The organism is Paenibacillus shunpengii (assembly GCF_042684905.1).
Taxonomy (GTDB): Bacteria; Bacillota; Bacilli; order Paenibacillales; family Paenibacillaceae; genus Paenibacillus; species Paenibacillus shunpengii.
On sequence record NZ_JBHUMJ010000011.1, the window covers coordinates 606,526 to 653,302 of the forward strand.

The following is a 46,777-nucleotide window of genomic DNA, read 5'->3' on the forward strand; positions in this document are numbered from 1 at the left end:
CCTTCAAATGGACCCACTACCGTTGCTGTTGATCGGATGAACGGCTTGTTCTCAAATAGCCAACTCTGGTGTCCCTTTAACATATTAAGAGCCTCCCCCGCCTTTGATCAGCAAATGTACAATTCCTACCGCAAAGGCGGCGACTGTACCAAATACAATAACCGGTCCAGCCAGTTTAAACATTTTACCGCCAACACCGAGCACCATACCTTCACTCTGATGTTCAATCGCAGCGGATGCCATCGAATTCGCAAATCCCGTCACAGGCACTGCGGAACCCGCACCGGCCCATTGGGCAAACTTATCGTACACCCCCATGCTGGTCAGAATGACAGAAAGGAGTATCATAACCGCCACGGTAGGGTCTCCAGCTTTTTTCTCATCAAAGCCGCCCCAATGCACAAACATTTCCTGGATGGCTTGTCCAACCAAACAAATGGCCCCGCCGGCTATAAACGCACGAATGAAGTTTTTGAGTATGGGCCTCGGAGGTTCGACGCTTTGCGCCAATTCTTTATATTCCTGTTGTACCCGCGTTAAATTTTTCTTTATATTATTTGCCATGAACATCCTCCTCGATTTTCAGCTGACGTATAATTGGCGAATTGTTAACGAATCAGCAATGGTTTAACTTCATCAATAATCTTTTCTAACGCTTTTGAACATTGCTCGTACATCTGCTTTGTATTTTGTTCTTTGGTAGATAAGCCAAACATTTCGAGATCCGCTTCACACTTTTTCAATGTTGCAAGCAACGCGGCTTTCTTCTGAGGTTTCGGTACTTTGATCTGATCATCAAATAAATCAACGTATAGCTGGCCATAGGAATCCACCTGTCCAAGATATACGTTATCAATCGAAACACCTAATTTCTCCAGTTCCGTATCCAGCCATTGCCTGTTTAGACCTATCGTGGCAAGCGGCTCGTCCATTATTTTTCCATCCATAATGACCGTTTGAGGCTCTTGTTCCGGCCCGACATTTACTCCAAGGTGTTTAGGCGTTAACGGTTGGTTTTCCTTGGTTAAAAGAACGCTAATGTCACCGCTCGGCTCCATGACTGCGAATTCAACATCGGCAGCTTTGAACACATTTTTTTTTCGAAGCTGTTCCATAAGTTCATCCGAGGTAATCTTTTCTTTTTTCAGGTTATCCTCCATGATCTTGCCGTCCTTAATGAGCACTGTTGCTTTGCCGTCGAATAGGTCTCTTGCCGTTTTGCTTTTCAGCTGTAAAAATTCAATCCCTAAAGAAACAACGGTCCAAACAGTCATCGAAACCAAGCCCAGATACCAAGTGGACTCCAGATCCAACGAAACGTAAGCTGCAAGGCTGCCGATCGTGATTCCGGTGATATACTCAAACAATGACAGCTGTGATACCTGCCGTTTCCCCAATATCTTCGTTAGGACAAAAAGAACCCCCATAGCCAATAACGTTCGCAAAGCGATTTCTAGCCAATCCGGCATAATATCACCATTCCTTTCCAATCACATTAATCGACAAAGGTAAATATGTCCCTATTCCATTATTTTTATGCATTTCCATCTGAAAATTTTTCTAACGTATGCTTTTGTTGCGAGACGGAAATATTAATTTCGGTATTGGGAGAATGTAAGCATCTATTCCCATTACCCGTGAAACATTATCCTATCCTAAGGTAAAGGAGGTGACACCGTGACAGTTGCTTCTCAAGTGAAAACGTGCGTAGCATCTTTAAAAAGTGCTCAGGCGAGTCTGGAACAATTTGCTTTGGAAACACAAAATCAAGAAGCAAAATCGCTCTTTACGAATGCGGCCCAACAAACCCAACAAATCGTGCAGCAAGTAGAAAGCCGCGTACAACAGTTGGAAAATGAAGAGCCTCAATATAAGGGGTTTTAAGAAAAACAGACAAACCATGAATATTGAGGACATGGCTTGTCTGTTTTCATCGGTGAACAGATTAGAAAAGAGATCAAACCCTACAAGTTGAGTAGGGTTTGATCTCTTTTCGCCACTATTCTTTTGTTTAGACAGCTAACCTTCTAGTCCCTGGGCAGCCGTTGAACCGCTAAAAAAACGAGAAGTATCACACCCATATATCCAAACAGCGGATAAAGATAAGTAAGTAAGGAGGTGAAACCGGCTTGACTAATCAAAAAACTAGCAAGTAATATGCCGAGAACTAACCAACTTTTAGGAAGGTGATATAGACTTTGGATTTGACGAGAAATTCCGAAGACATTGCCTATCAATGTGGTGAATATTTCTCCATAGATTACGAGCAAAAACAATACATGAAAAAACTGCCCGAAATCTCGAATAATCTCGGCCATCGGAATATCGTATTGAAGAATCTCGGGCATCTTTGAGCTCATTGCAAAATGGCTGACAAGAAGCATAAAACCAAGACCAATGCCTCCCCAAAACCCTCCCCATTTTAATGCGCTTTCGTCATCCACCTCACTCCCTAGAGGAACCATAACGGCTAAAATAAAAGCAAAATTCAATCCTGCATACACAAACGGACTCACGAACCACTTCAAATTGTACAGTTGTTGGTTCTGCCAACCGACTATATCAAAAATATTGTCTATTCTGACAACCTTTACGACAAGGAGAATAGTGAAAAAAAGCATCATGGGAACGACTAACGAGTTTACGAACATAATTCCGCTGATTTCCTTCGTCATCACCAGATAACACAAAATGATGCTGATGATAATACCCAGTTGATAGGGTAGACGGAGTTGTTCTTCGAAAATGGTACCGGTACCTGAAAGCATCACGGCCGTTACCCCAAATAGAATAATAAAAGTCAAGGCATTTGCGACTTTGCCGAAACTCTTGCCAAACAGATAAACATTAAACTCCTGATATGAAAATGCTTTGATCTGGTGAGCTAGAATCATCATTTTAGTGCCGATCCATACAAAAAGAAAGGTGCTGCATAAAATGCCTAATACCCCATAGGCTCCGTATACCGTGAAAAACTGCATAATCGACTGTCCTGAGGCAAATCCGGCTCCCACCACGGTTCCCGTATATGTCGCGGCGATTTGTATTATCATATTTGTTTTTTTCTTCATATTTCACCCATGTCCTGGTAGAGAATAGAATCATTAAATTCTATGCTTAAAAAAATTGCTTATTCCAAAAGGAACTCGTTGTCAGCCGTTATGACGAGAAACGATAGTGGTCCGGTAGATCATCAATTAACAAACTTGAGTCTTTAACAATGACATGGTAAATATGCAGCTCATGAATCTGGGCATGATTTTTGGAATCGGTAAACTTATGGTTTTGGCCTTTATTTATCTACCGAGGATGAATCTGTGCAATCAACGCCCCGCTTGGCGATGCTCGAAGCCAGCAGATATAGCCCGACATAGATCGGAAATGAATAGATATTGCTTCCAGTGAATGGAATGATATAAATCAGCCATTTGTGAGATCGGCTCGGCCACAAAAGCGGAAAAACCCCCAAATAGGAGAGCCTTTATCAGCGGGTTCCGGCTTGTACTGGTTTAAGAACATCACCGTGACGGGAAGAAGTGAAAAATTCCTTGGAAAATTGGCCGACATGAACGGTAGGACTTCCCTGTGATAATGCCAGAGTCCCATGGCAATCCCAAGCTGGTTCGGCCATGATGACACGATAATCATCGTAAACCCGGATAGTAGAAACTGTCCCGTAGCCCTCTTATCCCGAAATCCGATTCAAAATAGCCAGGAGTTCGAATCGATCGAAGAGCTTGCTGAGATGTCTGTCCAACGTCTTGTCGACTTCTTGGTGCAGCACGGCAGGAACCGTTTCGAAAATCCTGAAGCGGTCGCCAAGCCTTGCAGAAAGCCGCTCGCTCTTCGTATCGATTGCCCCAAGCGATGGCGGACTCTTTCAATCTCGCTATGGCTTCGAGTATCCCGTTCCTGCAGGCCAACATAATGAGGACGCATCCTTTTCGATTCCTGTGAATACGGTCATTATATTCAGCAACTTCTGAACAGGCAATCCCGCCAGAAGTTGGACGTTACCTTTCAGCGGAAACACAATACTGTCCACAAAGCAATGGCTAAATGGAAACTCATCCCTCTCCTTGACATTTGTTGGCGTTTTTCAATTATAGCGGTTGATTCTTAATGCAGACAGGTTTTGAACAAAATTGTTTCAGTCCATCCCAGTTGCCCCAGATGCAATTTTTGCATCGATTCGGTTGTCTTGGGGCAGAAGTAGTCCGGTTTTCAACGCTTGTACTGGATGTTGGTGACATGCAGGTATCCACCTTTCCAAATTTATGCAAACAGCATTTAAGTTGTCCAGAAACGAATTATCCTATTCCGCCAAGCAGCAATCCGCATCGTGAAAGTTCCACTTTGATCCAATCTACTCCAGCCCCCGCATACAAATATCAAAGACCGGATCTGTCCATATTGGACAACAGCCGGGCTTTGGTCCTATTTCGCAGGATAAGTTGTCTTCGAAAATTATACTTTGAATTTTCCAACTAACGCGCGAAGCGAGCAAAGCAATCACTTTCTCTCCGGCGACTTGAATTTCAGTTTTTCCTGCTAGTCCGGGTTATCGGCGACAAGTCCGAACAGAGCGTCATAGTACGTCTGCCAGTTTTAATTCCCGTTATTATAAGGATCCAAATATTGCGCTTCTCCGATTATCACAAAACCACGCTGGCCCGTTTCCATATCGACAAGATCTTATTCGATGGATTGAGCCAGGCTGTGTACTTCCATATCATGATTCGTAATAAACTCGGTTTCCTTCTGGAATGCAGCCATCTGCATCCGGTTTGCCCAGAAAGCGAGGGACAAAAATCCGAAAGGCGCTGAAATCGAATACAAACTGACCGGACGCACAGGGGGGGACATCACGGTTTCCTCCCGGTTACGCGCATCCGTTGCAACGTCTTCAAATAAGCTGGCCTTGTACGCATTTTGGATAGCGGCAAACGAAGCACTGTATCTTTCCAGTCGCTAGCAAAAAACGGGCTAAGTGGTTGCAAGTACGGCTGCCCGAGCGAAGTCAGTCCATGCAGGTGGATGCAGAACCAGATCAAACTAAGACCGATACCCCACATGCCAAGCCATGCCGCCAGAATCAACAGTGAAAATTGAAGAAGCTTGCTCGCATTTGTCATTAAATAATTGGGAACGAGAAAGGAGGCATGGCGGAAATGGCGATTACAATCACCATCACGTTGCTTGCGATTCCCGCCTCCACGGCTGCTTGACCGATGACAATACCGCCTACGATGCCGAGTGTTTGGCTGGATTTGGTGGGCATGCGCAAACTGGCTTCCTTTAATATTTCCAGAGTCAGCAGCATGAGCAGCGCCTCCCAGAACGGTGGATATGGAATTTCACTCCGTGATTACATCAGAAGAAATAGCATCTCCAAAGGAACCACCTGATAATGATGAACCGTCACCGCTACGTAAGCCGGGGTCAAAAACAAAGCAATTACAAACGCGACAAAACGAAGTCCCCGCAGGAAGGTGCTTACCAACCAGCGATGTACATAGTCTTCTGGGGATTGAAACAAATTAAGCTCAAGCTTTTGTCCAACTGCTCGGTTAGGCTGTCTTTAGGGCCGTACACAATCGATTCCTGCTCGGAAGAATCGATGGCGCGGCCCAACTGATTCTGCTTTTTGATTGCACAAACGTTCCCGATTTCATCAAAAACAAGGATTCCTCCTTGCAAGATGAGCTCTTCGGTTTGCTGCAGCGTCGTTACGTCCACCCGATCTTCGGAAATCACCTTTTGTCCTGCTTGTTCGTCCGGGGCGTGCAAAAGGGGAAGCACGATGTCGCTTTCGACCTGATTTTGATCCACAAAGGAACGGATGTAGAACAGCTTGACTTTCCGCCCTCCCGCATCCAACTCATGCACTTGTGCATCGTGAATATCGTGAAACAATTGCTGCACGTGCTGCGGAGACAAGTTACCTGCAGGAGGTTGGGTATCGGCTTCTTTTGGCGTATCGCTTTTGTCTTGCTTTTTAAACCAACCGATCCAACGCATCGTCTCCCTGCCTTTCGCGTTCAGTCCATGTATTATTTTTCCCGATATAACAAAAAAACATGCTTCGCAGTTCCGGGTTGTTGGCAGTCTTGAGATTATGAGTCGGTTCGTGAAAAAACCACCGATTTTACTACCGGTGGCTTGAATCGTGAACATTTTGCGAACACTGCTTCTCCCAGTTGTTGCAGAAGTCCTCATACACTTTCTCAACCTTGCTGTCGGATATCATGTGCCTGGCCAAAAAGTCGTACCAGAACTGATCGAAAGACAAAGGCATCCGGGTTCCATATTGGGAACGAAGGGTTACATAACGGTCCCAGATTTTGATTCGGAATGCTGCCAACTCATCACATCGCTCCATGTCGGTTCGCCTTTAAGCGGCGCTGGTGCCGCTGGGTATTTCTGACGTTTTCGCTCTTTCTTCGGCCAGCTTTTGAAATTGTTTCGCTCTTTCCAGATGAAAGGCACGCAATTGGTCGTGATATTGAGCCATTTTCATGTGCCAGTCGTGCATTTGCCTGACATAAGCGGCGTGGTCATGCGTAAACATGGGCATTGCCTGTTTAGTAAACTGCATTCAAAACCATTCCTCCTTGGGTAGGTGAATTTTGAACTTACAGCATCAGTCTATGGCAGACGCATAGAAGCGACAACGGCATCCGCCCGGTTTCCAGTAATTTTTATCGGGTTGTTTGTCTAGACGCGGATGGAAACACAACCTCCCGTTCTTCAGCATAGGCTAAAAGGAAACAGAGATCGAGGAGGAGATTTCAACGTGTATGCTTATCCAAATGGAATGTACAGGGAAACGGCAAATCCCGCATTATCCACAGTAACCTTGGTTGACCCGTATTTTTATCACACCTTGCGCTCGCTTCAAGGAAAGACGGTGGTTATTGAAACGTTTCGGGGCCCTGTTCGGGGTACGATAACCGACGTGAAACCAGATCATGTCCTGCTGCAAACAGACAATTCCTCATTTTTTCTGCGCACGCAGCAAATGATTTGGGTTATGCCCTCTTAGCACTCCGGCGCGGCATGAGACAAACGTCCCCTGTCATAAAGATACTAAGAACCATCAAATTGATAAGGGGATGATGACCGCCATGTTCAAGCGCATCAATCGATTGCCCATTGCATTGCCTGTTCCCAAACATCCGGACGCCAACGCCGCGGCGGCTGTGCAGGAACTATTAGGCGGCCGTTTCGGGGAGATGTCTACGTTGAATAATTATTTGGTCCAATCTTCGAATTTTCGCAGCAAAAAAAAGCTGAAGCCCTTTTATGAACTTGTGGCCAGCATTACGGCGGAGGAGGTTGGCCATGTGGAATTGGTGATGAATTCCATTAATTTATGCCTGTCCGGTTCCACATTTCCGGCAGATCCGGATGCGGCCCCTCTGCGCAACGGGCTTGACAAACGCAATACCTACCATTTTATTGCAACGGCTCAAACCTCGTTGCCCGGCGATTCGATGGGCAAAGCATGGAACGGTGATTATGTCTTTAACAGTGGCAATTTGGTACTCGATCTGCTTCATAACTTTTTTCTCGAATGCGGCGCCCGCACCCATAAGATGCGCGTGTACGAGATGACAGATCATCCTGTCGCCCGCGAAATGACGGGTTACTTGCTGGTCCGCGGGGGAGTTCATGTGCTTGCTTACGCGAAGGCGCTTGAAATCATGACCGGAGTCGACGTCAAAAAAATGCTCCCTATTCCCAATCTGGAGAATCGGGCATTTGATGCGACCCGCAAATACGAAGAACAGGGAATTCATCGAAAGTTATATACGTTTAGCGATTCAGACTATGAAGATATCGCTCAAATCTGGAAAGGATCCCACCCTTCCGACGGAGAGCGATTGGAAGTCGTCAGAGGAGTTCCCCAAGGAGGGGAAGTGCCCGATCTTGAAGAAGTGCCGGAAGAATTTGCCCCTGGCATCTCGAATGAGGATTTTATGCAGATTGCCCAACGGCTGCAAAAGCTCGCCGGATTGTAAGGTGTTGCGTTCCTATACGGGTAAGGGTTGCTGCTTATATGGCATGTATACGAAACCTTTATTTATGTTTATTTCTATTAGCCGTGCGCGACTCCCAGCGTGCGGCTCGTCACATGGTGGCGGTCAAGCACAAGCCTTTATTTGAATGGTTTCAATTGCCTATCCCTTAGTTCTTGAATTTTATTTTCTAAATATTCGATGCGAGATTTTAGTTGTGCTTTCTCTATGACATGTTTTCTGCATATTTCCAGAAGTTTCTCGTTCTTTTCCTTCTCATTCTGAAGCGCCTGCTTAACTTTTTCATACCGATTCTCAAGCAATCTTTTGCCGCTTGGTCTGGTTGACGTTTCGATTGCAGTAGCTGCAATTTCTTCTGCCCCTTTTTCAATTTCCATCTGCAGCAAAATGGCTTGATCACAGCGTTCCTTAAGATCAGGACGATTATAGATCGTCTTTCGCTCAATGCCAGCTTTTTTAGCAATCGCTGATATGGACAGTTTTTTCTTTCCTTTTCGGAGGTTTGTTATTGCTTGTTCGATACGCTCCAGTGTAACGAGTTTATTTTCTTTAGAAGGGTCACTCATGCCATTCCCTCCCATTCGCTTGGTGTGATATTGTAATCTGAATGATTATCAATTCCGGAATAATTCACCTGGGTTTCCAACTCATCAATAATTCCTACGAGGTATTTTTCAATTGTCTTTAACTTGTTCTCATAAGGACCTCCAGCAGGTGCAGATGCCAATTCGCTACGAATTTTTTTCAACCGGCCTTTATGAACTTCAAGAAAGTCCGGAGTAGTCAAAAAATTGCGGCATCCTAAACATACCCCGTCGCCTTCACAAGGTTCATTTCGCATTGGATGGTGAAGACAAAGTCCATGTGACAAAATTTGAATCTTATGCGCTTTACGCAATTTATCAACTTGTTCGATGGTCTTTCCTTTGAATGGGTTAATTACTTTAAGTTTTTCTTTTATTTGAAGAGCCTGCTTACCAACAAGAACTTCGCCTTCATTGAATACTTTCGCGAACTTGTTCCTTACATCCTCTTGAAGCAGGTGTGTATAGTGCTGTGTACCTCTAATGGACTTGTGATTTAACAATTCCCGTATGGTTTCCAGAGAGGCCCCGCCTTTTAAAGCATACGTAGCGCAAGCGTGGCGGAATGTATGAGATGAAAAATCAGCAATATCTCCATTTTTATATCGGAGATTGTGTTTTTGAAGCCAGGGTCTTAGAAAATTCTTTGACCAATTTGCATGGGAAACTATACCCACGGGATATCCTTTGACATTACGTATTCGATTAAGAAATAAATACGGTAAGCCCGATTCTTTTCTTAACGGATCCGTGTATTTTTCAACTTTCGTAATGGCTTGTACGACAAGGGCATTCGCTGGTTTATACACCCTCGTAGGTTCGGCTTGCAGTTTACCGGTGTTGTATACTAATTTAGTTTCTCCGCCAATTGGCTCAATGGAGGCATTATACATCGTAATGATTTCGCTAATGCGAAGTCCAAGCTGCAATCCAACTACTACGCTAGCTGCAACAAGTATATTTTCGTCCATATCTAAATCACTTACTGCTTTACGCAATATCTGATCGATCAACTGTTCGTCCGAAATTTTATCAATGTTTACTTGCTCTGCTTGCTTGGCATCCTTCTTTAACGCTTTGTTATTAATAATGAGCTCATTGTACATACCCTGAACAAATCGAACATCTTTTGGAACATCCCAGCCTTTAATATTTCCCTTTAATAAGATTTCTTTTAACGCCAATGCACTTTTCTTGATTGAAACAGAACTTATTAACTGACCGCTTGTCTCGCTTTTCGCTTCAGGCAAATACGTAAAATACATCTCCAATAAAATCTGATCAATTTCTGAAAACGACTCCACTTCCGGCGCATATTCTTTTATAAATTTAGAAAATCGAACAACACCGTCTAAATTTCGTTTGGCAGTTGAAAACTTGCCCGTGGTTAACTCATGATGCATAAACCATTTTATTACTTCTAGCATTTTGGGCTTATCAACAACAAATTCAAAATCAATCATAAGCCTCTTGCCAGACAAATGCTCTACATTAATAAATCCGTTAAAATCCCATACATTGTCTGAGAATTTACTATTACCGCAACGGAAATCTGATTGGGGTATTAGGGGGTTGTAATCAAACAATTGAAGCTTTATACTTTCAACCACTCTGCATCGCCTCCAAACGCCCTATAATCGTTTCTAAGGCGTATTCAACAGTCTCAAGATGATGTGTCGTCCCGATATACTCCTGAGCCATATATGCCTCTCTGTTGGCTCTGAGACGATCCAAATGGTCTTTATGAATTGGTAAGTGTTCGGGAGTCGTGATAAACTTAGGACAGATCACGCACATATTAAATTTAGAGCATATCTTGCCCTCATTATTTATCGGCTTCTGACAAGCCCCATCAGGCAATGAAGCAGACAATAGCGTTTCCGTGTCGAGATTCTTTCCTTGACCAAGTTCCTTCTCATTGATTTCCTTGACTATCATGCCAATAAATCCAAGCTTTTTATATTCGCTTTCAACTTTTGGATTTTGGACTTTTGCATATAAGCTTGTGGAGTGCAATGATTCGTGACCTAGATATTCTTGAATTTCAAACATGCTCATGCCCTTATTTAGCATGTCCGTTCCAAGCGTATGCCTAAATGCGTGAAAGGTTAATGGGTATAATTCGCCATTGTTATCTCTGATATCATACTTTTTGACAAACCGATAAAGTTTATCTCGAAATATTTTTTGGAGCAGTCTGGCGTACCGTATATTCCGTTTTTGCCAGTAAAGACAAATGTAGTTTGTTGCAAGTTCTTTCCTGGCCACTTCTGAGTATTGTTCAAGTAGTTGAACTGCCCGTTTGACTCGATTTGATACGGGGATATATCTGTCAGCCTTATTTTTCGGAGAGAAAACATACAATACGGGTTTTCCTGTAAAATCTTCAGTTATACAACCCTCGGTTAGGTCCAAAACCTCTGAAAGCCTTATTCCCGAATCGATGCCGATCTCCACAATAGACTTCAAGAGGATGTTATTCTCCTTTTTTAAAGCTATTTCAATCTGTTCCATTACATTATCGGGTATATACCTTGTCCTTAAAACATCATCTTGCTTCAGTGCTTGGTACTCATCTCCATCAAAAACCTGTCCCTCCGGAAAACCATCATACTCAAAAAACTGCCCATGTTCTACTACCCATTTTAGTGCAGACATAGCAACCGATCTTGTAGAGTTTGCTAAATGAATCTGTTGTAAATAATAAATATACATTTGAGTAATTTGGTGCGATAAATCGGCATAATCCATAATTTTCAAGTTGTATTCTTTCAGGAATTCAAAGAACCGTTTCAATGAATAATTATATCGATACAGTGTTTCGACGCTCGGCTTCCCTAGACTCATGCATTCAATTGTTATTTGCTTATGTATTTTCTTGAACCATTTATTTGGCAAATATGAAAATTCAAAAGATAATTTATCACCATAACTCGATTGATACGGAACCTCCCATCTATCAGTTTTTGTATCAACTGTTGAAATATACGCTCTACTCAATTCAACTCCGCGCTCCTTCTCTGACGCATGAAGCTTTCATATGCCGTTGTTTTCGCTTCAAGCGACAAATGTTGATACTTACTCGTAGACTTAACATCATTATGACCTAACCTATCTTGGACATAACGCATATCAAATCCCGATTCGGTGAGTTCGGTTCCATGGGTGTGCCTAAGCATGTGAGGAGTGCATTTAATACCCACTTGTTCAGATAGCTTATTGAAGAGCTTTGTTATCGTATCGCGGATCATATATTGGCCAGGGCTGGTTTCATGATTCACAAATATCGTAAGATGTTTTCCATCATCAGGGCGATGATACAAGATATAATCCTCTATGGCAAAGACAATATCTCTGCTGACGGGTATTTCCCTTTCTAGTGATTTGATGTTGTGGTCTTTATGGTATAGTGGATCATGCTCTTTTACCTTTATAACCCCAACTTTTGTTTGAATCTCATAATCACCTATACGAAGACCTAATGCCTCACTAATCCGGCAACCCGTTTCATAAAGAAATCTGAACAATAACTGATTTCGGGCATTTAAGCTCTCATGTGACTGTAACATCTCAAGTCCTTGATAGAGCTTTTCAACCTGTTCCCGAGTCAAACGCTTACCCTTAACTGATTTTTTCTCTTTAACTCGGAAGAAATTAAAACCCATATCTTTACGACTAACTTTCTGAACTAGGAAATGTCTGTTTTTTGAATCATCTTTATAAGTTAATGGGTTCTCCGTCACAAAGCCCCCAATCACTTCATAAAATCGATAAAATGAGGCTATTGTTGCCATATACTTATTCTTTGTCTTTGCAGATTTCTCTTTGTCCGTCTTTCCGACTTTCGTTTTCAAATACTCAAGCCAAGAAAACATATCCGCTTTCCTAACCTCGTAAAATTTAAGCCCCACTTCGTTTAACCAAGTGAAATATTCCTTTAAGTCTCTACTATAACCTTCGATTGTGTTCTCAGAGTGCCCCTTCTCTTCTAAATAGTGAAGAAACAATGTTATTTCCTCGACAATGTTGTAGTCCTCATCCACAACTACTACATTTCGTTTTCCGGCCTCATTGAGAGTTTTTTCAATTTTCAGATTACCCATATTCATCACCACCAAGATCAATACTATATGATGTTCAGCCAATGTTTTCCCACTTTAACCGAACTTGAGTGTATATATCATCCATCATCTATTATTATGGAGCTAATTGTCAATTATCATAGTTGAGTTCCGGACTAAACTCAAGAAACAAAAGGAACGATTCGCATATGCAATGCTCTTCCGCCGCGGGTACAATGAACTCCTTTGTGCTGCCATAGAAAAAGGTGTGTTGCCATAAGGCCAACACACCTTTTTCCTAGATATTATCCGTTGTGTACGGAAGCAACGCTACCGCCCTAGCACGTTTAATTGCAACTGTTAAAGCACGTTGATATTTTGCGCTTGTTCCAGTCACACGGCGAGGAAGAATCTTCCCCCGTTCACTAATGAACTTTTTAAGAACTTCCGTATTTTTGTAATCAATATGAGTAATTTTATTGACTGTAAAGTAGCAAACTTTTCTACGTTTACCTTTGCCACCTCTACGTGGAGCAAACTTTCTTTCGCCACGTTCTTCGTCATTTCTTTGTGCAAATGCCATTGTTATACTCTCGTTCCTTTCATTATGCATATTGGTCAAACGTAATAAGCTTTCTCTGGCTATCCCCTAGTTCAAAGTTGGGTGTGGATAAGTCTTACGACTTACCCACACCCAACTTCTCACTACGGGGCTGCACCCACATCTTGAAATAAGGATGGTCATCATCACTAGACTACATTGACTGTCATAACGTATTACACACTTTACTCAACATCATGCGATCTTAATAAACCGTGGATGCTGGTCGTAAATGAAGATTACCATTACACAGTTAAAATGCTTTAAAACCCCTTGTTTTACTGAGGTCTTAAAGCATTTTCTTGCTCTCAGATGTTACGCTCTCTAAAATGGCAAATCATCATCCGAAATATCAATCGGTTTTCCGTCATCGGAAAAAGGATCCTGATTGTTCCGTGAGAAATTGTTATTGCTATTATTCCCGCGGCCGCCGCCTCCATAAGAAGGCTCTTCACGCATACCACCACCGTTATTATTCGCGTTGCCGCCATCACGGTTGGATTCCAAGAAACGAACGTTATCTGCAATAACTTCGGTTACGTATACACGCTTTCCTTCGTTATTCTCGTAGTTTCTTACTTGGATGCGCCCTTCGACGGCTGTCAAACGGCCTTTACGCAAATAATTTGCACAAGTTTCCGCTAGCTGTCTCCAGGTAACGACCGGTATAAAATCAGCTTCTCTTTCCCCGCCTTGGCTTGTAAACGGACGGTCTACAGCAATTGTAAACTGCGTTACGGCTACCCCTGCAGGTGTGTACCGCAATTCTGGGTCACGAGTTAACCGGCCGATCAGAATGACTCGGTTTAACAATCTAATCCCCTCCTTCTGAGCGTAGTTCTTACAAAATCACTTGAAACGAATTAAGCAACAACGTCGTTCGTGATGAGATAACGAATTACTTCGTCAGAAATTTTCATGATACGTTCCATTTCAGAAACGACAGCTGGTTCAGCGTTGAAGTTAACCAACACATAATGACCATCACGGAATTTCTTGATCTCATACGCAAGACGGCGTTTACCCATAACGTCGTGTTTTGTAATTTCACCACCGCCGTTGGAGATGATGCCTTGGAATTTTTCGACTGCAGCTTGAACAGCTTCTTGTTCAATGTCAGGACGAATAATGTACATCACTTCGTATTTGCGCATACTAGCACCTCCTTATGGACTTAAGGCCCTCAAGTCATCGCTTAAGAGCAAGGAACGAGATTAAACTCGCACCATATCAATATACCATTTTCAATAAACGAGTGCAAGCACATGTTCTCTTTTACCAATGTTGATCAGACATGTTCCTGCGAGAGACTGCGCACAATAACCAATGTGACACAATTTTTCAATCAGAATAATGAAGGAGGGCATTTCAAATGGGTGAAAAAACCGAGTTTGAACCAGGAGATAAAGCACCTAATGATGGAGAGTACACGGAGATTGGTGAAAGAAGCTTCCATACCGAGATCAACGATCCGAAGCGAATCAATCTAAAAAAAGGAGAGACTTTCCCTGAAACCTCAAACCATAATCGAAAATGGAAGAAGCTGACCAAAGCCCGAGTTCACTAAGGCTATGAGCAGAAAAGCGATCAGAATGGTCATGTTATACGTAAGCAAGCTCGATCTTTGTAAATCCAAACTTTACCAATATAATTCCCGGTTATAATTCGCTGATGCGGATATAATACAATCAAGGCAGTGCTTCACAGAGAGGTGTGGTTCCGTTGGATGATTTGAAGACAGAGCCGGACTTATTCATTTGAAGGAGGGTCTTTAACGTGGCGATAGAAGCGGAAGGTAATGTGCAATTGATGAAGTAATTATGGATTCAGATGCACTGGTATTGCGTAGCAGTACACCGAGCTTCTAACCGAAGCTGTCGTAGAAGATGTTTTCTTTAAAAAATGCACTGCCCCCCATAAAGGACCCGAAAGGGTCCTTTTTTGGTGACTATAGACAACAAGCATCAATCAAGCACCCTTGACATTCACGTCCCTAACGACAAAAGACCCTGCATTCAATGCAGGGCCTAATCTCTATATAGTTAACAGTTAAATGGTGTGGCGGAAAGAGAGGGATTCGAACCCTCGCACGCCGCAAGGCGCCTAACTGATTTCGAGTCAGTCCCCTTATAACCTCTTGGGTACCTTTCCGCAGCACTTTATATTATACACTTTTGCTTGTCTGTTGGCAAGCACTGATTGAGCCTACGCTTGCCCTTGCGGATCCTCAGCCGAGCGGAGCACTTTCTTAAAATTCTTTTCAAACTTAGCGCGTGGTACAAGTACACTATGTTTGCAGCCTACACACTTAATTCGGATATCCATTCCCATACGAATAATTTCCATCTCGTTGCTTCCACAAGGGTGCGGCTTTTTCATCTGAACGATGTCCCCCAGATTAAACACTTTACGCTCCATTCGAACCATCCCCCGTATTTTCTTCAGTAGCTGCGGCGGCTTCTAGTTCAGCAAGCCTTACGCTCTCCTTATGTTCCAGTGCTTCTTTTACATCCATTTTAATTAGACGTTCCACTTCATGATTGGCATTGGGCAGACACTCCGCCACTACTCGAATTACATATTCAGCGGTTGTCATGGATTGTATGCCAACAACCTCCGGAACCATTAAGACATTGCTGTTACGCTCAGGAAGGTTCTGAACAGCTTCCTTTACCATTCTCATGCTCTCTCCCAGCTGCTCCTCCCCTTTCATCGGGATATCCACAACCGCACGGGAATTGGCCATAGAGAAGTTGGTTACGGTCGTAATTGTTCCATTAGGAATAATATGAACTTCTCCTGTAAAACTAACAATCTTTGTCGTTCGAAGACCAATGACCTCCACTGTTCCCTTCAGCGTCCCTGATTGAACAACGTCACCCACCGCGAACTGATCCTCTAATATAATGAAGAATCCGGTAATAATGTCTTTGACCAAGCTTTGCGCACCGAAACCGATCGCTAATCCGAGTACCCCGGCACTGGCGAGTACAGGCCCAAGATTTACACCCATTTGAGATAAAATGAGGAGTACAAGAATAAAGTTACATACGATAGAGACCACATTTTTGAGCAGCTCGCCTACTGTGTTTACACGTCTCTTATTGATTCTGATTCTTCTCTCTGACTGCCGATTCAGCAGCGACCGATCAATGACATTATGAAGCACCTTAATCGCGATCCGGGTCAGAATAAATACAATAATGATCTGCAGTGCAATTCCTGCGTAATGAATCCACATGTTGGTGTCCGTGACCCAATTCCAGAAGACATCACTTAAACGCTTGGCTTCATCAACGGTCCCTTGAACGGCTTCCCCTACATTTTCAGTGAGTGTTCCGTCATCGGGGGTAGCCGCTGGATCAGGAGCGCTTCCTCCTGTATCTGTTCCGGTATCGGTACTTCCTTCCGTCGGCGCTGTGCCCGCCGTTCCAGAAGTCTCTTCCGGTGATTCATTTGTTTCCGTTTCAGGAGTCGTTCCTGATGCTTCAAACCACATTAATACTCCTCCCCTTCGTGTTCACAACAATCGACTTGTATATACTCGGCACCTTTTTTTTCATAGATGCCGCGAATCTCCACTTTTTCACTCACGATGATTTGATGGACTTGTCTTAAATCCTCCGATGGAAACTGGATGGACAGCGCGCAGCCTGCCGTTATTTCCTTCGGCGTTGGATAGGTATCGATATCAATTCCTGCATAGTCGAGCAGCATTTCTGCGCGAAGTGCCTGCTGCGTTGAATCAAATGCGATGGTCAGCCACAACTCCATCCTATACCTCCAGTCTATCAATACGAATTGCACTAAGTATAAAAACCAAGCTTCTTCCATATACTATTTACTACTAATCCAAGCACGAAAGGAAGATAGTGCGCTATGAATCGGATTCCAAAAGCGATAAATTTACAGGACATGCCTGGTTTAAAGCTACAGCATACCGATCCGGGAGTACATTCAGCTATTATTCATCGTTTATTATTTCACCTGTTTGAGGCACCTAATCTCAAAGAGATCGTTATCGTATGCATTGGCACCGACCGATCTACAGGCGACTGCCTGGGCCCACTTGTTGGAACCGCATTATCCGAGCATAACAGCCCTTTCTTCCATCTCTATGGGACGCTGGAAGATCCGGTTCACGCCATGAATCTTCAGGATACGCTCACAATGATATACAGCAAGCACACAGATCCCTATATTATCGGGATTGATGCCTGTTTAGGTCAAGCCTCCAGTGTGGGCTGCATTCAGGTTGCGTCAGGTCCGCTTAAACCAGGAGCAGGTGTAAATAAAGAACTGCCGCCGGTAGGCGATATCCACTTAACAGGGATCGTCAATGTCGGCGGCTTCATGGAATATTTCGTTCTGCAGAATACTCGGCTAAGTCTTGTTGTCCGGATGTCCAACATCATTGCACACAGCCTGTATGCTGCGCTAGTAGAATGGCATAATCGCTCTACTCTGCTTGCCGTGCAAGAGTAATGGCTTCCTTCTCTTCGTTTGAGAGCGTATAAGTGGACTCTCCCCCTTGCAGGGGCTTGGCATATACGTAGGAGCCATCTCTATTGTAGAGTCCAGTCAGGACAAGCCCATCCTCTTTCTCGTTCAGCATAGCAATGGAAAAACTCAGATCGGCTCCACGGTCACCATAAGCATTATAACGCTTAATACCCATTTTCCCTTGAATTCGATCAAGTTTTTTGTTCATTCTGGCAACCATGTCTTTATTCACACCTTGCTCGTCCTCAATCGCATCCATCTGCACCTTCAGGTCCAATAGTAGGGACTCCAAATCTTCTACGCCCGTGCTAGACATAAATTGGTTGTAATTTTTGCGCAGCTTACTGACTTTAGCCGTCTGCACAATCAACATGATCAATAAAATGATCAGCACCAATACAATCCCAAACACAATCAAAGGCAGTTGTTCCAGAATCAGCTCATTCATTTCTGTCATTTATTGCTCCTACTCCTAACGTCTTTTACATTGTTCTTTTGGGACTCATGCAGAATCCTTACTTACCTATTCGCCAGCTCACGAATAGCAGCAAGCAATATGGCCACTTCTCTCTCATTAGAGTTTACACCAAAACTAGCCCTGACTGCACCTTGCTTCGCTGTACCTGCGCTTTCATGGGCAAGCGGAGTACAATGATACCCTGCACGAACTGCAATACCGAACTCCCTATCTAATGTAAAGGCAAGCTCTGCAGCATCTATCTTCTCACTATAAAATGCCACAAGTCCACTTCTCGGTTCTCCCAGGTCTGGACCAAGCGTCTGAATACCAGGAATTTGATCTAGACCCTCCATCAGCAGCTGTGTTAGTTTCCATTCATGCTGATAGATTTGCTCCGTCGTCATCTCCAGTACATAATCTACACCTGCACCTAATCCAGCAATACCTATTGTATTGGGGGTCCCCGATTCATAACGGTCCGGTCTTACGGTTGGTTGATCAATCGCTTCCGATTGACTTCCGGTTCCACCGTGGATCAAGGGCTCTAAATCAATTGAGGGATGAATGTATAACCCTCCGGTACCTTGCGGACCGAGCAATCCTTTATGCCCAGGAAAAGCCAGCATATCTATACTCATTCGTTCTACATCAATATTTAGAACTCCAGCGCTTTGCGCAGCGTCGACAAGAAAGTGAATTTGATGTTTCCTAGCTATTCGTCCTATCTCTTCAAGAGGAAGAATACTCCCTAATAGATTCGAGCTATGGGAGACAACGATCAGCTTGGTATGATGTCGAATGGTTTGTTCTAACATGGAGATGGAGATTTGTCCCTGATCATCAAGAGGTAGATAGTCTACTTCTACCTGCCTGTGTGTTTTCAGATACTCAATCGGTCTTCGGACAGAATTATGCTCCATCATCGTGGTAATGATATGATCCCCCGAATTCACAATTCCCTTGATCGCCATATTTAAGGCAAGTGTTGTGTTAAAAGTATACACAATATCATTCGGGTTATGAATATGGAACAGCTCTGCCAGTTTCCTTCTCGTATTAAATAATACTCTGCTGGCTTGTACAGCCATAGAATGGCTTCCCCGACCCGGGTTGGCCCCTGCGATGTCCATCGCCTGCAGCATTGCTTCTCTCACTGATTCCGGCTTCGGCCAAGACGTGGCAGCATGGTCTAAATAGACGATACCTTCTCTGTTCCCCTTCATATGTCAGTCCTCCCTAAACACAACAAATGACATACCTCATCTTCCCTTACGGTAAGAGGACGATATGTCATCTCAAACGAACACCCTTCATTACCTTGCCTATCTTTTGGTCGCACCTACCTACTGCAATTGCAGCAGCTCAAGTAATCTTTCCAGATCTTGTTGACTGTAATAGTTCAGTTCGATTTTACCTTTGTCTTTGTTGGCTTTGATCTTTACTGTAGTTTGGAATCGATTACGCAGGCTTTCTTCTACATTTTCAATATAAGGATCTCTCTTTTTCTGTTTTACCTTTGCTTTTTGATCTTCATTCTTGCGATCTAATTGTTGTACGGCTTCTTCTAGCTCCCGTACACTCCACTGTTGCTGGATGCATTGCTTTGCCAATTCTTTAACAACCTTCTGCTCCTTGATTCCCACAATAGCTCTCGCATGTCCCATGGATAATGTTCCACGTGAAACATGCTCCTTCACTTCCTCAGGCAACGCGAGCAATCGTAAAAAATTGGCGATATGGGACCTTGATTTACCTACTTTCATCGATAACTCTTCTTGGGTGAGAGAAAATTGATCCATCAGCCCTTGGTATGCAACAGCTACCTCCATTGCATTCAAGTTTTCTCGTTGTAAATTCTCGATCAGAGCAATCTCCATGACCTGTTGTTCCGTAAAATTTCTTACGACCGCAGGTATGGTAGATTTGCCACAGAATTGGGATGCGCGAAAACGACGTTCTCCTGCAATAATTTCATAGCCCTTCAGTACACTTCGTACAATAATGGGTTGAATTACACCATGCTGTCGAATCGACTCAGCTAACTCTTGAATAGAATCTTCATCGAACGTTTTTCTAGGTTGGTATGGATTTGCTCGCAGCTGGCTCAGTGGTATTTCCACAATCTTGTCATCTTCGTTAATCGAAAGCGAAGGTATAAGTGCATCCAAGCCTTTACCCAAACGCTTACTCATATGAGATCACTTCCTTTGCCAACTCTAAATATACTTCAGCTCCTCTGGAACGAGGGTCATAAGTAATAATGGATTGTCCATGTGATGGAGCTTCACTCAGACGTACATTTCTTGGAATAATTGTCTGGTATACTTTCTGTTGAAAGTACTTTTTCACTTCTTCAATCACTTGTATACCTAGATTAGTACGTGCATCAAACATCGTCAATAAGACACCTTCAATTTGCAGTGAGGTATTCAAATGCTTTTGTACAAGGCGAATGGTGTTTAACAGCTGACTCAGTCCCTCCAGCGCATAATACTCGCACTGAATAGGGATAATGACCGAATCGGAAGCTGTTAACGAATTAATGGTGAGCATGCCCAAGGATGGAGGGCAATCAATGAGGATATAATCATACTCGTCCTTGACGAGCTGCAGTGATTTCTTAAGTCTGACTTCACGGGATATAGTTGATACAAGCTCAATTTCTGCGCCTGCTAGCTGAATTGTCGCTGGAATAATATGCAGGCCATGAATACTTGTCTCTACTATAGCTTCTCTAGGATGAATCTCTTCAATAAGCACATCATAAATGCAATGAGCTACATCTGCTTTGTTAATACCAACTCCGCTGGTTGTATTCCCTTGGGGATCTATATCTACGAGAAGCACTCGTTTACCTAACGAGGCCATTCCCGCGCCCAAATTGACAGAAGTCGTTGTCTTCCCTACTCCGCCCTTTTGGTTTGCTACGGCAATAATCTTCGACACTTCGTTCACCTCAAATATAGAAGTCATTCCTTGGGGTATGAGATACATGATTCAGATCGATAGCCTGGACCACTTCATTTGTAAGTTTGTCATTTCATACTAGATTTGCAGACCAAAGACTCAAATTCAGTAAGCCTTCTACTCCACTCTACTATCTAAAAAAAGCGGCTAAATTGCCGCTCAAGAACTATTCATTACTTGCGTTTAGGGATCTGAATCACAATTTCGTAATGATCTTCATGATCCGATTCCTTCGTCTTAATATCCATGCCTGAACCAGACACCATATCTATGGATTGGCGAATCGTATTTAGTGCCAGTCGCACATCCTTTGTAAAGGAGATACGTTTGGATTTCTTAACGGTTGTCGCTTCCTTATAAAAAGCAACTCTTGCTTCAGTTTGTTTAACATTCAGCTCTTTGCTGATGATTTCTTCTAACAATTTCAGCTGTAACTCCAATTGATCCAGTGACAATAAAGCTCTGGCATGTCGCTCCGAGATTTTACGTTCCATCAGTGCATTCTTCACTTCTTCAGGAAGCTGCAGGAGTCTGATTTTGTTCGCAATCGTAGACTGACTTTTGCCAAGACGCTGTGCAAGACTCTCTTGTGTCAGCTGATGTAAGTCTATTAACTTCTGATAGGCAACTGCTTCTTCTATGGCCGTAAGCCCTTCACGCTGCAGATTTTCAATGAGAGCAATGGAAGCCGCTTGAGAATCATTAAATTCTCTTACAATCGCTGGAATATGATCCATTCCAAGCTTCTTCACGGCACGCCAGCGTCTCTCACCAGCAATAATCTCATACTGGGAATTACGAATACGGACTACAATCGGCTGAATAACACCATGCGTTTTGATCGTCTGGCATAACTCATCAATCTTCTCGTCATCAAAAATCGTACGGGGCTGATACGGGCTGCTGACAATTTCGTTAATCGGAATTTGCTTTACTTCATCCCCGCTACTGCGTTCCGTCAAACCAAATAACTTAGAAAATTGTTCTTTCATTCCGTATATTACCACCTAATTTCATAATAGTGCCTTGAAGGACACTTCACTGTCTTACCTTCGCTTCGGTATACAAAGAATCACAGCATGCTACACCTGACTATGTAAAAGTTAAAAATATCAGTAGGAATGGTGTTGATGCTCCACTTTATACGACATAAACTCACGATATATATTCAGACTGAACTACAATGAAGCTTCCGACATCTTAATACGACATAGATCAAACTGATGTCTGAATCTCCCATTCATTCTACTATGTATTCTATCACTTTTTCTCGCATAATCCTATTCAACTATCGATTTATTTATTTCTTTTCCGCTATGAAAATAAGCTGTGAAAACACAACATGTTTCATGCCTAATCTACTCTTTTTTTCTGTTAAACAAGTTAGAATTCAATGGTCAACTCAATTATAGAAATTTCATCAGAGGTGAAATGATTAGTGGAGAGCAACATGATTGAACAACTCCATGTAATTTCCTAAGAGGTAAGCTTGGTGGCAGGTGGAGCTTAAAATAGAGTGGCGGCGTGAGATCCTATTCGTTGAATAAGAAGCCGGAGCCGAATGGGACTGGAATAGGAACATGAACTTGAATAGGAATTAGATGATTTATCTTCTTCCCTCTCCTCTGCATTCGAATCTATCTACTCCTTGTAGCTCGATTGTGTTTGCTTGAGTCCCCGTCAAATCGTGCACTATCCATCCATAAAAAAGAGAATGTTTCACGTGAAACATTCTCTTTCTATCTATTTTACAAGCGGCATTTTCAGCGGTGTTCCTGGTTTCCGAGGATACTTCTTTGGCGTACTGCTTGTTTTGCCGATAACAATAATATGTCTTGCCGATTCTTCAACCGGCAGTTGGAACGCATGCGTGTCTTTCAATTTTCCCTTAAGCTCCTTCAGACTAAATTCTGCATCCTGCAATTCTTCCGTAGGATCGCTCCCCTTCATTGCAGCAAAGATGCCATCTTTCCGGACAAAAGGCAAGCAGAACTCATTCAGCACAGCCAGTCGAGCAACTGCTCGAGCCGTGACCAGATCATAATGATCCCGGTATCCTACGCGTCTTCCCAACTCTTCTGCACGGCCATGGATAAGCTCTACATCTGTAAGCCCTAGTGTATCTACGATGTGTTGAAGGAAGTTAATCCTTTTATTCAATGAATCAATAATGGTAAGCTTTAAATGCGGAAAACAAATCTTCAATGGGATACCGGGAAATCCGGCTCCGGACCCTATATCTGCAATGGTCTGAATCTTGTTCATATCCACATAAAAAGAAAGGGAAACGGAGTCGTAAAAATGCTTCGTATAGACCTGCTCCCGCTCCGTAATTCCCGTCAAATTCATTTTTTCATTCCAGGATACCAGCTCTTTATAATAAAGCTCAAATTGCTCCAACTGTTTCTCCGTAAGAGATATACCCCGTGGATCTAAGCGATCCTGGAGCTGCTGCTGTATTTGATCCATCGTTACCCCCTAGATGCCGTTACCCGATTGTAATGTTCCAAATACACGAGCAAGATCGAAATATCGGCAGGTGTCACACCTGAAATACGGGATGCTTGACCAATGGAGATCGGGCGAATCTGTTCAAGCTTCTGTTTCGCCTCCATAGCCAGACCATGTATGTCACTGTAATCGATGGAGTCTGGAATTTTCTTCTTCTCCATTTTTTGAAGACGTTCTACATGGATTAATTGCTTCTCAATATAGCCCGCATATTTAATTTGAATCTCAACTTGCTCCTTCATTTCTGCATTTAAATCTTCAGGTGAAGGAGAGATTTGTTCAATAATGCGATAGGAAATCTCAGGACGTCTCATCAGCGTAAGCAAGGTTGTACCATCCTGAAGCGGAGCCGAATCCAGGCTTGCGAGCAGCTCATTCACTTCCGATGGGCGGATTCTCGTTGTGCGCAGACGTTCAATTTCTTGATCTACTTTTTCCTTCTTATCGAGGAATCGCGTATAACGTTCTTCTGAGATCAAGCCAATTTCTTTACCCAATGGAGTCAGACGCAGATCTGCATTATCATGGCGAAGCAGCAAACGGTATTCGGCGCGTGAAGTGAGCAAACGGTATGGCTCATTCGTCCCCTTCGTGACCAGATCATCGATCAGGACACCAATATAGCCCTGCGAACGATCCAGCACCACTGCCTCTTTACCTTGGGCTTTGCGTGCTGCGTTGATACCTGCCATAATTCCTTGACCTGCTGCTTCTTCATAACCGGATGTACCGTTAATCTGGCCTGCGGTGAATAGACCCGGCAGACGCTTCGTTTCCAGTGAAGGAAGCAGCTGTGTCGGTACCATGGCGTCGTATTCGATCGCATATCCATTTCGCATCATTTCTACATTTTCCATCCCAGGAATGGAACGAAGCACTTGCAACTGAACATCCTCTGGCAAGCTGGTGGACAGACCTTGAACGTAATATTCCTTCGTATTCTTGCCTTCCGGCTCAAGGAAGATTTGGTGCTTCGGCTTATCGCTGAAGCGAACAATCTTATCCTCAATAGATGGGCAATATCTTGGTCCTGTTCCTTCGATTACACCAGAGAACATCGGAGCACGGTGAAGATTGTCATTAATGATCTGATGGGTCACAGTCGACGTATATGTCAGCCAGCATGGGAGCTGTTCATTATCTGAACCTTCAGTCTCATAAGAGAAAAATTTAGGCTCATCATCCCCTGGCTGAATCTCTGTCTTCGAGAAATCAATCGTATCCTTATGCACCCGCGGCGGTGTTCCCGTCTTGAAACGAACGAGCTCAAAGCCCAGCTCCTTCAAGTGATCTGACAGTTTAATGGAAGGCTGCTGGTTGTTAGGACCGCTCTCATACATCAGCTCGCCCATAATGACTTTCCCGCGCAAATACGTACCTGTTGTAATAACTACCGATTTAGCTCGGTATTCCGTTCCTGTCTGGGTGATCACACCCATACATTGTCCATCCTCTACGATCAGACGATCCACCATACCTTGACGCATCGTCAGGTTCGGTTCCTTCTCCATCGTCTCTTTCATCGTATGCTGGTATGAGAATTTATCTGCCTGCGCTCGCAGCGCATGAACGGCAGGTCCTTTCCCTGTATTCAACATCCGCATTTGAATAAAGGTCTTGTCAATATTGCGACCCATCTCACCGCCGAGCGCATCAATCTCACGAACGACATGCCCTTTGGCAGGTCCGCCAATCGACGGGTTACACGGCATGAATGCAATCATGTCCAGATTGATGGTTACCATCAGCGTTTTACAACCCATTCGTGCAGCAGCCAGTGCTGATTCTACACCTGCGTGACCGGCACCAACGACGATGACATCAAACGTTCCGCCATCATATCCCATTGTCCTTACCTCCTTATAATCAGGAAATACTTCCTTGTTTGATTCTTATACAATTAAATCGGGCTTCTATTCATCCGATCGATAATAACTATAGTACTGAGCATATGAATGCTCTTCTCAAGCACCATCCTTCATTATAACGAATCCTTCTGCTTAAGTTAAGATGCAGGTTACTACATTCGTACATAATGTGAACAGCTACTATCCTTTATTTACCCAAACAGAATTGAGAGAAGATTTGATCAATCAGCGCATCATGTGCTGTATCCCCCACGATCTCTCCTAGATGCTCCCATGCCATTCGTACATCGATCTGAATCATATCAATCGGAATATACTGCTCAGCGGCCTCGTAGGCATCACGTAAAGACTGGTTTGCCTTTTTCAACAAGGAAATATGGCGCACATTGCTCACATACGTCAGATCGGCTGATTCCAGGCTGCCGCTGAAGAATAACTGGGATATGGCTGCTTCAAGTGCATCGATTCCTTCCTCGGCTTTTACAGACATCGGGACAATAAGTTCAGGATCGACGTAGCGTTCTAGAATCTCTCGATTAGCCTGAGTTGGGAGATCGATCTTATTCATGACAATGATCGCTTGTCTTCCTTTGATCTGTTCGAGCAATTCGATCTCATCATCGTGAATCGGCTCGCTCGCATTGACTACCATTAAGATCAAGTCTGCCTCACTAAAAGCCGTTCTCGAACGTTCGACCCCGATCTTCTCAACGATATCCATCGTCTCCCGAATCCCAGCAGTATCGAGCAGCTTCAGCGGAATGTTGTTAATCGTAACAAATTCTTCAATGACATCCCGGGTCGTTCCAGGAATATCCGTTACAATCGCACGATTGTCCTGGGCGAGTGTATTCAGCAGCGAGGATTTGCCAACGTTTGGTCTTCCTACGATCGCTGTTGTAATACCTTCTCTTAATATTTTTCCTTGTTCTGCTGTTTTTAACAGCTTGGCAATCTCATTCATCACAAAAGATGATTTTTCTTTAATGAATTCCGAGGTGAGTGACTCCACATCATGCTCTGGATAGTCGATATTTACCTCAATATGAGCAAGCGTCTCTACCAGCGTGTGTCTCAAATCTTTAATCTTGGTGGAGAGCGATCCTTCTACCTGCTTCAATGCGACAGAGAATGCCCGGTCTGACTTCGAACGAATCAGATCCATAACGCCTTCGGCCTGTGACAGATCAATTCTGCCATTCAAAAAAGCCCTCTTCGTAAATTCGCCAGGCTCAGCGACCCGGATATTCAGCTGAAGAAGTAAATCCATAATCCGTTTAACGGAAATAACGCCGCCGTGAGAACTGATTTCAACTACATTTTCCGTTGTAAAAGAGCGCGGAGCTCTCATGACAGTAACCAGCACCTCTTCTATATGCCCTTTACTGTCTGGATCTATAATGTGTCCATAATGAACGGTGTGGGAATCCACAAGATGAAGAGGTTTTTTACTTTTGAATATTTTCTCCACTTCCGTAATTGAATCCGGACCACTTACTCGAATCACTGCAATCCCCGCCTCTCCAACGGCCGTGGAGATCGCAGCTATGTTATCACTAATCAAGAGGTTCACCTTCTTTACCATTTATATAAAGACTCGCCCATACTATGAAAAAAGCAATGGCTCCTGCATCCCGCAGAAAGCCATTGCGTATTCGCAAAATTTCTCATTGAATTACATCATTTAGGTGTGATTACTACTCTACGGTTAGGCTCCTCGCCCTTACTGTAAGTCTTAATCTGACGGTGATGCTGCAGCTTCGCATGAATAACTTTGCGTTCCTGAGACGACATCGGTTCAAGTATTACTTCTTTCCCTGTACGAATAACTTGTAACGCGAGACGTTCAGCCAGCTCCTCCAACGTCTTGCGGCGCCGCTGCCTGAAGTTCTCTGCGTCCAGCACAATTCGAACAAAGCTTGTAGAGTGCTTATTCGCAACGATGTTTGCAAGGTATTGAAGTGCATCCAGCGTCTGCCCTCGACGGCCGATGATCAGACCTAAATTATCGCCAGTTATATTAAAGATTTTCCCGTCTCTGTTTTTCTTTATATCAATATCAACCTCTAGCCCCATGCCAGCAGCTACTTCTTTAATGAATTCACTTGCTTCGTAATAGGGGTCTGCCTCAGACACAGAAGATATCGATTCTGCTAAGCTTGAAATTTGGATCCGGTCAGGCTCAGTTACGACGGACTCGCTCTTGCGTTTAGGTATAAGGGTTAGTTCCACTTTAGCGGGCTTAACGCCGATAAGTCCAAGAAATCCTCTGGATGGCTGCTCTAAGACGTTTAACGTAACCGATTCCCGGCTGACACCAAGCTCAGTTAATCCTTTCATGACAGCATCTTCTATCGTTTTACCTGTCGCAATGACGGTGGTCATATAGAACGCCCTGCCTCCTTCACCACAAGCTGATTACTTTCTTTTCTTCTTCTTTTTCTTGTTGCCTTGCGATCTGTTAGCGCCACTGCCTGATTTAGCTTGTCCCTTGCTGGAGCTAGTCGCAGCCTGAACATTAGCAGCAGCCAAATGCTTATCGTTATTACGATACAAGAAGAAGTTTTGTACGATGGTATAAATATTGGAATAGAACCAGTACAACGGCAAAGCAGATGCGAACTGGTAAGACATGACGAACATCAGAATCGGATATACCCACAGCATAAATTGCATAGGACCTTGCTGCTGACTTGGGTTTTGCTTCATCATGTACCAGGTTTGGAAGAACATCGATACAGCAACGAGAATCGGCAGGACAAATGATGTATCCGGTGAGCCGAGTTCCATCCATAGGAACGTATGCTGACTGATATTGGAATTCATATAGATTGAATTGTAAAGAGCAATATATATTGGCATCTGGATGATCAAAGGTAGACATCCTGCCATCGGATTGACTTTATGCTCTTGGAACAACTTCATTGTTTCTTGTTGCAGCTTCTCAGGATTATCCTTGTACTTTGTTTGGATTTCCTTGATTAGGGGCTGAACCCTCTGCATGTTTCTAGAGCTTTTAACTTGTTTAATGGTTAATGGGAGAATCAATGTACGAACAATAAGCACTAAGACCAGTATGGCTAGACCATACTCTCCATTAAACCAATTCGCAAAAGTATCTAGAGCGAGTGAGAACCAGTAAACAACGTTACTTCTCCAAAATGAATCACTGTTTTTTAAGTCTTCTGTGGTCAAGTGTGCGGACGGATTCGTAGAACAGCCTGCTAACACGGAGACCAAAGCGATGACAGCGATAAGAAGGAGCCATTTTCTACCCTTCATTGACATGAATCGCGACACTTCATAACCCCTCTCTTAACCTTTCCATTCCACCGTAAATAATACCATAATTAGAAGAACAAAGAAAACGCTATTTCAAGCGATTTTTCTTGAGCAGCGAAGCTTTTCGCAAGACATGAAGGATACTCTTCTCCATCTCCTGATAACTCATGGAAGCGGCGCCTTTTCTAACGATAAAAACCAGATCCATATGCTCTACTATTTCGGCTTCATGATGACGAATGATTTCTTTAATAATCCTTCTAATACGATTGCGAACAACAGCATTGCCTATTTTCTTGCTGCAAGATACGCCGACTCGAAACTGATCGACATCTTTGCGACGCAATCCATATACCACAAATTGATAGTTGGCAAAGGACTTTCCATAACGGTATACGCGATTAAAGTCGTCCCGGTTTCGTAAACGTAATCTTTTATGCACGAGCAATCTTCTCCTTGCTTACCTGGCAATCCTCAAAAAATGAACATAACTAGTATAGACGATCCGCCAAAAACATAAACGAATCGACCCAAACTGTATTGATACCTCTATATTATCAATCAAATGAGCGACATTAAGAAAAAAAGACCACCGTAGTGGTCTTTATGCACGCATTACGCACTTAATACTTTTCTGCCTTTTAGACGGCGGGCTGCCAGAACTTTACGGCCGTTTTTCGTGCTCATTCTTTTCCGGAAACCATGAACTTTCTTACGTTTGCTTACGTTCGGTCTAAATGTTGGTCTCATGTGTATGCACCCCCTTAAAGGAATCCTGTACAGATTGAACTATCTTGTAGAGCTTATGAACTGTATTAATTTGCTTAGCGCAATCCATAACATTATCGAAATTTAATCATTTTCATAAACACAGAAAATGCCTTTATACATTTAAACATGATCAAGTCAAAAAGTCAACTGACTTCATACAGCTTATCATGTTTTACTTACAAGATATATAATGATCTTTAAATAATTGTCCACAATAGCAAATAATATCTTTCAATATATATAAATTATACACATGTGGATAATCAATCATCCAGCCACTATTATTTAGAGGTCCTCCAGTTGTTGGCTGCAAAAGCGAATGTGCGGTTAACTGGATCCGTTTAAATTAGGAAATTGAATTAAATTCTTCTTATATATCCTAAATTAATCGTTTACAAAACATTAAATAATAGTGTAGGATAAATCTCAGCTAGTTGTATACAAGTATACTTTTGGATAGGAGCGTCATGTCATGCGATATCCTGCTGCTTGGTTACAAGGAGAGTCTCTTGGTGAATTTATTGTAAGCGAATTAAGACTGCAAATTATTGATGGCGCCATTCCGGTAGGAGAGGTTTTGTCCGAGAATCGAATCGCCACTCAATTTGGTAGCAGCCGTTCTCCCGTTAGAGATGCATTTAAAACGCTTTCAAATGAAGGCTTGCTTCGATTGGAACGAATGGGCGCTGTCGTGCTTGGTCTTAGTCAACGTGATATGGATGAGCTGTATGACGTTAGATACCTTATTGAAAGCTTTGTCCAAGAGCGATTATCGTTAGACTTGCCAGAGCAGCTGATTATGAAGCTGCAGCAGATCATTGATAAGATGGAGCTCTCGGCAAAACATAAGGATCATGTCGAATTTGCTTACCAAGACTTAAGTTTCCATGAAACGATCATAATAGAAGCAAACCACACTCGAATGCTGCATTTATGGAAGAGCATCCGGCAGATTATTATGACAGTTCTGCTGCTTACGACAGAGGAAGTTTTCTCTCATGGTCATGAGCGGATTGAAACGGTGATTGAGAAGCACCGCAGACTTATACGTGGACTCGAGTCTCGTGATTCTGAGGTTGTAGCGGATGAGGTTAAGCTTTATTTTGACGATTCACGGCAAACTTTGCATAAAACATTATGATTTCTCTCCACAATAAGTACCAAGGTATTCAAATTGAGAAATGTGCAAGCGCTGTACTTTCTCTTTTTCGCTCAAACTTGTCGACAAGTATACTCGTACTCGATAAGAAGGCTTTAAAATGCTTTTGTAAGCGTTTCTCGTTTTACACAACTTTAGAATTTCACTTTAATTGGCTGCAAAGGAGATTTTGAATTATGGATAGTATTTTTGGACTTAGTCATACAGCCACCATGCTGATATGGACACTAATTACGATTGTTATTCTTATCGTATTGATTTCTAAATATAAATGGAATCCATTTGTCTCCCTGTTAATATCCGCCTTAATGCTCGGATTACTTACAGGAATGAACGCAGAAGATGTCATCGGCTCCATAACCGGCGGGGTTGGCGGAACACTCGGAACGATAGCTATTGTTATCGGTCTTGGTACAATGCTCGGTAAAATGATGGCCGAGTCCGGCGGTGCCGAACGTATTGCTACAACGCTAGTGAATCGGTTCGGTCAAAAACGTGTTCACTGGGCGATGATGATCGTTGGTTTTATTGTTGGTATTCCTGTATTTTTTGAAGTAGGTCTTATCCTGCTTATCCCGATCGTCTTTACTGTCGCTCGAAAAACAGGTTTGTCCATTATTAAGATTGGTATTCCTATTCTGGCCGGTCTATCAACCGTACACGGTTTGGTGCCGCCGCATCCGGCTCCAATGATTGCAATCGATGCATTTGATGCCAACCTAGGTATGACCATTTTCTACAGTATCCTGGTTGGTTTGCCTACTGCGATTATCGCAGGGCCTGTATTCGGTAATATTATTAGCAAAAGAGTACAAGTTGAGCCGCCAGCAGAGCTTGCTGAACAATTCTCATTAAAGAGCGAACGCGAACTCCCTGGCTTTGGTATTACTCTACTGACTATTCTGCTGCCGGTTATTCTAATGCTTGCCGGTTCAGTAGCGATGATTGTAGATCCAGCAGGTACAAATGGTCTCACCCATTTCCTAGAGTTCATCGGTGACGAAATTGTTGCACTCCTGATCTCTGTCGTCTTTGCACTCTTCTCACTCGGATTCGCACGCGGCTTTAACAAAAGCGAAATTTCGAAGTTTACAAGTGAATGTCTTGCGCCTACAGCTAGCATTATTCTGATCATCGGCGGCGGCGGCGCATTTAAGCAAGTGTTGATCGACAGCGGTGTCGGTAATGCGATTGCTGAGCTTGCGACAAGCATTAACATCAACGTTATTCTGTTTGCATGGCTCGTGGCGGCTCTGATCCGCGTTGCAACCGGTTCTGCAACCGTTGCGATGACGACAGCAGCCGGCATAGTTGCTCCGGTTCTTGGAATGTCTCCAGATGTAAGTGTCGAGCTCGTCGTTCTGGCAACAGGAGCAGGTTCCCTCTTCTTGTCCCATGTCAACGATGCCGGTTTCTGGATGATCAAAGAATTCTTCAATATGTCTGTATCCCAGACGTTAAAAACCTGGTCCGTTATGGAATGTATTCTTTCTGTAGTGGCACTGATTCTTATTTTGCTATTAAGCTTTGTCATCTAAAAACTCCATATAGTACACTGGATATATGTACACTTCATTGAGAATTGCCTAACACGAAGCTGAACTGCTAGCTTCGTGTTAGGCAAATTGCGTTACAAAATATATTAGAAAGAAGGCTCTTACGTTATGAAATCATACATGCTTGGTATTGATATCGGGACAACGAGCACGAAATCGGTCCTGTTTGAAGAGAATGGACAAGTGGTTGCAAAAGCAAGCGAGGAATACCCGCTCTATACCCCTGTTCCCGATGCAGCGGTTCAGGATCCGGAGGAAATCTTCCATGCCGTCATCCATACAGTTAAAGAAGTCATGAAGACAAGCGGCGTTACACCTGATCAAGTAATGTTTGCTTCCTTTAGTACAGCGATGCACAGTATGATCGCCATGGATGCAGCAGGGAACCCACTTACTCCATGCATCACCTGGGCAGATAATCGCAGTAACGAATGGTCTAGAAAATTAAAGGATGAGCTGAACGGGCATGAGATCTATCGCCGCACCGGAACTCCAATTCATCCAATGTCCCCTCTTGCCAAGCTGCTATGGCTCAAACATGATCACACCGAGCTGTTTAATCAATCAGCCAAATTCATTTCGATCCGTGAATACGTTACATTCAAGCTGTTCAATGAATATGTGGTCGATCATTCTATAGCCTCTGCAACAGGACTGATGAATCTTGAACAGCTGAATTGGGACGAAGAAGCGCTGCAGATTGCAGGAATTACTCCAGAACGCTTGTCCAAGCTTGTACCTACGACACATATTCTCGAAGGCTTAAATGAAAAATATGCGGCAGAGATGGGCTTGTCTGCCTCCACTCCATTCGTTGTAGGAGCTACCGATGGTGTATTATCCAATCTCGGTGTAAACGCCATACGCCCTGGTGAAGTGGCAGCTACGATCGGGACAAGCGGAGCGATCCGCACCGTTGTAGACAAGCCGGTTACTGATCCAAAGGGACGTACGTTCTGCTACGCTTTGACAGAGAAGCATTGGGTTGTTGGCGGACCTGTCAATAATGGAGGCATGATCTTCCGCTGGGTTCGTGATGAAATGGCAGCCAGCGAAATAGAAACAGCCAAACGCCTCGGTATCAGCTCGTATGATGTACTTACTCGTATCGCTGCACGTGTCAGCCCTGGTGCAGACGGACTGCTCTTCCATCCGTTCTTAGCTGGCGAGAGAGCCCCACTGTGGAATCCTGATGCTAGAGGGTCCTTCTTTGGCCTTACACTGCATCATAAGAAGGAGCATATGATTCGTTCCGTACTTGAAGGCGTCATTTTTAACCTCTATACGGTTCTGCTTGCCATGAAGGAACAAATGGGTCAGCCAAGCCGGATCCTGGCTACAGGCGGATTTGCACGCTCTCCACTATGGCGTCAGATGATGGCCGATATCTTTGATCAGGAGGTCGTTGTGCCTGAGAGCTTTGAGAGCTCATGCCTTGGAGCCGTTGTCCTCGGTCTATATGCTACAGGACGCACAGATTCGCTTGAGATCGTCTCAGAGATGGTGGGAACCACCCATGCCCACAAGCCGGATCAAAATCATGTAGCGATCTACCAGGAGCTGCTTCCGATCTTTATCCGTATATCCCGTAAGCTGACGGAAGAATATGAGGATATTGCGAAGTTCCAGCGAGAACATATTACCGCAACCGAATAGATTCAACATTACGCAAAAGAGCCGATCATAATGATCGGCTCTTTTGCATATCCTAGTTTCAATACGATTAATGAATATTAATGAATCGTTATATAAATTGCTCGGCTATAATTACGCCCTCAAAATATCCTCAGAGTGATTTACTCACTTTCCTTCGTTATCCACAGACCTAACTTCACTAAAAATACACAGGCTGCCTCCAATTGTTCAACAGATTTCTTCAATGCTAGAGGACAAGCTGTGAATAATTATTATCGCCTTTTGGGCATTCTTGTCGAAAACTAAACAGATTATAAACAATATATAGTGTTGTGATTAAAAATTATACACAAGTTATTGAATTTGTGGATAAAATCCTGAGATCCGTTGAAATATAAGCTTTCTTTTGCTATGATTATATTACTTTTGGATGTGAATATATGTTTTGATCCATAATATTATCAACAGCCTGTGGATAAAGTTGTGAACAATTTTGAGTTGTTCATTCTTTTTTTGTCTGAGGTCTTTTGGACACTGGGGATAAATTCTACAATATAAATTTTATTTCGACATTCCGCTCATGGCTCTGGGCCACATTTGGACGATTAAAAGGAGTGACAGTCTGTGGACAGCCATACTTCCGAACTATGGCAGCAAATACTATCAATAATTCAAACCAAGCTTAGCAAACCCAGCTATGACACCTGGTTTAAGGCGACCAAAGCCATTAAGCTGAATGATCAGTCTATCGTCATATCAGCACCCACTACGTTCGCTGTAGAGTGGCTGGAGAGCCGCTATACGAAACTTGTCGGTTCAACCGTTTATGAACTGCTCGGAAAACAAGTGGACGTTAAGTTTGTCATAGAAGAACACAAGACGGCTGAGCCGGATCCGCAGCAAGTGATCACGCCTCCTCCAGTACCACAAGAAGAGGCAATGGCACATATGCTTAATCCGAAGTACACTTTTGACACGTTTGTCATCGGCCCGGGCAACAGATTTGCACATGCAGCATCACTTGCAGTTGCAGAAGCCCCTGCCAAAGCGTACAATCCGCTCTTCTTATATGGAGGAGTTGGACTCGGCAAGACACACCTCATGCATGCCATAGGGCACTACATTTTGGAGCATAACCCCAGCAGTAAGGTCGTTTACCTCTCATCGGAGAAATTCACGAATGAATTCATTAATTCCATCCGCGACAATCGTGGTGAGAATTTTCGCAATAAATATCGCAATGTCGACATTTTGCTAATTGATGATATTCAATTTTTGGCCGGTAAGGAATCGACACAGGAAGAGTTCTTCCATACGTTTAATGCACTGCATGAAGAACATAAGCAGATTATTATCTCAAGTGACCGGCCGCCGAAGGAAATTCCGACACTTGAAGAACGGCTGCGCTCCAGGTTTGAATGGGGACTTATAACTGATATCCAGCCTCCGGATCTTGAGAAGCGAATCGCCATTCTTCGCAAGAAGGCCAAGGCAGAGAATCTCGATATTCCGAATGAGGCAATGATGTATATTGCCAATCAGATCGATACGAACATCAGAGAACTTGAAGGAGCCCTTATTCGTGTGGTAGCATACTCGTCTCTGACCAATCAGGACGTAACAACACATCTGGCAGCGGAAGCACTCAAGGATATCATTCCATCAAGCCGTCCGAAGATTATTACCATTCAGGATATTCAGCAGAAGGTTGGCGAATATTACAATCTGAAGCTTGAAGATTTCAAGGCGAGAAAAAGAACCAAAGCGGTAGCCTTCCCAAGGCAGATTGCGATGTATCTATCTCGAGAATTGACTGACTTTTCCTTGCCTAAGATCGGAGAAGCATTCGGGGGACGGGATCATACAACCGTCATTCATGCGCATGAGAAAATAACACAATCAATAAAGAGCGATCAGGAACTGTTTAAAGTTATCAACAATCTTATCGAAAAAATTAAAAACCCAACTTAACAAGTACAAAGCCTATGCACAATCTGTACACATGTGGATAGGCTTAATTTTATGCCTTTTGTAGGGCTTATCCACATATTCAGTGCGCCTATTACTATTACTACTATTTTTTAATAAATACTACATCAATATAGATGCGTCTTATCGACGCCAAATTTCGAAAAAGTAAGTACGTTAGTCAGCAACATCAAGCTTATATTCCCCAAGGAGTGAAACTATGAAAATCAGCATATTGAAAAGCTACCTGAATGAATCCATTCAACATGTATCCAAGGCGATCTCCAGCAGAACCACGATCCCTATTCTTACGGGCATCAAATTTGATGTGAATTATCAAGGCGTTACGCTTACTGCAAGTGATACAGATATTTCTATTCAATCGTTTATCCCTTTAGAAGAGAATGGAAAGACCATTGTTTCTGTAGAGCAGGCAGGGAGTGTTGTTTTACCCGCTAAGTTTTTTGTCGAAATTATTAAGAAGCTGCCATCTCAGGAAGTTCACATGGAAGTCAAAGATAACTTCAATACCTTTATCTCTGCCGGAGCTACAGAAATTCAGCTCGTTGGACTCGATCCCGAAGAATTCCCTATTCTTCCAAGCATCGAAGAGAACCAAACCTTGTCCATTCCTGGTGATCTGCTCAAGAATATGATTAAGCAAACGGTATTCTCCATTTCCACTCATGAGACAACACCTATTTTGACTGGCGTATTATGGAGTCTGACTGATAATGAGTTCAAATTTGTGGCAACTGACCGCCACCGCCTTGCAACCCGCTCTGCTCATATCGAAGGAGCCGATGAGATCAAATTCCACAATATTGTAATCTCAGGAAAAACACTAAATGAGCTGAGTAAAATTATTCCTGATCAAAATTCACTGGTTGATATCGTCGTTGCTGACAACCAGGTGCTGTTCAAGATTGACCGTGTATTATTCTATACCCGCATTCTGGATGGAACTTACCCTGATACTTCTAGAATTATTCCGAGCTCCTACAAAACAGAACTCGTATTAGAAACAAAGAAGCTCAGCGAATCGATCGATCGCGCGTATTTGCTGTCCCGTGAGGAAAAAACGAATATCGTTCGTATGCAGACACTGGATAACGGTGATATTGAAATCTCATCCAGCTCCTCTGAGCTAGGTAAGGTGCGTGAAGAGCTTCAAGTAAAAGATTTCAAAGGGGAGCCGCTCAAAATCTCTTTCAACTCGAAATATATGCTTGATGTGCTCAAAGTCGTCGAGAGTGAAGAGCTTATGATCTCCTTCACCGGCGTGATGAGCCCAATTATTTTAAAACCGACGGACAACAGCTCAAGCCAGTATGTCATTCTGCCATACCGTACAACGAACTAGAGCTGTGTATTATTTTTTTTGAAATAAAAAGTTATTCACATGAGAGGAAGTTTTTCGTGAAAAAAATAGTTATCCACAGTGAATATATTAAGCTTGACCAGTTTCTAAAGCTGGCCGATTGTGTTCCTACAGGTGGAATGGCGAAGGCGCTGCTGCAGGAGCAGGCTGTCAAAGTAAATGGCGAGATTGAAGAGAGACGGGGACGTAAGCTCTATGCTGGAGATCTTGTAGCGGTTGATGGAGAAGGCGAGTTCCAAGTCGAAGAAGCGAAATAGATGAGCGAACACCTGCTGCTTCCTCAAGAGGCGAGAGGCAAGGGAGGATGTAAAGTGTGTTTGTAAGTGACATTGAACTGAATCAATATAGGAATTACGAGCATTTAAAGCTCGAGTCCTTCGGGCCGGTTAACCTGATTATTGGTCAGAATGCACAGGGGAAGACGAATCTAGTTGAGGCGATATATGCTTTGGCACTGACGAAGAGTCATCGGACCTCTAAAGACAAGGAACTCATTCGATTCAATGCCTCGAGCGCACATATTAGTGCACATGTGGATAGAAGGTACGGAACAATTCAGCTTGATTTATCGTTATCCCAGCAAGGCAAAAAAGCAAAAATTAACGGTCTGGAGCAGCGCAAGCTCAGTGATTTTATCGGCAGCCTGAATGTGGTTATGTTTGCGCCGGAGGATCTGGAGATCGTCAAAGGGACACCGGGGGTTCGCCGCCGGTTCCTTGACATGGAGATTGGACAGGTCGCTCCGGGCTATATTTATCATCTCCAGCAGTATCAGAAGATTCTAGTACAGCGAAATAATCTGCTGAAGCAGTTATGGGGTGCTCCTGAGTCTCAGCAGATGATGCTCAGCGTTTGGAATGAGCAATTAGCAGAACATGGTGTTAAAATCGTTAAAAAAAGGAAACAATTCATAAAGAAGCTGCAAAAATGGGCGGAAACGATTCATGAAGGCATTACAGGGGGCAAAGAGAAGCTTGAGCTTGCTTATGTTCCATCCTTTGCTGATGCCCTCGAAGAAGATGAAGCTGTTTTATTAGACCTTTTTATGATAAAATTATCACAAACCAAGGATCAGGAGATCCGAAGAGGCACAACGCTAACCGGTCCTCATCGCGACGATCTATCCTTCTTTATTAACGGCCATGAAGTACAAACCTATGGATCACAGGGGCAGCAGAGAACGACCGCTCTGTCACTCAAGCTGGCAGAGATCGAGCTGATCTGCGAGGAGATTGGTGAATATCCGGTTCTGCTTCTGGATGACGTACTATCTGAGCTTGATCCATACCGTCAGACGCAGCTAATTGAAACGTTCCAGAGCAAAGTTCAGACGTTTATAACCGCAACAGGGGTTGAGACACTAAATACCAGCAAGCTCCATGATGCTCATATCTATCATGTACAGGCTGGTCACGTGGAACGTTAAGGAGATGAACGGACAATGTATATCCACCTGGGCGGAGACAAGATTATCCGCTCTTCCGAGCTCGTTGCTATTTTTGATATATCGATTGAAAAATCGTCCAAAATATCGAAGCAGTATATTACTTACTCTAAACAGGAAAAAAACCTGGAGATCATTGGAGAAGAAGAAGCGAAGTCGATTGTCGTTACCAAGAGCACGGTTTACTATTCCCCAATCTCTTCGACCACTCTCAAGAAAAGAGCGAATGTTCTAAGCGATATATAACGATTTATTGAGGAGTATCGTCATCTTGCGATAAGAGCAAGGAGGCGGTACTTTTATAACGCATTTGGCACTTTTATATACAGTCATAACACAATTATCAGATCCACTCTAATCTAGTGAAGTAGGTGAAAGGCATGTCTATGAATCAACCGACATATGGTGCAGATGAGATTCAGGTCCTTGAAGGACTTGAGGCCGTCAGAAAACGTCCAGGGATGTATATCGGCTCTACGAGCTCGAAAGGCTTGCATCACCTCGTATGGGAAGTCGTGGATAACAGTATCGATGAGGCTCTTGCAGGCTACTGTGATCAGATTGATGTGACGATCCACGAAGATAACAGCATTACTGTTGTCGATAACGGTCGGGGGATCCCTGTAGCAGAACAGGCCAAGATGAAGAAATCTGCCCTTGAGGTTGTTATGACCGTCCTTCACGCTGGAGGTAAATTCGGCGGCGGCGGATATAAAGTTTCTGGGGGTCTTCATGGTGTAGGTATTTCCGTCGTGAATGCTCTGTCCACCAAGGTTAGCGTTATTGTTAAACGTGATGGGCACATTTATCAGCAGGAGTACCGCCGTGGTGTTCCAGAGTATGATGTCAAAGTCATCGGCGATACCGACGAAACGGGAACAACGACAACGTTCTATCCGGATCCTGAGATCTTTACGGAAACGACCGTATTTGAGTATGATATCCTGCTTACTCGTATTCGTGAGCTGGCGTTCCTGAACAAAGGAATTGGCATCAGCATTACGGATGAGCGCTCCGGTGATTCAAGCTCGTTCCATTATGAGGGCGGGATCAAGGAATATGTACAATACCTTAACAGCAAGAGAGAGGTTCTTCATGAGCAGCCAATCTATGTCGAAGGGCAGCGTGAAAACATTCAGGTTGAGGTAGCCCTCCAATACAACGACAGCTATACAGAGAATATCTACTCCTTTGCGAATAATATTAACACCCATGAGGGCGGTACTCATGAATCCGGCTTCAAGAGTGCATTGACACGGATCATTAATGACTACGCTCGTAAGGCTGGCGTTATCAAGGATAATAGCAGCAATCTGACAGGGGATGACGTGCGTGAAGGATTGACAGCAATTATCTCTGTCAAGATCCCGGAACCGCAGTTTGAAGGACAAACCAAAACCAAGCTCGGCAATAGCGAAGTGCGCGGAGTTGTGGAATCCCTGTTTGCAGAGAAGCTGCAGGAGTTCCTGATTGAGAACCCTTCTGTTTCCCGCCGGATTCTGGATAAAGCCCTGCAAGCGTCCAGAGCGAGAGAAGCAGCACGTAAAGCACGTGAGATGACCCGCCGGAAGAGCGTTCTTGAAGTGAGTGCTCTGCCTGGTAAGCTTGCTGACTGTTCATCCAAGGATGCTTCGATCAGTGAGCTGTACATCGTTGAGGGTGACTCCGCAGGTGGATCGGCGAAGCAAGGACGGGACCGCCATTTCCAAGCGATTTTGCCGCTCCGTGGTAAGATTCTGAACGTAGAAAAAGCGAGACTCGATCGAATTCTCTCAAATGCTGAGATTCGTGCGATTATTACAGCGCTCGGTACGGGGATTGGTGATGATTTCGATATCGAGAAGGCACGTTATCATAAAGTGATTATTATGACCGATGCCGACGTCGATGGAGCCCATATCCGAACCCTTCTGCTCACGTTCTTCTACCGCTATATGCGCAAGATTATTGAAGCGGGCTTTGTGTATATCGCTCAGCCGCCGCTCTTCAAGATCGAGCGCAATAAGACTGTCCGCTATGCAGGTTCAGAGGCCGAGCGTGACCTAATTCTTAAGGAGTTCGGCGAGGGCGTTAAGGTCAATGTACAGCGTTACAAAGGACTTGGAGAGATGAATGCTGGTCAGCTGTGGGAGACGACGATGGACCCAGAGAGCCGCACGATGCTTCAGGTGTCTATTGGGGACGCGATGATCGCGGACACCATGTTTGATACTCTGATGGGAGACAACGTAGAGCCTAGACGCGACTTCATTCAGGAGAATGCAAGATACGTCAAGAATCTCGACGTTTAGTATTCATATAAAACAATATGTTTTACAGAAGGGGCCGGTATGGCCCCTTTTTCTGATTTAAAGTAGACGGGATGGCAGCTGAATAACTTCTATGGCAGAAAGTAATTAGGAGCTTACGCCAACGCTAGATTTTGCTGCGAATGGTTACATTCTTACTCTACCGTAGGCTCTAGCGTACTTTTTTATTTTTCGATAAATGCTCTTGTCCGGTAAATAGCCGAACACATATAAACCAGGAGACGTATTGACCTCAAGAATCCAGGGTCTTACTTTCTCATCCAGGGCGATGTCGAGTCCGATCTCCTTAATGCCAGGGTAGTTCTTTTCCATCTGTCTCGCCGTTTTGAGAGCCAAAGCGTTTAGTTCTTTCTTAAATTTCTTGGTTCCGGATTCACCGAGGTAGGGTTTCATCAAGGCTTCAAAAGAAGCGATATGACCGCCGCCGGTGATGTTAGTAATAACTTTTCCTTTGGCAGCGACTTTGCCGATGATTCCTGTGGCTTCCCATCTACCCTGGAGGTTCTTCTGAGCCATCACTCTCAGGTCGAAAGGGCGGCCCTGATGCTTAAGAAGTTTAATTCCGCGTTGAATCAAATACGACTTTCCATTCATTCGTTTTTGTATCTTTTGATGCAAGGATGAAATCGTAGTGTACGTTCTTTGCGTTTTTTCATAGTGGAGGACATGTTTAGGATCATTGGATGAATCGGTCTCATCACTGCTAGAATTTGTGGTTTCTACTCGCATAATTCCTTTGCCATGGGAACCATGCTCTGGCTTAACATATACCGTTAGGTGAGAGTCTATCATTTTTACCAGATTATTTTGATTGTACTTACGGGTTTCTGGAATATAGGCAGCAATTTGCGGATCTTTTAAGAGGACATCTGTCTTCTTCCATTTGCTTGAGACACGTCGTATGCTCACTTAACCACTCCTTTATTACTTAATCAAATGTAGTCAATAAATTCGCGGAGTATCATGCCTGCCGGAGGAAATCCATAGGACAAGGAGAAAAATCAGTGGTATAATAGAGGAATATGGCGTTTTGTGTGGATATGAGTAATATTGTGCAGCTGAATGTCCATTCTGAATCTGTACAGTATATGGTTTGCTCTTCAAAACAGGAAGGGCATATCCCTATAGGTAGATTCAATTAGAAGCGTGAATACGTTTAATAATGGACTTTTTGTCTAGGCTAGTAATAGAGAGAAATTCATTAGAAGATTTGGGCGTTAAAGCCTTGTTAGGCTTTTCACAAATACATTTTCAGCTTAACAATGTTGTTTGATAGACAAGAAGGAGGTCCAGCATGGCGGATCAAAATAACTCGCAAATTAAAGACCGCGATATTGGCGAAGAAATGCGCGAGTCCTTTATGGACTATGCGATGAGTATCATCGTCAGCCGTGCTTTGCCTGACGTTAGAGACGGGCTTAAACCAGTGCACCGTCGTATTCTGTTTGCAATGTCGGAGCTTGGAATGGCACCTGACAAGCCTTACAAGAAATCAGCGCGTATCGTCGGCGAAGTTATCGGTAAATATCACCCGCACGGAGACTCGGCCGTATATGAAACTATGGTACGGATGGCCCAAGATTTCTCTATGCGTTATATGCTCGTAGACGGTCACGGTAACTTTGGTTCCATTGATGGAGATATGGCAGCGGCAATGCGTTATACGGAAGCCCGCTTGTCCAAAATTGCAATGGAAATGCTCCGTGATATCAATAAAGATACCATCGATTTTCAGGCTAACTATGACGGAGAAGAGCACGAGCCGATCGTTCTTCCTGCCAGATATCCCAATCTGCTCGTAAACGGGGTAGGTGGGATTGCCGTAGGGATGGCAACCAATATTCCACCGCATAATTTGGGGGAAGTCATTGATGGAGTTCATGCAATGATTGAGAATCCGGATATTACTTCTCTTGAGCTGATGGATTATATCCAAGGCCCTGACTTCCCGACAGCTGGATTCATTCTTGGCCGTTCAGGTATTCGCCAGGCGTATCAAACAGGCCGTGGAACGGTTACGATGCGTGCGAGAACGACCATTGAAGAAGTGAACAACAAAGCTAGAATTATCGTGCATGAAATTCCGTATCAAGTGAATAAGGCACGTCTTGTAGAGAAGATTGCAGAGCTTGTACGCGAGAAGAAAATTGAAGGTATTACAGATCTTCGTGATGAATCAGATCGCAGCGGTATGCGAATTGTAATTGAGCTGCGCCGCGACGTAAATCCGAATGTGGTGCTTAACAATCTGTATAAGCATACTTCTATGCAATCCAATTTCGGTATAAACATGCTGGCCATCGTTAACAACGAGCCTAAGATTCTGAGCCTGCGCGATGTTCTGTATCACTACTTACAGCATCAGATTACGGTTATTCGCCGTCGTACGGAATTTGAGCTGCGCAAAGCGGAAGCACGCGCACATATCCTCGAGGGATTGCGAATTGCACTCGATCATATTGATGAGATCATCGCTTTGATCCGCGCTTCTGCAACGACAGATGCTGCTAGAGAAGGATTGATTGAGCGCTTTGAGCTTAGTCATGATCAGGCTCAGGCTATCCTTGATATGCGCTTGCAGCGTCTTACAGGACTCGAACGCGAGAAGATTGAGAACGAATATAACGAGCTTCTTGCCAAGATTGCAGAATATCGCGAGATTCTGGCGAATGAGCATTTGGTGCTTGAGATTATTCGTGATGAGCTGCAGGAAATCAAAGAACGTTACAATGATGAGCGCCGCACAGAGATTACGGTAGGCGAAGAAAGCATTCTTGATGAGGATCTGATTCCACGTGAGGATGTGGTTGTTACGATTACCCACACCGGTTACATTAAGCGTCTTCCGGTCTCCACATACCGTTCACAGAAGCGAGGCGGTCGTGGTGTCGTGGGTATGGATACCAAGGATGAGGATTTCGTTGAGCATTTGTTTGTAACCAATACACACAATTATCTGATGTTCTTCACGGATAAAGGTAAGGTGTACAGGCTCAAGGCTTATGAAATTCCTGAGCTTGGCCGTACCGCTAGAGGAACACCAATCATTAATATGATTCAGATCGAGCAAGGGGAGACTGTCAACGCGGTAATTGAGGTTGAAGAGTTCGAAAGCGAGAAGTTCTTGTTCTTCGCCACCAAGCATGGCGTTGTGAAGAAGACCCCGCTCGACGATTATGTAAATATCCGCAAGGGCGGACTTATAGCTATCCACTTGCGTGAGGACGATTCCCTTATTGAAGTGAAGCTTACCGATGGCAAACAAGAGATGATTCTCGGCACAGCTCACGGTATGTCGATTCGTTTCTCTGAAGATGATGTCCGTTCAATGGGACGAAGTGCGACAGGGGTCAAAGGCATCAACCTGGACGAAGAGGATTCGGTCATCGGTATGGATATTGTCGATTCAGAGCTTGAGGTTCTCATTGTTACGGCTAACGGATACGGCAAACGTACACCGGTGTCGGACTATCGTATTCAAAGTCGTGGTGGTAAAGGGATCAAGACGATCAACATTACGGAGAAGAATGGTCCAGTTGTCAGTCTGAAGGTCGTGAAGAACGAAGAAGACTTGATGATTATAACAACAAGCGGAACACTGATGCGCATGAGTATGGAGGGAATCTCCACGATGGGTCGTAACACTCAAGGGGTGAGACTCATTCATACACGCGAGGATGATTCTGTAGCAACGGTATGCAGAACAGATAAAACAGAAGAAGAGGAATTAGAGGCTATTGAGGATGTAGCTCTTATTTCTGAATCGGGTGCCTTGTCTGAAGATGCTGCAGATCCAGTTGCAGAAGACAGTGAAGAGAGCAGTCTTATTGATCCGGATACGGATTCTGAGAACGAAGAATAGGTTATCAAGAGAGATCCCATAATGGGGTCTCTTTTTTTTAGATCAACCATATAACAATGCTAAAGGTGAGACTTTAAATAAATGTTAATTAGGTCACAAACTCGCAATATACACAAGTTACCTGTAGGGATATAATGGAAAATAGAATAATATTTTTAATACTGCTAGATTACTGTGTTAAGAACGGAGCGTTAGCGTAATGGTTATGATGTCAATTATCGAATTGAAGCCAGGGACAAAGCTGGCCAAGGATGTACATACACCACTGGGAGGACTCCTTCTATCCAAAGGGAAAGTAATCCTTCCTCGAGATCTAGAAATTTTGCGAGCGTTTCTTGTACAGACCGTAGAAGTAGATATGAATACTGTGGGTTCTTCAGAAGGAGGATCTGCATATAGCACGCAGGAAGAGCAGGAGAAACAGATACAGGTAGATCAGCAGATCGCAGAGATTATAAATACAGCAGATCTTACTTCTTTTGAGGAAGAATATGAGCGTATGGTCACTTTGACGAAGAAGGCTTTTAATGAGGCCATGGCATTTGAGGTTCCTGTTTTCGAGCTTCGTACCCAATTTTCAATTCTTATACTACATTTAAAAAACTATCAAGTGCTTCATTTTAGTCCACGGTCGATAAAAAGAGATGATTATATGTACCACAATGCTGTATTGACAGCTCTAACCTCCTATTTAATCGCACAGTGGTGTGAGCTGCCTCAAAGGGACTGGATACAGGTCGCACTCGCAGGCCTGCTTCATAATATCGGTAATATTAAAGTGTCACCTGAGATCTTATACAGTACTAAACCGCTGGGCAAGACAGAAGAGGAAGAAGTAAGAAAACATACGACCCACGGATATACAATTCTTAAGAATGTAAAAGCGATCAATGAGGGGGTAAGATTAACTGCACTGCAGCACCACGAAAAAATCGATGGTTCGGGTTACCCGCTCCGGCTGGAGGGGCATCAGATTCATATATATTCGAAGATTGTTGCAGTGGCAGATATATTCCATGCCATGACGCTCGAGAGACCGTATAAGAGCTCACAATCACCTTACCTAGTGCTGGAGCAGATTATGCAGGAGTCATTCGGTAAGCTTGATCCGAAGATTGTACAGACCTTTATTCGTAAAGTGACACAATTTCATAATGGAGCGGTAGTCGAGCTGAGCGATCATCGCAGGGGGAGTATCGTATTTACCGATCGAGATCACCCGACGCGTCCAATGGTAGCTGTAGAGGGAGCCATTGTAAGTCTAGTGGCAGAGCGTCAGCTCTATATTAAAAGAGTAATAAATGAGTAACATATCAGGGGGTATCTCCATATCAATTGTAGAAAGAGATACCTTCTATAGAAGATAAAACAATAGATAATAAATTTCTTATAGAAAAAGCTTGCATTATATTTTTATACATGGTATATTCTAATTCCGGCCAAGAAATAAGCCGTTTCAAACAAGAACATGGCAAGTAAGCTTCGATCAGAAGTTGAAAAAACTTTTAAAAAAAAGCTTGCATTTCTAAACCGGACATGATATGATATAAAAGTTGCTGACGACGAGAGTTGAAACGCAACGAAGTTGATCTTTGAAAACTGAACAACGAGTGAGCAGCATTTTCGAAGAAAATGCTTAGCGAGATCATTCGGTACGTGTCGCAAGACCGTATGAATGGTTGAGCAAAATAAAGAGAACATTACGTTCTCGTCAGTTTTTCTAATTGAGCTTAATCGCTCTCTTATTTGGAGAGTTTGATCCTGGCTCAGGACGAACGCTGGCGGCGTGCCTAATACATGCAAGTCGAGCGGA

50 protein-coding genes, 1 tRNA gene, 1 rRNA gene and 1 pseudogene (1 of these 53 cut by a window edge) are annotated in these 46,777 nt (G+C 43.6%); 18 read left to right on the plus strand and 35 right to left on the minus strand.

The annotated features are described in order from the left end of the window. The 3 genes in view from spoVAD to ACFSVM_RS24790 are tightly spaced (at most 44 nt apart) and all read right to left on the minus strand, a layout consistent with a single transcriptional unit that may run on beyond the window. Nucleotides 1-83, minus strand: partial view of a stage V sporulation protein AD gene (gene spoVAD, locus ACFSVM_RS24780; RefSeq protein WP_127510464.1) — the 5' end (the start) only. It extends 937 nt beyond the left edge of the window; only the first 83 of its 1,020 coding nucleotides appear in the window; its start codon is at nt 81-83; the stop codon falls past the left edge of the window. 1 nt (nt 84) lies between these two features. Beyond that, a complete protein-coding gene (gene spoVAC, locus ACFSVM_RS24785) occupies nt 85-564 on the minus strand; it encodes a stage V sporulation protein AC (protein ID WP_005832062.1) in 480 nt (159 codons plus the stop codon). Between the two features lie 44 nt (nt 565-608). After that, complete coding sequence (locus ACFSVM_RS24790) at nt 609-1,469, minus strand: DUF421 domain-containing protein (protein ID WP_379265159.1); 861 nt, start codon at nt 1,467-1,469, stop codon at nt 609-611. Between the two features lie 208 nt (nt 1,470-1,677). Between ACFSVM_RS24790 and ACFSVM_RS24795 the strand changes: the two genes are divergently transcribed. After that, nucleotides 1,678-1,884 carry a DUF1657 domain-containing protein gene (locus tag ACFSVM_RS24795; RefSeq protein ID WP_007781230.1) on the plus strand — a complete coding sequence of 69 codons (207 nt, stop codon included), beginning with the start codon at nt 1,678-1,680 and terminating at the stop codon, nt 1,882-1,884. Between the two features lie 143 nt (nt 1,885-2,027). Here ACFSVM_RS24795 and ACFSVM_RS24800 read toward each other — a convergent pair whose 3' ends face one another. Continuing rightward, complete coding sequence (locus ACFSVM_RS24800; protein WP_028407029.1) at nt 2,028-3,071, minus strand: YkvI family membrane protein; 1,044 nt, start codon at nt 3,069-3,071, stop codon at nt 2,028-2,030. Nucleotides 3,072-3,420: 349 nt separating this feature from the next. Next, on the minus strand, nt 3,421-3,648 hold the full coding sequence (locus tag ACFSVM_RS24805) for a CBO0543 family protein (protein WP_379265162.1): 228 nt from the start codon (nt 3,646-3,648) through the stop codon (nt 3,421-3,423). On the opposite strand from ACFSVM_RS24805, the gene ACFSVM_RS24810 reads away from it, so the two are divergent. Then, a complete protein-coding gene (locus tag ACFSVM_RS24810; protein ID WP_379265248.1) occupies nt 3,605-3,928 on the plus strand; it encodes a hypothetical protein in 324 nt (107 codons plus the stop codon). The two genes, ACFSVM_RS24805 and ACFSVM_RS24810, sit on opposite strands and share 44 nt — an antisense overlap. Nucleotides 3,929-4,608: 680 nt before the next feature. Here the strand turns inward: ACFSVM_RS24810 and ACFSVM_RS24815 are convergent. The 6 genes and pseudogenes from ACFSVM_RS24815 to ACFSVM_RS24840 all read right to left on the minus strand — a co-directional run bounded on the left by ACFSVM_RS24815 (nt 4,609) and on the right by ACFSVM_RS24840 (nt 6,598). After that, nucleotides 4,609-4,683 carry a CHASE3 domain-containing protein gene (locus ACFSVM_RS24815; protein ID WP_081494688.1) on the minus strand — a complete coding sequence of 25 codons (75 nt, stop codon included), beginning with the start codon at nt 4,681-4,683 and terminating at the stop codon, nt 4,609-4,611. 12 nt (nt 4,684-4,695) lie between these two features. Then, a complete protein-coding gene (locus tag ACFSVM_RS24820) occupies nt 4,696-4,866 on the minus strand; it encodes a hypothetical protein (protein ID WP_007779739.1) in 171 nt (56 codons plus the stop codon). Next, nucleotides 4,866-5,539 (minus strand): annotated as a pseudogene (locus tag ACFSVM_RS24825) (spore germination protein). The gene ACFSVM_RS24820 and the pseudogene ACFSVM_RS24825 overlap by 1 nt, the downstream one beginning before the upstream one ends. Next, nucleotides 5,497-6,021, minus strand: coding sequence for a spore germination protein (locus ACFSVM_RS24830; protein ID WP_035316911.1), 525 nt, complete (start codon nt 6,019-6,021; stop codon nt 5,497-5,499). Before ACFSVM_RS24830 ends, ACFSVM_RS24825 begins: the two are co-directional and overlap by 43 nt. Nucleotides 6,022-6,151: 130 nt before the next feature. Then, nucleotides 6,152-6,364 (minus strand): hypothetical protein, encoded by a 213-nt coding sequence (locus ACFSVM_RS24835; RefSeq protein WP_379265164.1) that lies wholly within the window; start codon nt 6,362-6,364, stop codon nt 6,152-6,154. Nucleotides 6,365-6,394: 30 nt separating this feature from the next. Beyond that, a complete protein-coding gene (locus tag ACFSVM_RS24840; RefSeq protein ID WP_028407024.1) occupies nt 6,395-6,598 on the minus strand; it encodes a hypothetical protein in 204 nt (67 codons plus the stop codon). 198 nt (nt 6,599-6,796) lie between these two features. Between ACFSVM_RS24840 and ACFSVM_RS24845 the strand changes: the two genes are divergently transcribed. After that, a complete protein-coding gene (locus ACFSVM_RS24845) occupies nt 6,797-7,045 on the plus strand; it encodes a YuzF family protein (protein WP_379265167.1) in 249 nt (82 codons plus the stop codon). 82 nt (nt 7,046-7,127) lie between these two features. After that, nucleotides 7,128-8,024 (plus strand): manganese catalase family protein, encoded by an 897-nt coding sequence (locus ACFSVM_RS24850; RefSeq protein WP_054943616.1) that lies wholly within the window; start codon nt 7,128-7,130, stop codon nt 8,022-8,024. Between the two features lie 137 nt (nt 8,025-8,161). Here the strand turns inward: ACFSVM_RS24850 and ACFSVM_RS24855 are convergent, their stop codons facing one another. The 7 genes from ACFSVM_RS24855 to rpsF all read right to left on the minus strand — a co-directional run bounded on the left by ACFSVM_RS24855 (nt 8,162) and on the right by rpsF (nt 14,442). Next, the gene (locus ACFSVM_RS24855) at nt 8,162-8,608 is read right to left on the minus strand and encodes a DUF6262 family protein (RefSeq protein ID WP_005828377.1); all 447 of its coding nucleotides are present in this window, start codon (nt 8,606-8,608) and stop codon (nt 8,162-8,164) included. Then, on the minus strand, nt 8,605-10,236 hold the full coding sequence (locus tag ACFSVM_RS24860; protein ID WP_379265169.1) for a tyrosine-type recombinase/integrase: 1,632 nt from the start codon (nt 10,234-10,236) through the stop codon (nt 8,605-8,607). Before ACFSVM_RS24860 ends, ACFSVM_RS24855 begins: the two co-directional genes overlap by 4 nt. Beyond that, nucleotides 10,229-11,626, minus strand: a complete 1,398-nt coding sequence (locus tag ACFSVM_RS24865) for a tyrosine-type recombinase/integrase (RefSeq protein ID WP_379265171.1) — start codon at nt 11,624-11,626, stop codon at nt 10,229-10,231. The genes ACFSVM_RS24860 and ACFSVM_RS24865 overlap by 8 nt, the downstream gene beginning before the upstream one ends. Continuing rightward, nucleotides 11,623-12,771 carry a tyrosine-type recombinase/integrase gene (locus ACFSVM_RS24870; protein ID WP_379265173.1) on the minus strand — a complete coding sequence of 383 codons (1,149 nt, stop codon included), beginning with the start codon at nt 12,769-12,771 and terminating at the stop codon, nt 11,623-11,625. The genes ACFSVM_RS24865 and ACFSVM_RS24870 overlap by 4 nt, the downstream gene beginning before the upstream one ends. 214 nt (nt 12,772-12,985) lie before the next feature. Beyond that, nucleotides 12,986-13,270: a 30S ribosomal protein S18 gene (rpsR, locus tag ACFSVM_RS24875; RefSeq protein WP_023559051.1), complete on the minus strand. Its 285-nt coding sequence runs from the start codon at nt 13,268-13,270 to the stop codon at nt 12,986-12,988. 342 nt (nt 13,271-13,612) lie between these two features. After that, on the minus strand, nt 13,613-14,101 hold the full coding sequence (gene ssb / locus ACFSVM_RS24880; RefSeq protein WP_090725042.1) for a single-stranded DNA-binding protein: 489 nt from the start codon (nt 14,099-14,101) through the stop codon (nt 13,613-13,615). 50 nt (nt 14,102-14,151) lie between these two features. Then, nucleotides 14,152-14,442 (minus strand): 30S ribosomal protein S6, encoded by a 291-nt coding sequence (gene rpsF / locus ACFSVM_RS24885; protein ID WP_091159897.1) that lies wholly within the window; start codon nt 14,440-14,442, stop codon nt 14,152-14,154. Nucleotides 14,443-14,660: 218 nt separating this feature from the next. Between rpsF and ACFSVM_RS24890 the strand changes: the two genes are divergently transcribed. Next, nucleotides 14,661-14,855: a YjzC family protein gene (locus ACFSVM_RS24890; RefSeq protein WP_076314151.1), complete on the plus strand. Its 195-nt coding sequence runs from the start codon at nt 14,661-14,663 to the stop codon at nt 14,853-14,855. Between the two features lie 492 nt (nt 14,856-15,347). On the opposite strand, the gene ACFSVM_RS24895 is transcribed toward ACFSVM_RS24890, so the two are convergent. The 4 genes from ACFSVM_RS24895 to ACFSVM_RS24910 all read right to left on the minus strand — a co-directional run bounded on the left by ACFSVM_RS24895 (nt 15,348) and on the right by ACFSVM_RS24910 (nt 17,062). After that, nucleotides 15,348-15,439, minus strand: a tRNA-Ser gene (locus tag ACFSVM_RS24895). 54 nt (nt 15,440-15,493) lie between these two features. Further along, nucleotides 15,494-15,706 carry a DUF951 domain-containing protein gene (locus tag ACFSVM_RS24900; RefSeq protein ID WP_076314150.1) on the minus strand — a complete coding sequence of 71 codons (213 nt, stop codon included), beginning with the start codon at nt 15,704-15,706 and terminating at the stop codon, nt 15,494-15,496. Further along, a complete protein-coding gene (locus tag ACFSVM_RS24905) occupies nt 15,696-16,787 on the minus strand; it encodes a mechanosensitive ion channel family protein (protein WP_379265176.1) in 1,092 nt (363 codons plus the stop codon). Before ACFSVM_RS24905 ends, ACFSVM_RS24900 begins: the two co-directional genes overlap by 11 nt. Beyond that, complete coding sequence (locus ACFSVM_RS24910) at nt 16,787-17,062, minus strand: DUF3343 domain-containing protein (RefSeq protein WP_076314149.1); 276 nt, start codon at nt 17,060-17,062, stop codon at nt 16,787-16,789. The genes ACFSVM_RS24905 and ACFSVM_RS24910 overlap by 1 nt, the downstream gene beginning before the upstream one ends. A gap of 105 nt (nt 17,063-17,167) precedes the next feature. Here ACFSVM_RS24910 and yyaC point away from each other — a divergent pair, with 105 nt between their 5' ends. Further along, nucleotides 17,168-17,773 carry a spore protease YyaC gene (gene yyaC, locus ACFSVM_RS24915; RefSeq protein ID WP_379265179.1) on the plus strand — a complete coding sequence of 202 codons (606 nt, stop codon included), beginning with the start codon at nt 17,168-17,170 and terminating at the stop codon, nt 17,771-17,773. Here the strand turns inward: yyaC and ACFSVM_RS24920 are convergent. The 12 genes from ACFSVM_RS24920 to rpmH form a co-directional block, all read right to left on the minus strand. Then, entirely contained in the window at nt 17,748-18,248 is a 501-nt protein-coding gene (locus tag ACFSVM_RS24920) for a DUF4446 family protein (RefSeq protein WP_379265181.1), read from the minus strand. The two genes, yyaC and ACFSVM_RS24920, sit on opposite strands and share 26 nt — an antisense overlap. A gap of 62 nt (nt 18,249-18,310) precedes the next feature. Further along, on the minus strand, nt 18,311-19,474 hold the full coding sequence (locus ACFSVM_RS24925; RefSeq protein WP_379265183.1) for an aminotransferase class V-fold PLP-dependent enzyme: 1,164 nt from the start codon (nt 19,472-19,474) through the stop codon (nt 18,311-18,313). Between the two features lie 120 nt (nt 19,475-19,594). Beyond that, complete coding sequence (locus tag ACFSVM_RS24930; RefSeq protein ID WP_076314145.1) at nt 19,595-20,443, minus strand: ParB/RepB/Spo0J family partition protein; 849 nt, start codon at nt 20,441-20,443, stop codon at nt 19,595-19,597. After that, nucleotides 20,436-21,197 (minus strand): ParA family protein, encoded by a 762-nt coding sequence (locus ACFSVM_RS24935; protein ID WP_379265186.1) that lies wholly within the window; start codon nt 21,195-21,197, stop codon nt 20,436-20,438. The genes ACFSVM_RS24930 and ACFSVM_RS24935 overlap by 8 nt, the downstream gene beginning before the upstream one ends. 194 nt (nt 21,198-21,391) lie before the next feature. Further along, nucleotides 21,392-22,210, minus strand: a complete 819-nt coding sequence (noc, locus tag ACFSVM_RS24940; protein ID WP_047912563.1) for a nucleoid occlusion protein — start codon at nt 22,208-22,210, stop codon at nt 21,392-21,394. A gap of 751 nt (nt 22,211-22,961) precedes the next feature. Further along, the gene (gene rsmG, locus ACFSVM_RS24945) at nt 22,962-23,687 is read right to left on the minus strand and encodes a 16S rRNA (guanine(527)-N(7))-methyltransferase RsmG (protein ID WP_379265189.1); all 726 of its coding nucleotides are present in this window, start codon (nt 23,685-23,687) and stop codon (nt 22,962-22,964) included. A 2-nt stretch (nt 23,688-23,689) separates the two neighbouring features. After that, the gene (mnmG, locus tag ACFSVM_RS24950) at nt 23,690-25,576 is read right to left on the minus strand and encodes a tRNA uridine-5-carboxymethylaminomethyl(34) synthesis enzyme MnmG (protein ID WP_379265191.1); all 1,887 of its coding nucleotides are present in this window, start codon (nt 25,574-25,576) and stop codon (nt 23,690-23,692) included. Between the two features lie 208 nt (nt 25,577-25,784). After that, on the minus strand, nt 25,785-27,161 hold the full coding sequence (gene mnmE, locus ACFSVM_RS24955) for a tRNA uridine-5-carboxymethylaminomethyl(34) synthesis GTPase MnmE (protein WP_379265193.1): 1,377 nt from the start codon (nt 27,159-27,161) through the stop codon (nt 25,785-25,787). Between the two features lie 116 nt (nt 27,162-27,277). Beyond that, nucleotides 27,278-27,982: an RNA-binding cell elongation regulator Jag/EloR gene (jag, locus tag ACFSVM_RS24960; protein WP_379265195.1), complete on the minus strand. Its 705-nt coding sequence runs from the start codon at nt 27,980-27,982 to the stop codon at nt 27,278-27,280. A 33-nt stretch (nt 27,983-28,015) separates the two neighbouring features. Beyond that, nucleotides 28,016-28,897, minus strand: coding sequence for a YidC/Oxa1 family membrane protein insertase (gene yidC / locus ACFSVM_RS24965; protein ID WP_177178735.1), 882 nt, complete (start codon nt 28,895-28,897; stop codon nt 28,016-28,018). A gap of 70 nt (nt 28,898-28,967) precedes the next feature. After that, entirely contained in the window at nt 28,968-29,321 is a 354-nt protein-coding gene (rnpA, locus tag ACFSVM_RS24970; protein ID WP_047912558.1) for a ribonuclease P protein component, read from the minus strand. Nucleotides 29,322-29,494: 173 nt separating this feature from the next. Beyond that, nucleotides 29,495-29,629 carry a 50S ribosomal protein L34 gene (rpmH, locus tag ACFSVM_RS24975; RefSeq protein ID WP_039295761.1) on the minus strand — a complete coding sequence of 45 codons (135 nt, stop codon included), beginning with the start codon at nt 29,627-29,629 and terminating at the stop codon, nt 29,495-29,497. A 493-nt stretch (nt 29,630-30,122) separates the two neighbouring features. Here rpmH and ACFSVM_RS24980 point away from each other — a divergent pair, with 493 nt between their 5' ends. The 9 genes from ACFSVM_RS24980 to gyrB all read left to right on the plus strand — a co-directional run bounded on the left by ACFSVM_RS24980 (nt 30,123) and on the right by gyrB (nt 41,084). After that, on the plus strand, nt 30,123-30,791 hold the full coding sequence (locus ACFSVM_RS24980) for a GntR family transcriptional regulator (protein ID WP_379265199.1): 669 nt from the start codon (nt 30,123-30,125) through the stop codon (nt 30,789-30,791). A 194-nt stretch (nt 30,792-30,985) separates the two neighbouring features. After that, the gene (locus tag ACFSVM_RS24985) at nt 30,986-32,347 is read left to right on the plus strand and encodes a GntT/GntP/DsdX family permease (protein ID WP_379265201.1); all 1,362 of its coding nucleotides are present in this window, start codon (nt 30,986-30,988) and stop codon (nt 32,345-32,347) included. A gap of 126 nt (nt 32,348-32,473) precedes the next feature. Further along, the gene (gene gntK / locus ACFSVM_RS24990) at nt 32,474-34,021 is read left to right on the plus strand and encodes a gluconokinase (protein ID WP_379265203.1); all 1,548 of its coding nucleotides are present in this window, start codon (nt 32,474-32,476) and stop codon (nt 34,019-34,021) included. Between the two features lie 603 nt (nt 34,022-34,624). Then, a complete protein-coding gene (gene dnaA / locus ACFSVM_RS24995) occupies nt 34,625-35,971 on the plus strand; it encodes a chromosomal replication initiator protein DnaA (protein ID WP_379265205.1) in 1,347 nt (448 codons plus the stop codon). Between the two features lie 217 nt (nt 35,972-36,188). Next, on the plus strand, nt 36,189-37,331 hold the full coding sequence (dnaN, locus tag ACFSVM_RS25000; RefSeq protein WP_379265207.1) for a DNA polymerase III subunit beta: 1,143 nt from the start codon (nt 36,189-36,191) through the stop codon (nt 37,329-37,331). Nucleotides 37,332-37,387: 56 nt separating this feature from the next. Beyond that, entirely contained in the window at nt 37,388-37,606 is a 219-nt protein-coding gene (gene yaaA / locus ACFSVM_RS25005; protein WP_047912552.1) for a S4 domain-containing protein YaaA, read from the plus strand. Nucleotides 37,607-37,662: 56 nt separating this feature from the next. Then, nucleotides 37,663-38,775 carry a DNA replication/repair protein RecF gene (recF, locus tag ACFSVM_RS25010; protein ID WP_379265210.1) on the plus strand — a complete coding sequence of 371 codons (1,113 nt, stop codon included), beginning with the start codon at nt 37,663-37,665 and terminating at the stop codon, nt 38,773-38,775. Between the two features lie 15 nt (nt 38,776-38,790). Continuing rightward, a complete protein-coding gene (remB, locus tag ACFSVM_RS25015) occupies nt 38,791-39,039 on the plus strand; it encodes an extracellular matrix regulator RemB (protein ID WP_047912550.1) in 249 nt (82 codons plus the stop codon). Nucleotides 39,040-39,173: 134 nt separating this feature from the next. Continuing rightward, nucleotides 39,174-41,084, plus strand: coding sequence for a DNA topoisomerase (ATP-hydrolyzing) subunit B (gene gyrB / locus ACFSVM_RS25020; protein WP_076314131.1), 1,911 nt, complete (start codon nt 39,174-39,176; stop codon nt 41,082-41,084). A gap of 144 nt (nt 41,085-41,228) precedes the next feature. On the opposite strand, the gene ACFSVM_RS25025 is transcribed toward gyrB, so the two are convergent. Next, the gene (locus ACFSVM_RS25025; RefSeq protein ID WP_379265213.1) at nt 41,229-42,011 is read right to left on the minus strand and encodes a YheC/YheD family protein; all 783 of its coding nucleotides are present in this window, start codon (nt 42,009-42,011) and stop codon (nt 41,229-41,231) included. 385 nt (nt 42,012-42,396) lie between these two features. Here ACFSVM_RS25025 and gyrA point away from each other — a divergent pair, with 385 nt between their 5' ends. The 3 genes from gyrA to ACFSVM_RS25040 form a co-directional block, all read left to right on the plus strand. Next, entirely contained in the window at nt 42,397-44,964 is a 2,568-nt protein-coding gene (gene gyrA, locus ACFSVM_RS25030; protein ID WP_379265215.1) for a DNA gyrase subunit A, read from the plus strand. 199 nt (nt 44,965-45,163) lie between these two features. After that, entirely contained in the window at nt 45,164-46,273 is a 1,110-nt protein-coding gene (locus ACFSVM_RS25035) for an HD-GYP domain-containing protein (RefSeq protein WP_379265217.1), read from the plus strand. A 434-nt stretch (nt 46,274-46,707) separates the two neighbouring features. Then, nucleotides 46,708-46,777 (plus strand): 16S ribosomal RNA (locus tag ACFSVM_RS25040); the annotation flags it as partial.

Excerpts from the sequence above, each read along its gene's own strand:
- rpsR (WP_023559051.1), bottom strand. The coding sequence starts at position 13,270 with ATGGCATTTGCACAAAGAAATGACGAAGAACGTGGCGAAAGAAAGTTT.
- rpmH (WP_039295761.1), bottom strand. The coding sequence starts at position 29,629 with ATGAGACCAACATTTAGACCGAACGTAAGCAAACGTAAGAAAGTTCAT.
- spoVAC (WP_005832062.1), bottom strand. The coding sequence starts at position 564 with ATGGCAAATAATATAAAGAAAAATTTAACGCGGGTACAACAGGAATAT.
- ACFSVM_RS24905 (WP_379265176.1), bottom strand. The coding sequence starts at position 16,787 with ATGTGGTTTGAAGCATCAGGAACGACTCCTGAAACGGAAACAAATGAA.
- mnmG (WP_379265191.1), bottom strand. The coding sequence starts at position 25,576 with ATGGGATATGATGGCGGAACGTTTGATGTCATCGTCGTTGGTGCCGGT.
- gyrB (WP_076314131.1), top strand. The coding sequence starts at position 39,174 with ATGTCTATGAATCAACCGACATATGGTGCAGATGAGATTCAGGTCCTT.
- gyrA (WP_379265215.1), top strand. The coding sequence starts at position 42,397 with ATGGCGGATCAAAATAACTCGCAAATTAAAGACCGCGATATTGGCGAA.
- ACFSVM_RS24900 (WP_076314150.1), bottom strand. The coding sequence starts at position 15,706 with ATGGAGCGTAAAGTGTTTAATCTGGGGGACATCGTTCAGATGAAAAAG.
- ACFSVM_RS24800 (WP_028407029.1), bottom strand. The coding sequence starts at position 3,071 with ATGAAGAAAAAAACAAATATGATAATACAAATCGCCGCGACATATACG.
- remB (WP_047912550.1), top strand. The coding sequence starts at position 38,791 with ATGTATATCCACCTGGGCGGAGACAAGATTATCCGCTCTTCCGAGCTC.
- ACFSVM_RS24820 (WP_007779739.1), bottom strand. The coding sequence starts at position 4,866 with ATGTCCCCCCCTGTGCGTCCGGTCAGTTTGTATTCGATTTCAGCGCCT.
- ACFSVM_RS24920 (WP_379265181.1), bottom strand. The coding sequence starts at position 18,248 with ATGACAGAAATGAATGAGCTGATTCTGGAACAACTGCCTTTGATTGTG.
- ACFSVM_RS24910 (WP_076314149.1), bottom strand. The coding sequence starts at position 17,062 with ATGGAGTTGTGGCTGACCATCGCATTTGATTCAACGCAGCAGGCACTT.
- ACFSVM_RS24890 (WP_076314151.1), top strand. The coding sequence starts at position 14,661 with ATGGGTGAAAAAACCGAGTTTGAACCAGGAGATAAAGCACCTAATGAT.
- ACFSVM_RS24930 (WP_076314145.1), bottom strand. The coding sequence starts at position 20,443 with ATGAGTAAGCGTTTGGGTAAAGGCTTGGATGCACTTATACCTTCGCTT.
- ACFSVM_RS24805 (WP_379265162.1), bottom strand. The coding sequence starts at position 3,648 with ATGATTATCGTGTCATCATGGCCGAACCAGCTTGGGATTGCCATGGGA.
- ACFSVM_RS24810 (WP_379265248.1), top strand. The coding sequence starts at position 3,605 with ATGGCAATCCCAAGCTGGTTCGGCCATGATGACACGATAATCATCGTA.
- ACFSVM_RS24840 (WP_028407024.1), bottom strand. The coding sequence starts at position 6,598 with ATGCAGTTTACTAAACAGGCAATGCCCATGTTTACGCATGACCACGCC.
- ACFSVM_RS24830 (WP_035316911.1), bottom strand. The coding sequence starts at position 6,021 with ATGCGTTGGATCGGTTGGTTTAAAAAGCAAGACAAAAGCGATACGCCA.
- jag (WP_379265195.1), bottom strand. The coding sequence starts at position 27,982 with ATGACCACCGTCATTGCGACAGGTAAAACGATAGAAGATGCTGTCATG.
- ACFSVM_RS25035 (WP_379265217.1), top strand. The coding sequence starts at position 45,164 with ATGGTTATGATGTCAATTATCGAATTGAAGCCAGGGACAAAGCTGGCC.
- rsmG (WP_379265189.1), bottom strand. The coding sequence starts at position 23,687 with ATGGATCAAATACAGCAGCAGCTCCAGGATCGCTTAGATCCACGGGGT.
- gntK (WP_379265203.1), top strand. The coding sequence starts at position 32,474 with ATGAAATCATACATGCTTGGTATTGATATCGGGACAACGAGCACGAAA.
- rpsF (WP_091159897.1), bottom strand. The coding sequence starts at position 14,442 with ATGCGCAAATACGAAGTGATGTACATTATTCGTCCTGACATTGAACAA.
- ACFSVM_RS24790 (WP_379265159.1), bottom strand. The coding sequence starts at position 1,469 with ATGCCGGATTGGCTAGAAATCGCTTTGCGAACGTTATTGGCTATGGGG.
- ACFSVM_RS24850 (WP_054943616.1), top strand. The coding sequence starts at position 7,128 with ATGTTCAAGCGCATCAATCGATTGCCCATTGCATTGCCTGTTCCCAAA.
- ACFSVM_RS24925 (WP_379265183.1), bottom strand. The coding sequence starts at position 19,474 with ATGAAGGGGAACAGAGAAGGTATCGTCTATTTAGACCATGCTGCCACG.
- noc (WP_047912563.1), bottom strand. The coding sequence starts at position 22,210 with ATGAAAGAACAATTTTCTAAGTTATTTGGTTTGACGGAACGCAGTAGC.
- yyaC (WP_379265179.1), top strand. The coding sequence starts at position 17,168 with ATGAATCGGATTCCAAAAGCGATAAATTTACAGGACATGCCTGGTTTA.
- ACFSVM_RS24980 (WP_379265199.1), top strand. The coding sequence starts at position 30,123 with ATGCGATATCCTGCTGCTTGGTTACAAGGAGAGTCTCTTGGTGAATTT.
- ACFSVM_RS24855 (WP_005828377.1), bottom strand. The coding sequence starts at position 8,608 with ATGAGTGACCCTTCTAAAGAAAATAAACTCGTTACACTGGAGCGTATC.
- ACFSVM_RS24985 (WP_379265201.1), top strand. The coding sequence starts at position 30,986 with ATGGATAGTATTTTTGGACTTAGTCATACAGCCACCATGCTGATATGG.
- dnaN (WP_379265207.1), top strand. The coding sequence starts at position 36,189 with ATGAAAATCAGCATATTGAAAAGCTACCTGAATGAATCCATTCAACAT.